We start from the raw sequence: 45,823 nt of genomic DNA, 5'->3' as shown, positions 1-45,823 counted from the left end.
GATTGGTGTGTCATCTCCCGGGAATTCGTATTCGTCTAACAGTTCACGAACTTCCATTTCAACCAGTTCTAATAATTCTTCATCATCTACCATGTCGGCTTTGTTTAAGAAGACGATGATGTATGGTACGCCTACCTGACGGCTTAACAGGATGTGTTCACGGGTCTGCGGCATTGGGCCGTCGGCTGCGGATACAACTAAGATCGCGCCGTCCATCTGGGCTGCGCCGGTGATCATGTTTTTAACGTAGTCGGCATGGCCCGGGCAGTCGACGTGTGCGTAGTGGCGGGCGTCGGTTTCATATTCAACGTGGGCGGTTGAGATGGTGATGCCACGTTCTCTTTCTTCTGGTGCTTTATCGATGTTGTCGAAAGCTACAGCTTCACCGGTTCCGAAGCGTTTGTTTAATACGGTGGTGATTGCAGCGGTTAATGTTGTTTTACCGTGGTCAACATGACCGATGGTACCAATGTTAACATGTGGTTTGGATCTTTCAAATTTTTCCTTAGCCATTTTATTTCTCCTATTATTATTTTAAATATTTAATGGGGTCTGCCGTAACGATCCGGCAGACCGTTAGTTTTTATAAGGTTCACAGATGTTTCGTTATCGGGCGCATTCGCCTAGCGGCTCATAGAACTGCGTCCTGCCGGTTTTCTTCAAAAACCGGACCCAGCTTTATTTAGTGCGTCCTTCGATAATTTTTTCTGAAACGCTCTTTGGTACGGGTTCGTAGTGTGAGAACTGCATGGTGTAAACGCCGCGGCCCTGGGTTTTACTTCTCAGGGATGTTGCATAGCCGAACATTTCTGCCAGCGGCACCATACCATTGATAACCTGAGCACCGTTGCGGGCTTCCATACCTTCTACACGGCCACGTCTGGAGTTAATGTCCCCCATGACATCGCCCATATATTCTTCCGGAATAACAACTTCCAGCTTGAACATTGGTTCCATGATAACCGGATCCGCTTTACGCATACCATTTTTGAAAGCCATAGAACCAGCAACCTTGAAGGCCATTTCGGAGGAGTCAACTTCATGGTAAGAACCGTCATAGACAGTTACTTTAAAGTCGATAACCGGGTAGCCGGCTAAGACACCATTCTGCATTGCTTCCTGGATACCCTGGTCGATTGGTCCGATGTATTCTTTCGGAATCGAACCACCAACGGTTTTATTTTCAAAAATATAACCTTCGCCTGGTTCCAGCGGTTCCAGTGTGATAAGACAGTGACCATACTGACCACGACCACCGGACTGACGAGCGAATTTGCCTTCTGCGTCGACGGTTTTGGTGATCTTTTCTCTGTAAGCTACCTGAGGCTGTCCGATGTTGGCTTCTACCTTGAATTCACGCAGCATACGGTCGATGATGATATCCAGGTGAAGCTCACCCATACCAGAGATAATGGTCTGGCCGGTTTCTTCATCGGTATGTGTACGGAAGGTCGGGTCTTCTTCTGCCAGTTTCTGGAGCGCAACACTCATTTTTTCCTGGCCGGCTTTTGTCTTAGGCTCGATGGCAACATCGATAACCGGTTCAGGGAATACCATGGATTCCAGAATGATCGGGTGATCCGGATCAGACAGGGTGTCCCCGGTAGTGGTATCTTTCAGACCAACGGCAGCTACGATATCACCGGTATAAACCTTGGAGATTTCTTCACGGTGGTTCGCATGCATCTGCAGGATACGGCCAAAACGTTCTCTCTTACCTTTTGTGGTATTACGAACATAGGAGCCTGCTTCTGCAGTACCAGAGTAAACACGCATAAATGCCAGCTTACCAACGTATGGGTCTGTCATAATCTTGAAAGCTAAAGCGGAGAATGGTTCCTCGTCGCTTGGTTTTCTTTCGTCTTCTTCGTCCGTTTCCGGATTTGTACCCTTGATAGCAGGTACGTCAAGCGGTGACGGCATATAGTCAACAACAGCATCCAGCATCATCTGAACGCCCTTGTTTTTATAGGAAGATCCGCAGGTTACTGCGATCAATTCTACGTTACAGGTTCCCTTACGGATGGCTGCCTTGATTTCCTCGACGGTGATTTCTTCACCTTCCAGGTATTTTTCCATCAGGTTTTCATCTACTTCAGAAAGGGCCTCAAGCATCTTATCGCGGTAGCTTTCAGCTTCTTCTTTCATATCGTCAGGAATATCGGTGATTTCAATTTCTTCACCTAAATCATCCTTGTAGATTTCAGCCTTCATGGTAAGCAGGTCAATGATACCAATAAAATCACTTTCCTTACCGATTGGCAGCTGGATACATACTGGGTTTGCGCCCAGACGGTCACGGATCATATCTACCGCATGGTAGAAGTCCGCACCGGTGATGTCCATTTTATTAATGTAAGCCATTCTCGGTACATGGTACTGGTCAGCCTGACGCCAGACGGTTTCGGACTGAGGTTCAACACCGCCCTTGGCACAGAATACCGCTACAGAACCGTCAAGAACTCTTAAAGAACGTTCTACTTCAACGGTAAAGTCAACGTGGCCAGGAGTATCGATAATGTTGATACGGTTGCCTTTCCAATGACAAGTTGTAGCAGCAGAGGTAATGGTGATACCTCTTTCCTGTTCCTGTTCCATCCAGTCCATCTGCGCGCCACCATCATGGGTTTCGCCGATTTTATGGATTTTACCAGAATAATAAAGGATTCTTTCAGTAGTAGTGGTTTTTCCTGCGTCAATATGCGCCATAATACCGATATTTCTTGTGTTCTCTAAACTATATTCTCTTGGCACAGATTTTTCCTCGCAATTTTAATTTGAATACTAAACAGTAAACATATCGCATAAAATCCAATAAGGATTTTATGCTACCAACGATAATGTGCAAAAGCTTTGTTGGCTTCTGCCATAGCGTGCGTATCTTCTTTTTTCTTAACGGCTGCACCACTGTTGTTCAGAGCATCCATGATTTCACCGGCTAAGCGGTCCTTCATGGTTTTTTCAGAACGTTTGCGTGCGTAAGTAACTAACCATCTTAAAGCCAGAGCCTGTTTACGGTCTGCACGAATTTCGATTGGAACCTGATAAGTGGCACCACCGACTCTTCTTGCTTTTACTTCTAACACAGGTGTGATGTTTGCTAATGCTTCTTCGAATGCTTCTAAGGCATCCTTACCGGTTTTTTCATTTACCTTTGAGAATGCGTCATATACGATTCTCTGGGCAACGCCTTTTTTTCCGTCTAACATAACGTTGTTTACCAATTTGGTAACAACAACGCTACCATAAATCGGATCAGGCAATACTTCTCTTTTTGGAACTGGTCCTTTTCTAGGCACTTTGCTTCCCTCCTTAACAATTGATGTTCATCGGTACTCGACATCCAAAGTCGTTGTGCTTATACATACAATCTAGATCTATTATCAGATTTGCAGTACGATGCACTACTCTTACTTCTTAGGCTTTTTAGCCCCGTATTTGGATCGAGCTTGTTTACGATTTTCTACGCCAGCGGTATCTAATGCACCACGGATGATCTTGTAACGAACCCCTGGTAAGTCCTTAACACGGCCGCCTTTTACCAGAACAATACTATGTTCCTGTAAGTTATGGCCGATACCTGGGATATAAGCAGTTACTTCCATACCGTTTACCAGTTTAACTCTGGCAATTTTTCTCAGAGCCGAGTTTGGTTTCTTTGGTGTAGATGTTCTAACTGCAGTACAAACACCTCTTTTTTGGGGGTTTGCTTTCAGTGCCGGAGTCTTTGTTTTGATTTCCGCACTTTTTCTTCCTTGTTTAACAAGCTGATTAATGGTAGGCATTCAGTCCTGCACCTCCTTCTTAAAATTTTATATCAAAAATCCAAATGAAAACAGCCTTTCTGTTAAATCATTCGAAATTTCAACCAAATGCAAGCGTCAAATAAGCGCCCATCAGGCGCCTGCGCTTTAATACTATTTCAGCAGTGCGATCACTGCCGCTCCCCGTTCAATGCCGCTGTCCTGACCGAGCGCGATCTTGCTTTCATAGGGCTCAATGGGAACAGATGCTTCCTGACACGCGGTGACAATTTTTTCCTTAATAGAATCTTCGGTATCTTCAGCTAAAACAACCACGGTTGCTTTTCCTTCTTTCACAGCTTTCAGAGTCTGCTTTGTCCCGATGACCTTTGGGGTCTCACCAAAACTTTCCAATTTATACCTCCAGCAGTTTATAAGACTTTGCTAAACATACCTTTCTAATATACACTCTTTTTGCCAGCTTGTCAAGCGGTAATTAAAACTTCCTTTATCTTGAAAGAAAACCCCGCCAAATAGCGGGGTTTGTGGGTTTTAGTCGTCAAGATCTCCGATAATCATATCGCTGGCTTCACTGCTGCTGTTGTCTAAGAAATCCATGTCGAACATATCAAAGGCCTTGGCCAGTTCATCGTCCTTTTCAAGGTTTTCGCGTTCTTCCTGAACAGCTTTGGCTAAGATGTTATCATCATCCATGACAATATCCATGTCATCGGAAAGCTCCTTCACATTGGTGATATCGTCTTTGATCATATCATCGATCAGTTCTTCTTCCTCATCATCCTCATCCTCGCGGTCATAGTCGAGCTCGACACGGCTGTAAGCCTTAACGCCGGTTCCGGCAGGTACCAGCTGACCGATGATGACATTTTCCTTGAGACCGATGAGCGGGTCGACCTTGCCCTTGATGGCAGCGTCGGTGAGCACTCGGGTGGTTTCCTGGAAAGAAGCAGCTGACAGGAAGGAATCCGTTGCCAGAGATGCCTTGGTGATCCCAAGGAGCTCTCTGCTGGCCTGTGCCGGTTCCAGCCCCATATCCAGAGCTTCGTTGTTCTTTTCTTCCATTTCAAAAATATCGGTTAAGGCCCCGGTGATCAGGTCGGTGTCCCCGGCATTTTCAATCTTAACCTTACGCAGCATCTGTCGGATGATCAGCTCGATATGCTTATCGCTGATGTGTACCCCCTGCAGACGGTATACCTTCTGCACTTCGGAAAGCAGATACTGCTGTACAGCGTCGATGCCCTTGATGCGCAGGATATCGTTCGGGTTGATGGAACCTTCAGTGATTTCCTGGCCGGCTTCGATTTTATCGCCGGTATGTACCTTTAAGCGTGAGCCGTAAGGAATCAGGTAAATTCTGGATTCACCGTCTGGTGCGGTGACAACCGCTTCGGTTTTCTTGCCTTCCAGAATTTCAACACGGCCGGCTATTTCTGAAATAATAGCCTGCCCCTTTGGCTTACGGGCTTCAAAAAGCTCTTCGACACGGGGGAGACCCTGGGTAATGTCGTCCGCGGATGCAACCCCGCCGGTATGGAAGGTACGCATGGTTAACTGGGTACCCGGTTCACCGATGGACTGGGCGGCAATGATACCGACCGCTTCACCGATTTCGACAGGTTTCCAGCTGGTCATATCGACACCGTAGCATTTTTTACAGACACCGTATTTGGAATTACAGTTGAATACGGCGCGGATAACAACTTTTTCAACACCGGCTTCCTGAATGGCTTCTGCCTGGTCGCTGGTGATGACTTCGTCCTTATGGGCCATAATTTCGCCGGTTTCAGGATGCACAACATCCTCGAAGGCGTAGCGGCCTTCAATACGTTCGGCCAGATCTTCAATGACCTCACCGTGTTCATTGATGGCTGTTACCTCATAACCGCGGGTGGTTCCGCAGTCTTCCTCACGGACGATAACGTCCTGGCTGACGTCGACAAGACGACGGGTCAGGTAACCGGAGTCCGCTGTTCTCAGAGCCGTATCGGCAAGACCTTTACGGGCACCATGGGTGGAGGAGAAGAACTCGAGTACGTTCAGACCTTCACGGAAGTTTGAGCGGATCGGCAGCTCGATGACTCGGCCGGTCGGGTTGGTCATAAGACCACGCATACCCGCCAACTGACGAATCTGGTTCTTGGAACCACGGGCACCGGAATCGGCCATCATGTTGATTGGGTTCAGTCGGTCCAGATGGCTTAACAGCGCGTCGGTTACTTCATCGGTAGCGTTGTTCCAGATATCGACAACGTTCTGGTAACGTTCCTCTTCTGAAATGAGACCACGGCGGAACAGCTTGAGGTTCTTAGCGATCTTTTCATCGGCACGGGCAAGGATTTCTTCCTTGTTCCCCGGTACCTGCATGTCGGCAACACCAACGGTGATGGCGGCCTGGGTGGAGTATTTATAGCCCAGACGTTTGATTTCGTCAAGGGTTTCGGAAGTGATGGTTGGGCCGTGGGCCTTGAAGCAGCGGTCAACAATTTTGGTCAATACTTTTTTGTCAACCTGCATATCCACTTCCAGTTTAAAGTGATCGTCAATGGTTTCACGTTTCACAAAGCCCATGTCCTGCGGCAGGATCTGGTTGAAGATGAAACGGCCAACGGTGCTTTCCACCAGCCTTGTGTAGGTTTCACCGCCTATTTCTTTGGTGGTGCGGACCTTAACCTTGGCGTGAAGCTCAACATCGTGGTTAAAATATGCCATTTCCAGCTCGTTCATATCACAGAAAATCGAACCGGTTCCTTTGGCGTCTTCTTTGTAAAGCGTCATATAGTAGGAGCCGAGGATCATATCCTGTGAAGGAACGACAACTGGTGTACCATCCTGAGGTTTCAGGATGTTGTTGCAGGCCATCATTAAGAAGCGGGCTTCTGCCTGAGCCTCTACAGACAGCGGAACGTGGACGGCCATCTGGTCACCGTCAAAGTCGGCATTGTACGCCGTACAGGCCAGCGGGTGAAGCTTGATGGCACGGCCTTCGACCAGGATGGGCTCAAAGGCCTGAATCCCCAGTCGATGGAGTGTAGGTGCACGGTTCAAGAGCACCGGATGTTCGTGAATGACATCTTCTAAAACGTCCCAGATAATCGGATCGAGTTTTTCGACCATCTTCTTGGCGCTCTTGATATTCTGAGACAGTTGTCTCGCGACCAGCTCGCGCATAACGAAGGGCTTGAACAGCTCGATGGCCATTTCCTTCGGCAGACCGCACTGGTACATTTTAAGCTCAGGACCGACAACGATAACGGAACGGCCGGAGTAATCGACACGTTTACCGAGAAGGTTCTGACGGAAACGCCCCTGTTTCCCCTTGAGCATATCACTCAGAGATTTAAACGGACGGTTTCCAGGGCCGGTGACCGCACGGCCGCGTCGGCCATTGTCAATCAAGGCATCAACCGCTTCCTGAAGCATACGCTTTTCATTCTGGACAATGATGTCCGGCGCATCCAACTCCAGCAGCTTGATCAGACGGTTGTTACGGTTGATCACACGGCGGTACAGGTCGTTCAGGTCAGAGGTCGCAAAACGGCCCCCGTCCAGTTGTACCATCGGGCGCAGTTCCGGCGGAATAACCGGAATGGCTTCCATAATCATCCATTCTGGTTTATTGTGAGAATTTCTGAAAGCCTCGATGGCTTCCAGACGTCTGGCCACACGGATCTTCTTCTGACCGGAGCTGTCTTTGAGCTCTTCCTTAAGCACAGCGGCTTCCTGATCCAGGTCCACCATCTTCAGGAGCTCCTGGATAGCTTCCGCACCGATGCCGGCAGTAAAATCTTTGCCATAGTTGGCTCTTGCTTCCTTATATTCGGTTTCGGACAGCACCTGCTTGTACTGAAGCGGGGTTTCGCCTGGGTCCGTTACCACATAAGAGGCAAAATAAATGATTTTTTCAAGATTGCGGGGTGACATTTCAAGGATCAGGCCCATACGGCTCGGAATCCCTTTGAAATACCAGATATGTGATACGGGTGAGGCAAGCTCGATGTGCCCCATCCGTTCTCTTCTTACTTTTGCTTTTGTTACTTCAACACCACAGTTTTCACAGACGATGCCCTTATGGCGAATACGCTTGTATTTACCACAGTTACACTCCCAGTCTTTGGTTGGTCCGAAGATTTTTTCACAGAAAAGACCTTCTTTTTCCGGTTTCAGGGTTCTGTAATTAATGGTTTCGGGTTTTTTAACCTCACCCCGAGACCACTCTCTGATTTTTTCAGGTGATGCTAATCCAATTTGCAACGACTTAAAGGTAAATTCTTCATTTAACAATTGGTTTTGCTCCCTTCGTATATAAATGGATAATAAAACTTGTCAATTTTCAATTCAACACAACGACACAGCCGTTACATTAATGAATCCGGATTGTCGATATCTTCGGCGTCGACGATGGAGATCATATCCGCTCCCGCGTAATCATCCTCGGTCGCAATGTTCGCATCGGGTTCACCGCCGATTTCGTTGGCCAGCTCTTCGACTGGATCGTCTGCAAAGTCACCGTCCAGAATTTCGACGACTTCGTCGTCATTGAGGATCTGCACATCCAGGGCCAGACTCTGGAATTCCTTCATGAGTACCTTGAAAGATTCTGGGATACCTGGTTTCGGAATGTTTTCACCCTTGACAATGGCTTCGTAAGCGGCAACACGGCCGACGACGTCATCGGATTTAATGGTCAGGATTTCCTGGAGTGTATGGGCCGCGCCGTAGGCTTCAAGGGCCCAAACTTCCATTTCCCCGAAACGCTGTCCACCGAACTGGGCTTTACCACCCAGCGGCTGCTGGGTAACTAAGGAGTAAGGTCCGGTTGAACGGGCGTGCATTTTATCATCAACAAGATGATGGAGTTTTAAGTAGTACATATAACCAACGGTTACCGGATTATCGAAGGGTTCGCCGGTGCGGCCGTCGTACAGCTTAATCTTACCATCGCTCGGCAGATCCGCCTTTTCCAGAAGCTCTTCAATGTCTTCTTCATTGGCCGGGTCAAATACCGGTGTGGCGATATGCCAGCCAAGGGCCTTCACTGCCATCCCCAGATGAACTTCCAGTACCTGTCCGATGTTCATACGGGAAGGTACGCCAAGTGGGTTCAGCACGATATCAAGCGGAGTACCGTCCGGCAGGAACGGCATGTCTTCCTGAGGTAGAACGCGGGAGACAACCCCTTTGTTCCCATGGCGGCCGGCCATTTTATCCCCAACAGAGATCTTACGCTTGGTCGCAATGTAAACACGCACCATGGTGTTGACGCCTGGTTTTAAGTCCTCGTCCTTATTGGCTCTTGAGAATACCTTCACGTCAACGACAATGCCAGCTTCACCGTGGGGCACCTTCAATGAGGTATCACGGATTTCACGGGCCTTTTCACCAAAGATGGCGCGCAGCAGTTTTTCTTCTGCGGAAAGGTCCGTTTCACCCTTTGGTGTGACCTTGCCGACTAAAATATCTTCGGATTTTACCTCGGCGCCCACAAAGACAATCCCGCGTTCGTCAAGGTTTCGCAGAGCGTCTTCCCCAACGTTGGGAATATCACGGGTGATTTCCTCTGGTCCGAGCTTGGTTTCACGGGCTTCACATTCAAACTCTTCAATATGGATGGATGTGTATTTGTCCGTTTTCAGCATATTTTCATTGATGAGAACAGCATCCTCGTAATTGTAGCCTTCCCAAGTCATGAACCCGATCAGAGCGTTACGGCCAAGGGCCAGCTCGCCCATTTCAGTGGAAGGACCATCGGCGATGATTTCGCCGGCTTTTACACGCTGTCCCTGGACAACCAGCGGCTTCTGATTCACACAGGTTCCCTGGTTGGAGCGTTTGAATTTCAATAATTTATGCTTTTCAAGGCTGCCGTCGCTGTCTCTGCGGATTCTTATATGATCAGCATCCACAAACTCAACGGTTCCGGCTTCCCCCGCGATGGCGCAGACACCAGAGTCCTTAGCGGCCTTGTGCTCCATCCCTGTCCCGACAACCGGCGCCTTTGGAATAAGCAGTGGCACAGCCTGACGCTGCATGTTGGCGCCCATGAGGGCACGGTTGGCATCATCATTTTCAAGGAAAGGAATAAGGGCAGTCGCCACAGATACAACCTGCTTCGGCGAGATATCCATAAAATCGACGCGGTCTGGCGCAACGGTGACAAAGTCACGGCTGGAGCCGGCACGACCGGTGATTTGTTCATTGACAAAACGGTTATTTTCATCCAGCGGCTCATTGGCTTGGGCAATGGCGTACTGGCCTTCTTCATCGGCTGAGAGATAGTGGATCTCGTCAGTTACCACCCCGTCGATGACCTTGCGGTAGGGGGATTCGATAAAGCCATATTCATTGACACGCGCGAAGGTCGCCAGCGAACCGATCAGGCCGATGTTCGGGCCTTCAGGCGTTTCGATCGGACACATACGGCCATAGTGGCTGTGGTGAACGTCACGGACTTCGAAGCCGGCGCGCTCACGGGAGAGACCGCCAGGTCCAAGGGCGGACAGACGGCGCTTATGTGTCAGCTCAGACAGCGGGTTATTCTGGTCCATAAACTGTGACAGCTGGGAGCTCCCGAAGAATTCCTTCAGCGCTGCGTTTACCGGACGGGTATTGATTAACCCCTGCGGCGTCAGGATCTCATCATCCTGAACAGACATTCTTTCACGGACAACTCTTTCCATACGGGAAAGGCCGATACGGAACTGATTCTGCAGCAGCTCGCCAACAGAACGGAGGCGGCGGTTGCCAAGGTGGTCAATATCGTCGGTATTCCCGATGCCGTAGTCGATGCCGATAAAATAAGAAACCGTCGCGAAGAGGTCGGACTGAAGAATGTGCTTTGGCACCAAACGTTCCATGTGGTTCTTAATTTCATCATGTTTTTCTTCATCAGTCATTTCGTCATTATCAAGGATCTGCATGAGCGCTTCGCGGCAAACCAGTTCCTTAATTTCCAGATCGCTGATATCAAAGGGGATATCCTGGGTATGAATATCAACGAAGCCATTACCGATGACGCGGACGATTTTTTCTTCACCCTGATGCAGGACCTTGACATTGACCACATTGATTCCGGCATTCTGGATCTGCCATGCAACGTCCTTTTTAAAGATCTGGCCTTCCTCTGCCAGGACTTCACCGGTTTCAGGATCAATGACATCCTCGGCGGCGACCTGTCCGGTAATACGGGTAGCCAGAGATAATTTCTTATTGTATTTATAGCGGCCGACGCGGGCTAAATCATAGCGGCGGTCGTCAAAGAACATGGAGTTCAGCAGTGACTGGGCGCTTTCCACTGTCGGCGGCTCGCCCGGACGCAGTCTCTTGTAAATTTCCAGAAGACCGTCACGTTCGTCCTTCATGCCTGCGGTTTCATCTTTCTTGATGGTTTCCAGCAGACGGTAGTCATCCCCGAACACCTCGAGGATTTCCTCGTTGCTGCCCAGACCAAAGGCGCGCAGCAGCGCTGTAATCGGAAGCTTACGGGTACGGTCAATCTTGACGTACATGATATCGTTGGAATCGGATTCGTATTCCAGCCAGGCCCCGCGGTTCGGGATAACCTGTGCAGAATAGAGCTTTTTACCAAGCTTATCACGGGTCAGGGTGTAGTAAGCACCCGGAGAACGTACCAGCTGGCTGACGATAACACGTTCCGCTCCGTTGACGATAAAAGTCCCGGTATCGGTCATTTTGTGCAGGTCGGCCATATAGACCTTCTGTTCTTTTACTTCATTCTTTTCTTTATTGATTAAACGGACACGCACCTTTAAAGGCACATAGTAAGTCTGATCCCGTTCCTTACATTCCTCAATGCTGTATTTCGGTTCTCCCTCAATGGCGTAGTCCACGAACTGCAGCACCAGATTACCAGTGTAATCTGTAATTTCGTGGATGTCGTCAAACACTTCCTGGAGGCCCTTTTCAATAAACCATTTGTAGGAATCGAGCTGTACTTCTAATAAGTTCGGCATCTCAAGGACTTCTTTAATCTTTGAGAAGCTCTGTCTGGTTCTTAATCCGTATTGTACAGGATGCACCATAACCATCCATTATCACCCCTTGCAAATTATTTCGGCATTTTCAAAATACACTTTTTACGCATATGCTCTTTTCTTTGTCGCAAAATTGTGGTACTATTTATAGAGTGGTAATCCTCCCCAATTTCGGGAATTGTCGCGAAAAAATAAAAATGGACCAAGACGAATTTCAAACCTTTGATCAGCCTGAAAAAGCGCAGCCTGCTTAAGAATTCAATTCATCAAGCATTTGGTTTGCCTTTGATCAGCAAACCCGCGCCCCATCCATAAGTCTATTTTAATTTTGTTCCTATTTATTGACTTCTGTCGGTCACATAAATAGCACAATTTTATCTTCTAATGCAATTTAATATCTTATCATAATAAATTTTAGCCGTCAAGGCTTTTTTTATTGGATTTGTAAGTCTGAAATTTCCTTAAGCAACCCGTTTAAAGAAAACGCTGCCGCAGCCTTTCCCATAGCGATCTTAAATTTAACACAAATTTAACATTCACCCATTGACGCAGTGCCGCAAAAACTGCTATAATGCACTAACAGTTGAAAAGGGAGTAGTTTAAGACGCGCCGTCAACACCACGGTTTTTAACCTGGCGGTGTGCGCCTATCTTTTTTGGTAACGAGACTTTTCGACAGCCTGGCAAAAGGGCTGCCGGAAGTCTTTTTTTGGTGCTTCCGGTGTACACAATCTTAACAAAGGAGTATCGATAATGTCAGAAACCTTTTTTAACCGTTCTGCGCAGGAAACACTGGACGAGCTGCACACCTCGCCCTCGGGCCTCAGCACTGCCGAGGCTGAAAGCCGGACCAAAACCTTTGGCCCCAACAAGCTTTCAGAGGGCAGGAAAAAAAGCGTCGCTGTGGTTTTTCTGGAGCAGTTCAAAGATCTGCTGGTGGTTATCCTCACCATTGCCGCCATTATTTCCCTGCTTTCGGGCGAAAGCGAAAGCACCATTGTTATTTTTGCTGTTTTACTTTTAAACGCCGTACTCGGCACCGTTCAGTATGTCAAAGCTGAAAAATCCCTTGAGAGTCTGAAGGCCATGTCCTCGCCCGTTGCCCGGGTGATCCGCGACGGCGCGCGCCTTGAGATCCCCTCCCAGGAGGTGGTCCCCGGTGATATTCTGCTGCTGGAGGCCGGCGACCTGGTGGTTGCCGACGGACGTATCCTGGAAAATTTTTCACTCAAGGTCAATGAAAGCTCACTGACTGGTGAATCCGAAAGTGTTGACAAAACCGCCGATGCCATTCCGTCTGAAAAGGTAGCCCTCGGCGACCAGATCAACATGGTTTTCTCCGGTTCACTTGTAACCTATGGACGGGCAACCGTTGTTGTCACCTCCACGGGCATGGGCACAGAGCTCGGCAAAATCGCTTCTCTCATGAACCAGACACAGCAGCGGAAAACGCCGCTTCAGACCAGTCTTGATAATTTCAGCAAAAAACTGGCTGTCATTATTCTGGCCGTCTGTGTGGTGGTTTTCATGCTCTCCGTTTTCCGCAGCCACATGCCGGTACTGGATTCCCTGATGTTCGCGGTTGCCCTGGCTGTAGCCGCCATTCCTGAGGCGCTCAGCTCCATCGTGACCATCGTTCTGGCCATGGGAACACAAAAAATGGCCAGACAGAACGCGGTTATCAAAGACCTCAAGGCCGTCGAAAGCCTCGGCGCTGTCTCGGTCATCTGCTCAGATAAGACTGGAACACTGACCCAGAACCGCATGTGCCCCCAGAAAATCTATGCTGATGGCAGGCTCACCTCCTGTGAGGACTACGACCTCACCAACGACGCGCAGCGCCTGCTGTTAAAAATCGCTCTGCTGGCAAGCGACGCCACCACAGATGAAAACGCGGGCACCTCCATTGGAGACCCCACCGAGGTGGCTCTGGTACAGATTGGGGATTCCTTCGGCATTGAGGAATCTACCTACCGCAGCCAGCACCCCCGCCTGCGTGAGCTGCCCTTTGACTCTGACCGCAAGCTCATGAGCACCCTCCACGAGCTCGAAAAGGTACCGACCCTGCTGACAAAGGGCGCGCTGGATGTCATGCTCGAGCGCTCCAACTGGATTTACACCACCGATGGTATCCTGCCAATGACTGATGAAAAGCGCAGCGAGATCATCAACACCAACCGCTCCCTGTCCGAGGAAGGGCTCCGCGTTCTGGCCTTCGCTTACCGTGAACTGCCCGGGGTGCGGGATCTGTCCATAGAGGATGAAAATGATTTTGTGTTCGTCGGTTTGATCTCCATGATCGACCCGCCGCGTCCAGAATCTGTCCAGGCTGTGGCTGACGCCAAACGGGGCGGTATCCGCACTGTCATGATCACCGGGGACCACAAGATCACCGCAACCGCCATCGCAAGACAGGTCGGTATCTTCGAGGACGGTGACATTGCTGTGGAAGGCGTTGAGCTCGATGCCATGACCGATGCCGAGCTGGACGAAAAGCTTCCCCGCATTTCTGTCTATGCCCGTGTCTCACCCGAGCATAAAATCCGCATCGTCGACGCCTGGCAGCGCCAGGGACGGATTGTCTCCATGACCGGTGATGGCGTCAACGATGCTCCAGCCCTCAAAAAAGCCGACATTGGCGTGGCGATGGGCATTACCGGCACCGAGGTCAGCAAGGACGCAGCATCCATGATCCTGACTGACGATAACTTTGCCACCATCGTCAAGGCTGTTATCAACGGGCGTAATATCTATGCCAATATTAAAAATGCCATTCAGTTTTTGCTCTCAGGCAACACTGCGGGTATCCTCTGTGTGCTATACGCCTCACTGATGGCTCTTCCTGTCCCTTTTGCCCCGGTGCATCTGCTGTTCATAAACCTGCTGACTGACAGCCTGCCCGCCATCGCCATTGGCATGGAGCCCTCACGCCGCGGACTTTTGAACCAGCCGCCCCGCAATCCTAAGGAACCGATTTTAAACGGCAGCCTGCTCAAGCGCATTGTCTCTCAGGGCCTGCTGATCGCTGTTGCCACTATGGCAGCCTTTTACCTTGGACATCAGACCGGCAGCGCCATGCTGGCCAGCACCATGGCCTTTGCAACCCTGACCCTGGCCCGTCTTTTCCACGGTTTTAACTGCCGTGGTGATGAGTCCATTTTCCGGCTGAAGTTCGGAACCAACAAATATTCACTCATGGCCTTCTTTGGCGGCGTCCTGCTTCTCGCAGCGGTGCTTTTTATACCAGGCCTTAATACCCTGTTCCTTGTAGCGCCGCTCTCCATGACTCAGATCGGCCAGATCATCCTGCTGGCATTCCTGCCTACCCTGATCATTCAGATTGTTAAAGTGATTACTGACCGGCAGCACGGCAGTGTCGTGACTGGCAAAGCCACGCTTTCGGACGATTAAGCATTTAAAAATCCCGGTTTTTAAAAGAAAACCGGGATTTTTTGCTACATCAGCAAAAACATTGCAAAGCTGAAGATCATCTCTTCATTTCCCTGAAATGCCTCAATGGCATATGGAATTGCTTCCTTGGGAATCTCATATTTTTCAATGTTCGCTTCATAATCATTATAATATTCGGAATTAATATTCATTATTTTCTCCTTAATAGACGCCGTATTCTTTAACAAAATTCAATAATTCTTTATACAGATTTATATCCGCGTCATTTGCCCGAAGCAGTGATTTGTCTAAGCTGAAAATATAATTTCCGCCTGGAGCCAGCACATCAATTATTTCCTTGGCCTTATCTTTCACCTGCTGCAATGTACCTGCCTTAAGCAGCGACAGAGGATAAAAACCCGTGAGGACAAATTTTGAACCGAGTTTTTCCTTGAAAACCTTGGGATCACCAAACTCTGCCATCAACTGGCATCCCTCCGGAAGCTCCTGCATATAGTCCAGGTAGCGCGTAAAATCATTTTCCATAAAAATTGAGACTGCCGTATTGGTTTTAACCAGCTCCTCAACCAGCTTTTTAAAGGTTGGCCAGTAGAAGCGCTCAAAATCCTTCTTTTTAATATAGGTTGCCATATGGAGCGGGATCATACAGGCGCCGCGCACTTCAGGCGTTCCCTTGGCCCCTGCCTTGATCATCAATGGGAGGACCGCTTCACAGGCCGCTTCAACTTTTTCCGGATTCCTTCGAATATCCATGGACATGCCCGTAAAGGACCGGAGCAGGTCTGCGATAAAATCCATGGGCGCATCTGTTTGTGCAAAAGCGCCGCCCAGATTTGATTTACCATATTTCAGACAGATTTCATTTTTAGCTGCACCGATTTTCCCCATTGTTACATAAAAGCTTGAAAAACCTTTTGCCAGAGACATAGAGGATTCCGGCCACGGCTTATCGAGCTCTTTATACAGTCTTGGGATAATCTCATCCCATAGGAATTTGTAGGGCGCTTCGATCAATGCGTCATATTCCCCAGGCTCCATCACAGAAATTTCCGGATGCTGTAAAAAGCCATCGCTCCCCATCTGAAAATGCCTTGCGCCCAGAAGCTTATAAAAATGCGGGAACCGTACTGTTGTGACACCAAGATTATCGCTTTCAAAATCCTCCGCGACACGTTCTATAGCCTTTATCAGATAATTAATATCAAACTGGTGAATATTCAGATTGTAGCCTGCATACTCCAGAGCAGCGGCTGCGTCCATATTCAGATTAATGGGCACACGCTTGGGAATTTTTCCTGAACGCACATCGGTATAAAGCTGATTTCTTTCAACTGTGTTTTTGTTTATTTCCATACTAATCTTTTTCTCCTTCGCCTTCTGTTTTTAGTGTCTTGTATTTTGATTTAAAAAATAAATATAAACCTGTTCCTAAAATATAAAGCAGTATTACGATATTTACCGTTGCCGGATTCCCGGCAAACAGAGCATACACCTGGGTGGACATAATGAGGTATGTAATGACCACCATTACCCTGAGACGCCATTTGGGATAACGTTTCGAATAAACGCTTTGCTTCCATTCTTCTGGATATTTCTCCGGTAATTTCAAAATTCCCGCCATCGGGATCAATATTGACAAAATGGTCATACCAACCGCAATTTTAGAAACCACTGTTAAATCCATCCCTAAAAGCGCTGGGACGAGCCCCAGAATATAGAAAATGGTCGTCAGAATATAGGGAACCTCGTATTTATTTGTTTTTCCCCAGGCCTTTGGCAGCCAGCCATCCTTGCAGGCCTGAATTAAAGAGCTCGAATACCACACAAAGCTTGAATTTAAAGTGGTGATTAACGCTCCCAGCGCTCCACCAACGATGAAAATGCTGAAAAGCAAATTACTGGGATATACGATACGGGCCGTGACAACCAGGGATTGATATGCTGCTTCAGCCTGCGGAATCACACCGCTTGCCACAATACCAATGAACATATACAATATCGTCACACCAATGGTAACGATATAGATAACCTTCATCATCACCTTTTCAGGATTTCTGATCTTCGGTGCAAAATCCGTGATGATATATGCACCCCCAACAGCGAAGAATAAAAGTGAAACTGCAGAGTAAAACCCACCGAATCCATTTACAAAGAATGCTCTTTGTTCAAAAAAGTTAGATTCCACCTTTCCAATGCCAAAAATAACAAAGGAAAGCAGACTGAATACCAAAATGACAAAGAGAACATTCTGCACAATCGCTGCATTTTTTATGCCGAAAAGATTGATGATATAAAACAACGTTAAGACACCTGCCGCCACCACCTTCATTCCTACCGGATTGTTAAGCGCTGGGATCAGGCTTGCCAGATACTGCGCAATGGATATGCCAAAAATCGCAATCGTGATCCGTCCAAAGAAGTAAATATATACATATAAGCCGCCTGCCTCTTTTGTAATCAGCTCTTTAGAGTAGCTGTACGCAGCGCTCATTCTGGGAAGAACGCTGCTCATAATAAAGAGAGGCCGAAAAGAGATCAGAAACAGGACAGCACACACTGCAAATGCTACAAAAACGCTCCTGCCGGTCATTCCAATGCCGATACCTGTCAGCGTAATAATTCCTGATCCTATTGTAAAACCGGTTGCCATCGTAAGTGTTTCGAAAAAAGAAAGCCTGTTGTCTTTTTTCATCTGGTAACCTCCCGGCAGATAAGTCTGTTGACTCGCTGCCTCAATCTTTAATTGTCAGCTACCTTTCTTTCCGCGATTTCAGCGCGCAATTCTGGTAATTTTCTTTCATTGACGTTATAAAACAGCATCGCAATCACAGCGACAAGGCTGACGCCTGCCGGGAAAAACATTGCCAGTGATTTTATACCTTCTATTACTTCCGGTGTTGGCTCAACCCCGCTTTGAAGTCCGATGAGCCCAAGACCAAAGGCTGCTACGCTCGTTGAAAATACCGCCGCAATTTTTATGGAAAGCTGGTAAACACTGAATATAACTGCTCTGGCATTATAGCCTGTTTTCCATTCGCTGTAATCAGTGATATCTGCATACATGGCTGTATTGACAACATTCGGGAATGCGACCCCCACGTAACCAATACAGGCAATAACCAAAACAAGCGTCGCATTGCTGGCATTAAAAAACATGAGCACCAACGCTGCACAAATCCAGACCATTCCTAAAATATAGGTTTGTTTTTTAGTCAGCTTTTTGGTAATAAATGGTACAAGCGTTGACCCAATAAGCATGAGAATACTGGTCAAGCCGAAAAATGTTGGAATGATATCCGGATTTTTGACAACATAGATATAAAAATAAGGGAACATTGCAACAATCAGCAAGGTCGTTAATACTCTGCACACATCTGCGACTAAAATCGCCAAAAGCGGACGGTTTGTTACCACCTGTTTAAACATCTGTGCAACTGTAACTTTTTCGGCCTTACCACCCTTGACAGTAACGCCTGAATCCTTGTAGTCTTTTGTGGCTGCAAAAAGGTTTCCATATCCTAAAACTGTCAGAAGCCCTAATAGCAAAGCCGTGATAAAAAATCCCTGTACCGTCATTTCCTGAGCGCCAGCAACCAGATAGATTAAAGGCAGTAAACACCAGCCAGCCAGAATTTTGCCAATAGAGTTTCCCTGTCCACGGAAGGTGGAGAGTTGCACACGCTCCGCCGCATCAACAGTCAGCGTCGAATTTAAGGATGTGTAGCCAATGTATGAAACATTCGTGGCAATACAGAATGCCGCATAGAAAATTGTATAGAGCACAATGTAGGCGCCCTCTGGGAGTCCTGTCAGGTTTGCGCACATAATTGTGTTGAAAAGAAGTATAAAGAACGAACCAATGAGTATCCATGAACGGTAGCGTCCCCATTTAAAATTGCTTTTCTCAATGATCGGTCCGAGTATCGGAACACTGATCGTGTCCAAAATACGGCCAAAGGTCATAATAACCCCCGCCTGAACTGGAGAGATTTTCAATACCTCTGTAAAAAAAACCAGATAATATGTATTTGAAAATGTAACCATAAAAATAAAACATAAATCTGCAAAGCCATATGAAAATTTTATGTAATTACTTAATTTTTTCATCTCGATCTCCTTATTTTGCCTATCATAGCGTATAAAATCCGTTTGTTCATATTAACAGTTTGATGACAAATCCAAACAGCTTCTCCTGGGCTACCTGCCAGTAAGGTTCAAGATAGCTGTTTTCCTCATAATCAATTTCATTTTGTTCACAGTATTCTTTCCATGTTGCCAGATATTTTGTATTTTCTTCCATTGCCTTCCCTCCTAATATTTCCCGTAGGATTCTACAAATTCATACAGCGCCCTTACATTTTCCGGCGTTCCGTCGTTTGGATAGGTAATCCCTTTGGCAACAGTAAATATATAGCCTCCGCCCGGCGCCAGAACATCCATCAATTTTTTTGCCTCATCAATAACTTTTTCTTTTGTGCCATACTGAAGCAATGACACATCATAACCAGCAGTAATACACATGGTCTTACCCAGCTTGTCTTTAGCCAGCTGCGGATCCATATATTCAAAGGCGCCTAGAATGTGTCCCTTTGGAAGATCCTGAAGATAGTCATAATAGCGTGTCCAGTCACCTTCAAAATAAATGCGCATATACTGCCCTCTCGCCGCCATACGCTCTACCATTTCTTTAAAAGTCGGCCACCAAAGTTTTGCAAAATCTTTTTCACGCATAAAAACAGGCATATGAAGTGGAATGCTGATGAGTTTCCCCTTTACCGCAGGCAGCTGGGCTGCTAATCGGTCCATCAGTGGTAATACAGCTTCTGCTGCTGCCGCAACTTTTTCCGGACATCTCCGAATATCCATTGTAATTTCTGAAAATCCGCGAATCATATCCGAAATATAGTCCATCGGCGCTTCAACCAGTCCTGCACCTGTCAGAGGCAGACCATATTTCTTACTGACACGTCCTGCCTCCATTAAAATCGGGGTGGTCATATCAGTCTGTATATTCATCGCCCGGACAAGCGACATCCCATAACCAGCTCCCTCCGAATCCAAAGCTTTGTAGACTCTCGGCAAAACCTTGTCCACAATAAACCCAAATGGGTTTTTAATAAAAGCATCATACTCTGAACGATCCATACAGCTGACTTCCGGATGCTGCATTATCCCAGTTTTACTTTCAGTAAAATTAATTGATTTTAATGATTTGTAAAACAAAGGATTTCTTGAAAACAAAGATGGGCATGTATCTGTCGCAAAATCCTGAGCAATTTTCTCCATTGCCTCTCCCATTATCTTTGGATCTACCGCGCTCCCCTTGATAGGATAGCCCGCGTAATTAATGGCCCAGTACTCACCAAACCTTGTTTCATGAGGAACCCTGTCCGGCTGCTCCAAATCAACAGCCTGAATATACCTCTTTTCCCTTTCTTCATACAACTGATCCACGTTTTTATTCATCATGTCCCCTCCTGACTGAATTTTAAACTGAATATTCAATTCTATATTCAGTATGATACAATGAACTCGTTTTCTTGTCAATGTTTTTTTGTTTAATTTATTTTTTTACTATTTTAAATATTGATTAATGCCAAATTTCACGTGTACTTTTGAAAATAATATAGTATAATGAATAACCACAAAGCATTTTAGAGGATGGTCAATGGATACATACAAAAATACAGATGAGGGACAAAGAGAAAATATTTTATATACGGCAAAGGCACTTTTCCTGGAACTAGGCTACCGTAAAACAACCATTGCGTTAATCGCTGAAAAAGCTGGCGTTTCAGTTGGCCTGGTGAATTATTATTTTAAAAAAGAAGAAATTGTCGGTCAGATATTTCACGATTTCATTCTTTATATCCGTCGTTTTTTAAACAAAAAGCTTGGCTTTATGATTGAGAACCAGTTTCAAATGCACATATTATTCAATCGTATTTTTTTCATTAAAATTTTTGAGGCCCCCGCGGCCTCAGAACTGTACAGTCTTCTCCGTGAAAAAGAGCTTTATCTTGATGCTACGCATGATTATATTCGCAGCTCCATGTCTGCCATTATTCTGGAGTTTGATCTCGACATACAGCCAAAAATGTTCAGAAAACTGACCATTGCTGAATACGGCGCCCGAAAAGCCCTTTATCAGGATATCTACAATTCCCCCAACAAAGAAATTTCCATAGAATTTACCGACTTTTTATCAACTATTTCTGTCCGGTTGGCTGGTGTTACTCCTGAGATTGTTGATGAAAATATAAAGCACTGTAATAAGCTTATGCGCTATATCGATCTTGACAACATTCATTTTGAAGATGACTTTCATTCTCTCGATGAAGTGCCATAACCTTTTTCAAAAAATACAAAAGCCCCATTCTCTACAAGAATGGGGCTTTTAAATTATTATTTTTCCTGATCAGCGTTACACCATCAGCTCACAAATAGATCTCGCAAACTCTACCGGATCCTCAATGGTCATGCCCTCAATAAGCATAGCCTGGTCATAAAGCAGGTTGGCGTATTTTTTCAGCTTATCGTTGTTTTTGTCCTCATAAGCTTTTTTCAAGGCATCAAACACCGGATGGCTTCCATTAATTTCGAGAACCTTGTCGGCTTTGACGTCACCGCCCATGGGCTGTGCGTTTAAGACCTTTTCCATTTCTAATGATATTCCCTCTGTCGAGAAGCATACCGGATGACTTTTCAGTCTCGTGGACAGTTTAACAGCATTTACCTTACCGTCCAGGGCATCCTTGATGGCGGTCATTAAATCTTTATTTTCTTCATTTTTGGCTTCGGATTCTTTTTTAGCCTCTTCGGACTGTTCGATACCCAGATCATCGTCGGAAGCGGAACGGAATTCTTTTTCATCATATTTCATGAGGCTCTTAAGCGCAAATTCGTCCACGTCATCAGTACAGTAGAGCACTTCATAGCCCTGGTCTAAGAGCATCTCGATCTGCGGCATTTTTCCAATCTTTTCAATGGAATCACCGCAGGCATAGTAGATATATTTCTGGTCTTCCTTCATTCTGCCCACGTACTCGGCAAAGGTGACTGCTTTCTTTTCGCTGGAGCTGTAGAACATAACCAGATCTTTAAGCTTATCGGCGTTCATGCCGTAATTTTCGTACATACCAAATTTGAGTGGCAGGCCGAAGTTTTTATAGAATTCATCATATTTTTCACGATCTTTTTTCTGCATGTCCATAAGCTCAGAGGTGATTTTCTTTTCAATACGCTGAGCAATGGCCATGACCTGACGATCCTGTTGAAGCATTTCTCTGGAAATGTTCAGGGACAGATCCTGTGAATCGACCAAACCTCTGACAAAACCAAAATAGTCTGGCAGCAGATCCTCACATTTGTCCATAATCAGCACGCCGCTGGAGTACAGCTGCAGGCCTTTTTTAAATTCCTTTGAAAAATAATTATACGGAACATTCGATGGGATGAACAGCAGCGCATCATAGGTACACACCCCTTCTACATGGGTTGCGATAACCTTGGCAGGATCGGTATAGTCATAGTATTTTTCCTTGTAGAAATTATTATAGTCCTCATCAGTGACTTCACTTTTATTCTTTTTCCACAGCGGCACCATGCTGTTGAGGGTTTCTTCTTCCAGGTAGGTATCATACTGTGGTTCGTAATCTTCTTTGGCTTTCTCTTCCTCTGAGGCTTCTACCAGGGTACTCTTTTCCACTTCCATTTTAATAGGGTAGCGGATATAGTCGGAATAGCGCTTGATCAGTTCTCTGAGACGGTATTCTTCCAGGTACTGGCTGTATTTTTCATCCTCTGTATCGTCCATAAGTGTCAGGATGATTTCAGTCCCGACCTCATCTTTATCACATGTTTCAATGGTGTAGCCTTCCGCGCCTTCGGATTCCCATTCATAAGCCACATCGCTGCCGTCTGCCTTTGTCCGGACCTTGATGTCCTTGCTGACCATAAAGGCAGAATAGAATCCGACACCAAACTGGCCGATGATATCAATATCTTCCTGAGCTTCATGTTCAGACTTAAATTCCAGAGAGCCGCTGTTGGCGATAATACCAAGGTTTTCTTCCAGCTCTTCCTGGGTCATCCCGATACCATTATCGGTGATGGTCAGCGTTCTTGCTTCCTTATCCGGAATAATGTGAATCGCGTAGTCTTCCCTTGAAAGGCCGCTGCCACCCTCCGACATATTTTTAAAGTAACGCTTGTCAATCGCGTCGCTTGCGTTTGAGACGATCTCTCTTAAAAAAATCTCTTTGTTTGTATAAATCGAATGAATCATTAAATCCAGCAGGCGTTTGGATTCTGCCTGGAATTGCTTTTTAGCCATAATCTCCACTCACTTTCGTTTCGTTATTGTTAGCACTCGTTATCTTAGAGTGCTAACAATACTATAGATCATTCTGATAAAAAAATCAAGATCTTTTGAAGAAAAATTTAAATAATCTTAATGACAATTTTAGTTCTCAGGATTTTCTCCCGTTTTTGGGCAGTCTCTGTTACTGCCGGTACCTTTATAAAAACTTAACAGGGATTTCCTTCCCTTTCCGAAGCATCGGATTGAAAGGCTGCCGGCACCTCTTCTGACGCCCCTGCTTTTTGTTATATCTATTTTTTACCGTATCCTTTTATGCACCACATATACCCTATGCCTCCAGCCAACAAGATGAACAGCACTGTAAAAATGGCTGCGGCGTTATGGCTTCCAGCCATCCCGGTTTTCACACTGCCGCCCCCATCTCTGTTTAAGGTACCGGCACCAGCCTCAGTGACCGCTGCCAGATTCTCCATCTCTACAGTTACTTCATATATCTGACTTGTTAAATCCTCTGCGATAACTGTGTAGTCCACCGGTTCGGTAAAATCATTGACGGTATGGCCGCTTATCTGAAGGGCTTCACCGACTCGGACCTCTGCGCCTTCACTGGCCTCAAACACAGCAGTCTGCCGGCTCAGGTCCGTATTCCATGGAACCTTTACAGTAATCTTATACACATCCTTATCAATTGTTCCTGCGTTTTCGCCAAGCTTAAACCCTGTGATCGCCTTTTCCGCTGAAAGATCTGGCGCTGGGTCATCAGAGGTGTAGGTTTTCTGGATAACAGGAGTATAAAGGTCTGTGATTAACTGGTGTCCTTCCAGATTTGGGTGGGGATCAAAGTTCAGGCACAGTTTTCCGTCAATATTTTTTATTTCAACATTGGTCAGGTCAGGATGGTTAAATTCCTCATAGATGTCAACAGAATGGTAGCCCTCTGTATTTTGAAGAAAAGCCTGATTCATTTTTTCAATATAGTAAGCGCCATCGGCGCTCAGGTCAATGGCTTCAAACTGCTTAAAGATCATGGGAAGCTGCTTCGCAAGCTCTGGAAAAAGCTGGCTCAGATCAACTTTTTCTCCATAAAAAGGATTATACAATGTGTTCCAGTAAATTTCAGCCTCTGGAGCCTGCTCATGCAGCGTGTTCAAAATCGCCGGCTGAGTCTTTTCTCTAAAATTCTCACAGCCTGCCAACAGCTCAGGGTTATCCTTTAATGTTTCATTGAGCTGGCTGAGGGTATTGGCAATCTCAGTGACCAGACTATTCTGCCTTTCCCTTAACCACGCGTCACTGCTCCGGCCTTCCGCCGCCTCGGCAGACAGGAACTCCAGCTCGCTGACCTTTTTACTGAAATTATCGTCAATGGCTTCCTTTACAATTTTAATGAAAGGGCCCAAAAGATCGTTTGACCCAATGGTTACGGTTACCACATCGGCGTCCTTCAGCAGTCCAGCATACTCTCCGCTTTGCAGAGCCTTCAGCAGCTGTTCACTGGTCCAGCCGGATACAGCCTGATTGGAGGTAAGAGCCAGCCCCTCCTGGGCGTTCAGCATTTCCCCCAGATTCCTGACAAAGGCTCCCTCTGGCGTTGGAAAACGGTCATCATTCGGCGTACCGTGTTTGTACCCCGGCAGTGCGTACCCTGCGGCAATGCTGTCGCCAAAGGCCACATAATTTGTCCGCACTCCGGTGTAGTGTATGCGGCTGGGTTCTATTCCATAACGCAGCAGCGCCTTCTTAGTCTCCCTGCTGCTGGTTTCAAAGACTGTCGTCTCAGGCAGGCCGTCAAAAGCATGGGATGAAAGCGCAACCTCGCCCTCAATCTGTACTTTTTCAAGACTACCGCACCCGCTAAAGGCATAATCGCCAATGGCTTTCACCGCGTAAACCCTGACCTCCTCAAAATCGCCATAATCCGTCACTGACTTTGGTACAAAAACAGTCCCGGTAATTTCCTCATCAACCGCTGGCGATATGCCGTCTCCAAGCTGCGCTTCATTTTCATCCAACACTAAAAAGGCTACAGGGTAAGCTTCTGGCGTCCCGCATTTATAGCTCTCGATAAGACCGCCAGCTTCTGCTGTTTCTGCAAAGACGCGCCCGATTCCAGTACCTCCCATGGAGCCTGTCATCAAAAGCGTCATGGCCATTAATCCGGCTAAAATTTTCTTAATCTTCATTTCCCTCTCCTGTAAATGTTTTTTCCATTATAGCACAGGAGAGAACACCAAAGTCTTGCACCGCTTAAATAACATGTTTGGCCGCCTGAATGACAAAAAAACAGCACCTCTACGGTGCTGCAGCATTGATTTAGTATTTTTCCTTCAGCATCTCGCCATGCCTGTTAAAAGTTTCGATGGCCGAAACTGCCAGCTCTTTGTTCATCATCTTTTCAAAGATATTATAAGGGATGGTGACTGAATGGGCGCCGGAGGCCAGGGTCTGTATAACCTGATTGGTATTCTTAAAGCTTGCGCCGAGAATCTCACAGTTCAGCTGGCGCTCATCAATAAAATCGCGGATGATGGAAACGGCTTTGTAAGGGTCCAGGTCATTGTTGGACATGCGGTTAATATAAGGCGCAATACTGTTACAGCCTGCCAGCGCAGCAAATATCCCCTGATCCGCAGAGTAAACGGCTGTTCCCAGAATCTTACAGTCTGGATATTTTTCGCGTATCTGCTTTACCACCTCCAGTCCTGCGATGTCCATTGGTATTTTAAGGCCGGTTCGCCCCTCGCCGTCGAGAGCCAGAATGGTCTCACAGTCCTCCAGACGCTCCTCTACTGTTTCGCCGATGGTCTGCACATAGATAAAAGGCACTCCTTCCTCCAGAATTTCGCGCACCTTTTCCGCTCTGGGGGTCCGCTCGTTAAGAAGAATTGTCGGATTGGTGGTAACCCCTTTAAAAACACCGGTTTTCATAGCCTTTCTGATTTCCTCAATATTAGCTGTATCTAAAAACATTTTTTATTCCTCCCTTTATTTTGTCCAACGATTATAACAAAACTGTCTTAAAATTTTTCAAAAAAAGCTCCGGAGTCAGTTTTTCTGATCTCCGGAGCCTTTTTCGTCCCAAATGATTTTTTAATAAGCTTCCACAAACAATTCAAAGTATTCTCTGCCGTGCTTGCAGGCCGGGCATACCTTTGGTGCTTCCTTGCCTTCACTGATATAGCCGCAGTTGCCGCATTTCCATTTAACGGATTCTGAGCGTTTGAATACACGTTCCTTTTCAATGTTTTCAGCTAATTTTAAATAGCGGGCTTCGTGGGCCTTTTCAACCTCTACAATATATTTGAAGGTAGCCGCAATGTCTTTAAAGCCTTCTTCTTCAGCGGTTTTTCCAAAGTTATTGTACAGGTCGCTCCATTCTTCACGTTCGCCGGCTGCGGCGTTGATCAGGTTGGTGCGGGTGTCGTCGCTCAGGCTGACAGGATATTCCGCAGTAAAACCAACCATCATGGCTTCGCCGTCCAGACCTTCATTTTCCACGATGTATTTGTAGAACATTTCTGCATGTTCTTTTTCATTGGCTGCTGTTTCCAGGAAAATGTTCTGGATCTGAATATAGCCTTCCTTTTTAGCTTTTGACGCAAAAAAAGTATAGCGGTTGCGTGCCTGGCTTTCACCTGCAAATGCCTTCATCAGATTTTCCAGTGTTTTCGTTCCTTTTAATTTACCCATTTTGTTTATTCCTCCTTGAAACAAGACGTTCTGTTAGTATTTATACACTTATTCCAGAGGAATAAACAGGTTCTTTAAATCTTTTTAACGCTCATAGGTCCGTATGAGGTTCTCGGCAACCTGCCGGGGCGATATCCGCATGTCCATGGCCTGCTTCTGGATATAACGATGAGCCTGTTCCTCGGTCATGTCCAGGTAGCCCATCAGGCACAGCTTAGCCCGGTAAATGATCTTAATATCATCCATTTTTTTCTGCAGTTTTTCGTTCTGTTCCTTAAGGCGCTGCATTTTTGCCTTTGAGTTCAGTACAAACTTGATGTTCTGGGTCAAAAGCTGGCGGTTGATGGGCTTAGACACCACGAAAGCCGTTGTGTCCATCAGCTTGGCCTCCACCTGGTCTGCCAGCTCATTTTTCACGATAAGCACAACGCCGATCAGATACTTTTCGATGGTATCAAGGGCCAGCTCTATGCCAAATTCATCGCCCAGGGGGGTATTGATAATGACCATATCATACTCAATTTCCTGAAGGCGCCTTCGGCCTTCACTGCCGGAGGGAACTGCGTCGACCATGCTAAACTCCATGCCCCGCATGATCTCTGTCAGTGCTTTTGTTATCTCATTCTGCCTGCATACCAACAACACATTACTCATTATTTCATCCCCCCTTCCTTCAGATTTTTGTTTTTCCTAAATCAGAAGGTTGAAAAATAACGGTCGATTTCCCACTCGTGGACCATTCCGATGTATTGTCTCCATTCCCAGCTTTTGAGCTGAATATATTTCTGTGCTGTTTTCTCGCCGAGAACTTCTGCTACCAAGGTGTCCTTTTCCATTTCTCCCAGCGCCTCCCTTAATGTCATGGGCAGCTTTTGAAGCTTTGCGGGTGCTTCCCCCAGCGGGTTCATCAGAGGCAGTTTCTTTTCAATGCCCTCAAGGCCGGCAGCCAGAATCAGCGCAAAGGTAAGATAGGGATTGCAGGCAGGGTCCGGGCTTCTGAGCTCCATACGGCAGTAATCGCCCACAGCGGCCGGAATACGGATAAGCGGCGAACGGGAGCCATAGCCCCAGCTGACAGTCTGAGGCGCCTCATAGCCATCCATCAGGCGCTTGTAGGAATTGACCAGCGGATTGGATACAGCGCTGATTCCACGGATATGTGCGAGCACACCGGCGGCAAACCATCTGGCTTCATCGGTCAGCCCGCCGAAATCACTGGTAAAGACATTTTCGTTTTCTTTCATAAGAGACATATTAATGTGCATGCCGCTGCCTGGCTGCCCGTTAAGGGGCTTTGGCATAAAGGTAGCATGCAGGCCGTTGCGCTGGGCAATGGTTTTGACCACTGTTTTAAAGGTCATAATATTGTCTGCCGACTCCAGGGCGCCGCTGTATTTAAAGTCGATCTCGTGCTGTCCCCGGGCCGATTCATGATGGGAGCTTTCGATTTCAAAGCCCATTTCCTCCAGTGTCAGGATAATCTCCCGCCGTGTATTTTCGCCCCGGTCAAAGGGGGCCAGGTCAAAATAGCCGGCGCTGTCAACCGGCTCTCTGGTCGGCTCTCCGTTTTCACCCAGGCGGAACAGAAAAAATTCGCATTCTGCGCCCACGTTAAAGCGATAGCCCAGCTTCTCGGCTTTTTTCATCTGCTCCTTCAATATATAACGGCTGTCGCCCTCAAAATTCGTACCGTCCGGATATTTCACATCACAGAGAATTCTGGCGACCTTTCCCTGCTGCGGCCGCCAGGGCAGAATTTGAAGCGTAGACAGGTCCGGATGCAGGATCAGGTCAGAATGATCCGCGTCCAGATAGCCCGCCACAGAATTGGCGTCAAAGGGCACGCCATAGAGGATGGCACGCTCGATCTGCTCGTTGGATATGGCAATATTTTTGCTCTGTCCATAAATATCACAGAACTGCATCCGGATAAATTTAATATCATTTTCCTCGATATAGCTGACCGCATCGAGTGTTTTTTTGCCAAGATTCATTTTCTCTCTCCTTAATACGCTGTATATAAATCATTATAAGGATTGTTGGCACCTGGTGTCAATTTATAAAAGGGTTTTGCTAAAATCTCCTTAATACCAGCGTCAAAATAATGACAGTAGTTTTCAATACAGGCCATGGCTGGCTCCAGCATTGCAGGCGTACACAGCTCTGCCACTACCTGCGGTGCCAGCTCTGTCGGCGGCACATCACTGCGGATATACATTGCTCCGCCGTGCATACCCGTGCCGCAGTAGCCGCCTGCCGGAAAAGCGCCGTCCACGCCCAGCCCCAGAACCACAATGGTTCCGCCGGCCTGATACTCGCCCAAAAAAGAGCCAACCTTACCGCCGATCACCACCACAGGCTGGTGCTCCATATAGGCTTTCATATGAATGCCTACGCGGTAGCCCCCGTTATCGCGGATGTAGATGCTGCCGCCGCGCATTCCATAGCCCAGGGTATCGCCACCGTTTCCGTAGACCACGATATCGCCGTTATCCATGGTGTCTCCCACTGCATCCTGCACGTTGCCGTAAACGGTGATATTCGTGCCGCTAAGATATGCGCCCATGGCGTTTCCCGGTGTGCCGTAAACTGTAATGTCCTTATTCTTAACGCCGGTACCGATATAGCGCTGGCCCAGAACCCCCTTGATGGTAATCTCACGATCTTCTGCTGCCTTTATCTCACGGTTCAGCTCTGTATAATATTTTTTTCCTGCTTCAATGATCATCCTTGTTCCTCCTAATGCTCTGCGCTGAGCTTCGCATAACGTTCTCCTGGGCTAAAAGCCATCAGGCCCGGCTCTTTTATCAGCATTTCCATATCCACTGTCTCCAGCGGAGTCTGTTCGCGGATCATATCGGTATAAATACCGCCGCGATCACAGTTGCCAATGATGATATAGCCCTTTAAAACGCCGTCCTTTGTATAAAACTTTTTATAGCTTTCATCGGTTTTGACGGTGATGGATTCACCGATGCGGCTGCCTGCGGTCAGCATATACAGGCCCAGAAGCCCCATAGAATTTACCGGAAAGGCCTTTTCGTACACCGCGCTGCCACCAGCCATATTTTGTCCTGCCACCTCACCCTGCAGATAAGCGTTTGGAAGAATCGCCATATTTTTAGCCGTCTGTGAGGTAATATCATAGCTCTGTGTGCAGTCTCCAGCCGCGTAAATATCCTTCAGGCTGGTCTGCTGGTGATCATCGGTCACAATCCCGCGTTCCACCTTTCCGCCCGCCTGCTCAACCAGTGACATCTCCGGTCTTGTTCCCACCGCCAGAATGAGAATGTCATAAGGGAGAAGCTCGCCGTCACTCAGAGTGACCTCCATATCGCCGATTTCAGTAATACTGGTTTCCAGCTTTAAAACCATTCCCTGGCTGGTCAAATGCGCCTCGATAATCTCAGCGCTTTCTGTATCCAGAACACTGGGCAGCACCCGGTCTGCCAGATCTACTACCGTCACACCCGCACACTGTCCCACAACTGCTTCAGCTGCCTTCAGGCCAATGAGCCCTGCGCCTAAAATGACAACTTTAGAATTTTTATCCAGAATCTCACCCACGCCAGCCGCGTCATCCATGGTTGTAAAGGTAAAGGTATTTTTAGCTGTTTCCCTGCCCTTGATCGGCGGCACAAAGGGAACAGAGCCCGTTGCGACTAAGAGCTTTTCATAGGTAACAGACCCGCCGCCTGCCAGGTATACCTGCTTCTTTTGAACATCAATACGCTCTGCCTTTGTGCCAAGTATTACCTCACACGCGTTTTTTTCATAAAAATCCTCATCCCGGTAAATCATTTTCTCCTGAGAAACCTTACCCTCCAGCCAGTAGGAGATCAATGGTCTTGAATAGGTGTGGTGTTTTTCCGCGCTGATAATCGTAATGCTGCCGTCCGTGTCTTCTCTGCGGATACCCGTGACACCACCGATGGCTCCGGCGGAATTTCCAATGATCAAATATTTTGTCTTATTCATTGACAGCACCTCTTTCTTCAAAAACAATGGCACGGTTCGGACAGTTTTTAACACAGGCCGGCTCACCGCCATTTTCCGTGCACAGTTCACATTTCAGCATGGTTTTCGTGTGACCGACCACCAGACACCCGTATGGGCACATGGCAATACAGGTACGGCAGCCCACACAGCGTGTATCGTCGATTTTGATCACGCCATCTTCCCCGATCGATAAAGCGCCGGTTATGCAGCCCTTGACGCAGTAGGGTGTCTTGCAGTGGCGGCAGGAAACCGCAAAATGGATTTCCTCTCCGTTTTCCACACCATCCTCCACACGGATGCGCGGCAATGGTTTTTCTTTTTTATTAAAGGCCTTGAACATATCCTCCTCACCGGAGTTTGCAAAAGCGCACTGATATTCGCAAAGGTGACAGCCCAGGCACCATTCTTCATTTACATATACTCGTTTCATTTTACTCCCCTGCATGTTTAATACCTAATATTTCCAATTCCTTATCGGAAAGGCCGATGCCGCGCAGCATCAGACGGTTTCCTTTCAGGGACTCAATGGAGTTGATACCCATGCCGCCCATCATTTCCTGAATTTCATGATTCCAGGCGCGCATGAGGTTTGTGAGACGTTCTGCGCCAATTTCCGGGTTCAGCCGTTTTACAAGATCCTCGCGCTGAGTGGCGATTCCCCAGTTGCAGCGGCCGCTCTGGCAGTGGCGGCATAAATGACAGCCGAGCGCCAGAAGGGCGGCTGTGCCAATATAGCAGGCGTCTGCGCCAAGGGCAATGGCCTTGACCACGTCGGCGGAGCTGCGGATGCTGCCGCCGACAACAATGGAGATATCATTGCGGATCTGCTCATCCCGGAGGCGCTGGTCCACAGCTGCCAGCGCAAGCTCGATGGGAATTCCGACATTGTCACGGATACGGGTCGGCGCTGCGCCGGTACCGCCTCTAAAGCCATCAATGGCAATAATGTCCGCGCCAGAGCGCGCGATCCCCGAGGCAATGGCCGCCACATTGTGGACCGCGGCGATTTTGACAATCACCGGCTTGGTATAGCCAGTGGCTTCTTTTAAGGAAAAAATCAACTGCCGCAGGTCCTCAATGGAATAAATATCATGATGCGGCGCCGGCGAAATCGCATCGGCCCCTTCTGGAATCATGCGTGTTTTTGACACCTTTTCCCCAATTTTCTTACCCGGCAGATGACCGCCGATCCCGGGCTTTGCCCCTTGTCCCATTTTAATTTCAATGGCCGCGCCGGCCATCAGGTAATCCTCATGCACGCCAAAGCGGCCTGAAGCTACCTGAACAATGGTATTGCGGCCGTACGGATACAGGCCCCTGTTCAAGCCGCCCTCACCAGTATTGTAACAGGTTCCAAGCTCCGCTGCCGCGCGGGCAAGGGATTTATGGGCATTTTCACTGATAGAGCCATAGGACATGGCCGAAAACATGATGGGCAGCTCCAGCTCAATCTGTGGCGGAATCTCAGAAATAATATTTCCCTTTTTATCCATCTCCAGATGACCCGGCTTTTTACCCAGGAATACTTTGGTTTCCATGGGTTCACGCAGCGGGTCGATGGATGGATTGGTTACCTGGCTGGCATTGATGAGCATTTTATCCCAGTATACCGGATATTCGTTTGGGTTTCCCATGGAGGACAGCAGAACGCCGCCGCTGTCAGCCTGACGATAAACCTCCTCGATGGTACTCTGTTTCCAGTTGTAATTTTCTTTGAACTGGTTGTCGGTTTTGACAATTTTAAGGGCGCGTGTCAGGCACATACTCACACAGCGCTGGCAGTCCACACAGCCGGTTTCGTCTGCCTTCATGACATCCAGCTCCGCGTCGTAGCTGTGCACATCGTTGGAGCACTGCCTTTCACAGACACGGCATTTGATGCAGCGGTTTGGATTTCTGACAATTTCATATTGCGGATAAATATAATTGATTCCCATTGTTTATTCTCCTTCACGATTCACTCGGACAATGATGGGTTCACCGCCCTTTGGCGCCCAGATATTACCTACATCCGGACATACTGCGCGGATCGCGCTCTCCTCACTGGCGATATAAACCACATCGTCCTTTTCTCCTGCCACCATCGAACGCAGCTTCAGCCGGTCGTTCAAAGCCATTAATCCATCGGTAAAGCCACACATGATTGAAAATGGGCCGGTGATCAGCAAACTGGCAAAGGCGTTGCGCAGCGTTTTAAAGCGTCTGGCCCTTTCTGGCTGCATCTTTTCGATTTCTTCCCAGAAAGGCGCGGCAATAATGCTGGCGATGTCCTCAAAATCAAAGCCCTGCTTTCGGTTCAGAAAATCAATAATATAGGTGATAACCTCGGTATCGGTCAAGAGGGTGCATTTATAATCGAACATCTCAATAAAACGCCGGTTTGCATCGTAGGAGGAAATTTCCCCGTTATGGACAATGGAGTAATCCAGAAGGGCAAAGGGATGAGCGCCTCCCCACCAGCCCGGCGTATTGGTCGGGTAGCGCCCGTGCGCGGTCCAGCAGTAGCCGTCATATTCCTCAAGCTTGTAAAAATCACCGACATCCTCAGGAAACCCAACCGCTTTAAAAACGCCCATGTTCTTTCCGCTTGAAAAGATATAGGCGCCGTCGATGTAAGTATTGATATAGAATACCGTATCAACAATGAATTTTTCTTCATCAATTTCTCCCTTCTCCTCCTGTATTTTGGTGAAGATCGGATCGACAAAGTAACGCCATATCAGAGGCTCGTCTTTGATATTTTTATTTTTACGCACGGGTATCCGGCTCAGATTGACCACGTCAAAGTATTTATCCAGATAGCGCTCCGTTTCCTGTCTGGCCTTAAAGTCGTCATAAAAGACATGAAAGGCATAAGAGTCTGCGTATTCCGGGTAAATCCCATATCCTGCAAAGCCGCCGCCCAGACCGTTGGAGCGATCATGCATCACCGCAATGGAATCCACAATCTGGCTGCCGTTAATCACAGGCTTTCCCTTTTTATGTATGATTCCCGAGATCGCACAACCGCTTGGGATTCTGATCTGTCCTTCTTTTTTTAACATAGCTCTCTCCTTCTTTTACATAAATTGAATACCGCATTGTCTCTGAATTAAAACAATAAAAAAAGAACATGACGAACCAACCCCTGACCAAAACTTCAAAAAATTTTATTTTGAACTCACATATGTTAGTTTGGATAACGCCAGTGTTGTCCATCTTTACATACGCAGTCTGTTTTGATCCTGTACGGTTCGAACGCCATTGTTCTTAATCGAGTACTTATTTATTTTTATTATTTATACCATAGATTGTATACAAGTTCAATCAAAAAAGAATTGATAAGGATTGCAAAATGTATACAATATGCTTTTGTAAAATTATTGTAATCCTGATAACCGTTTCAGTGTATTTTTCTTTAAAAACCCCTTTACAAGCCCCTGAAATTAGTCTATAATGACATCACAACTTGAAAGAAACGCGGAAACAACATTCCGCAATTGAAGATAGCAATGGTGCTGTTGAGAGTGTTTTCGCACTTTTAATAGCGCCTTTTTTTATTATCTTCACTGCTTGAGTTCAAAAGTTAATGACGGTATCTTTCTTCCACAGGCAGTTGCATCTATTTTACCGACGATAAATGCTTCCTTAAAACGAACTGTTTATAAGTTCCTCAGGATACCTTAATTAATCGGCGGAGAAACACCTCAATTTCTCCGCTTCCCTCATGGAACGATGACCGCAGCAGAGGAATCTCCCTTTCCTCTGTCCGGTTAATCTTTCCCTTTACATTATAATCGACCCCATGTATCATTATCATACGCAGGAAAAATAAAATCATATTATCTATATTTAGGAGGCTGTTATGTCTGAAGAGTTAGAAGTAAAAGATTGTAAGAATGACGTTATTGATCTTTTCGGTTCAAAAGTGTTTAATATTACGGTAATGCGTAAGCGCCTGCCAAAGCACATTTACAAATCCATGATGAGTACCATCAAGGAAGACACGCCGCTGGATGAAAATGTGGCTGAGGTGGTGGCAAACGCCATGAAGGACTGGGCTTTAGAGCAGGGCGCCACCCACTTTACACACTGGTTCCAGCCCATGACCGGCATCACTGCTGAAAAGCACGACGCCTTCATCAGCCCGACCGAGGAAGGCAAGGTCATCATGGAATTCTCCGGCAAGGAGCTGATCAAGGGTGAACCGGACGCCTCCTCCTTCCCTTCAGGCGGCCTCCGCGCAACCTTTGAAGCAAGAGGCTACACGGCATGGGACCCGACCTCCTTTGCTTTTGTGAAAGGGACCACCTTATATATCCCCACCACCTTTATCTCCTACTCCGGTGAAATTCTGGATAAGAAAACGCCGCTTTTAAGATCCATGAAGGTCATCAGTGACGAAGCCATCCGTATTCTCAGGCTCTTTGGCAAAACGGATGTTAAAAAGGTTACAACCACGGTCGGCGCTGAGCAGGAATATTTCCTGATTGAAAGAGATATGTACAAGAAACGCAAGGACTTGATCCTCACCGGCAGAACCCTGTTCGGCTCAAAAGCCCCTAAGGGCCAGGAGAAGGAAGACCACTACTTTGGCCGTATCCGCGGACGTGTCTGCCACTTCATGCGTGATGTTGACCGTGAATTATGGGAGCTTGGCATTCCTTCAAAAACCCGCCACAACGAGGTTGCCCCTGCGCAGCATGAGCTGGCACCTGTTTTCTCAACCTCCAACCTGGCTACTGACAACAACCAGCTGATCATGGAAACTCTGCAGAGGGTCGCTTTCAGGCACGACCTGCAATGCCTGCTTCATGAAAAGCCCTTTGCCGGCGTCAATGGCTCCGGTAAACACAATAACTGGGCTTTAAGCACAGACACTGGTGAAAACCTGCTGAATCCTGGTAAAACACCTTCCGAAAATTTACAGTTTTTAACCTTCCTGGTCGCTGTTATCGAAGCGGTTGACCGCTATCCTGAGTTACTGCGCTGTACGGTTGCCAGTGCCGGCAACGACCACCGTCTCGGCGCAAACGAAGCGCCGCCGGCCATTGTGTCCATCTTCCTTGGCGATCAGCTGACACCGGCCCTCAAATCGCTCGAAACCGGCAAGCCAGTCGAAGAAGCAAAGGATCTGGTTATGGACCTGGGCGTTGACGCAGTTCCGAACTTCATTGTCGACGCAACCGACCGTAACCGTACTTCACCTTTTGCCTTTACCGGCAATAAGTTTGAATTCAGAATGCTCGGCTCAAACCAGTCGATCGCTGGTCCGAACATTGCGCTCAATACCATGGTTGCCGAGGTGCTTGGCGAATTTGCCGATAAGCTGGAAGCCGCCGATGATTTCAAAACCGCATTGATCGACCTGTTAAGAGAATCTCTTAAAGAACATAAGCGGGTTGTCTTCAACGGTAATAACTATTCTGAAGAGTGGGTTGAAGAGGCAGAACGCCGAGGCTTACCAAACCTGAAGGCCACACCGGACGCTTTCGCAACTTACTGTGAACCCAAAAACGTTGAGCTGTTTGACAAGCACGGCATTTACACCCACGGTGAGCTGGACGCCCGTCAGGAAATTCATTTTGAGGATTACAGCAAAACCCTTAATATTGAAGCCTTAACCATGCTGACCATGGCAAAACGTGAAATTCTTCCAGCTGTTCTGGACTACACCAAGGATCTGGCAGATATTTTAACCCAGAAAAAAGCCCTCGGTGATTTCATCGACGCAACTGCCGAAGAAACAGTCCTTCAAAACGTATCTAAATTATCCGGCTCTCTGGTTAAAAAAGTCGAAATTCTCGATAAGACTGTCATTGAAGCTCAGGGCATCGAAGATGTACAGGAACAGGCTCGTTTCTATCAAAACAAGGTCATTGAAGCCATGGAAAGCCTGCGTGCAACCGCAGACGAACTGGAAACCATGGTCGGTGAAAAATACTGGCCATTCCCCATCTATGAAGATCTGCTCTTTTATGTATAAAACACCTTTTAATCTATAATCCCTTCTCAATCGGCTCAAAGAGGAGCCCGTGATTCTGGAAAACGATCCAGAAACGGGCTCCTCTTTTTTTATTATAAAATTTACAAGGAGGTTCTTATGAAAAAATTAGAAATTGTCGTCAAGCCCGACATGCTGGAGGATTTGAAAGACCTTTTAAATACCTGCGATGTCCAAGGCATGATGATTACCAACATCATGGGCTATGGTAACCAAAAAGGCTTTAAAAAATCCTACCGGGGTACATCCTACACGGTAAACTTTTTGCCAAAAATCAAGGTCGAAACCATCACAGACGATGAGACTGCCGGCATCATCATCAAGCTGGTAACCGACCGCCTTACCACCGATGGCATCGGCGGCGGTAAAATTTTTGTTTACGACGTTGCCGATGTTATCCGCATCCGAACCGGAGAAACCGGTTCAGATGCCCTTTAACAACAATTCTACACCCAAACCCTTTCCTGATTTACAAAACCAATGAATACTATTCAAAACGCACTGATAACACTTTAATACTTAAACCATTATTTATCAACGGGGATAGATTTTGATTTTTACGCATCCTGTAAAAATCGAAACCAATCCCTTATTTTTTATTCAGAAAGAGGTCTTATTATGGAAATGCAACAATTAGCAGATATTGTATGGGTTTTTCTTGCGGCATGTCTTGTTATGTTCATGCAGCCTGGCTTTGCCATGGTGGAAACTGGCTTTACCCGGGCCAAAAACGCTGGTAATATTATCATGAAAAATTTCGTCGACTTTATGGTCGGCTCTGTCTTGTTCCTGTGTGTGGGCTTTGCCGTTATGTTTGGCGGCGACGGCGCTTTTATCGGCACCTCCGGTTTTTTTAACTCCACTTCTTTATCTCTGGAACAGTTTGACGCGGTTACCCCTGAGCTGTTCATTTTCTTCCAGACAGTTTTCTGTGCAACCGCAGCCACTATCGTATCCGGCGCTGTTGCCGGCAGAACAAAGTTTACGGCCTATTGTATCTGTTCTGCCTTTGTCAGCTTAATCATCTACCCGGTTTCGGGCCACTGGATCTGGGGCGGCGGGTGGCTTTCGCAGATGGGCTTTATCGACTTTGCCGGCTCCACCGCTGTCCACTCTGTCGGCGGCTGGGTTGCCCTGATGGGCGCTGTTATGGTCGGGCCGCGTATCGGTAAATACAATAAAGATGGCTCGGCCAATGCCATCCCCGGCCACTCGTTGACACTGGGGGCGCTGGGTGTGTTTATTCTGTGGTTCGCCTGGTTTGGCTTTAACTGTGGCTCTACCCTGGCCGTCAACGGCGACATCGGGCATATTGCCATGACCACGAATCTTGCTGCCTGTGCCGGCGGCTTAACCGTCATGTTCTTTACCTGGCTGCGCTATGGTAAGCCTGACGTCTCTATGACACTCAACGGTGTGCTGGCCGGACTGGTCGGCATCACTGCCGGCTGCCAGGTCATCACCCTGTGGGGCGCACTTCTCGTGGGTCTGATCTGTGGTATCACAGTCTCACTTCTGGTGCCTTTTATCGATGCCAGGCTCAAGATTGATGATCCCGTTGGCGCTATCAGCGTCCACGGCGGCTGCGGCGTCATGGGGACGCTGCTGGTCGGGCTTTTAGCCAACTACGCGCCAGGCACCGAGGATGCTGTCACCGGCCTGCTCTACGGCGGCGGCTCCTCCCTGCTGGGCGTGCAGCTCCTGGGCATCATCGCCGTAGCCGCCTGGGCCCTGGTGACCTCTGGAGTGATGTTCTTCATCATCAAGAAGTTCCACGGCCTCCGCGTCCCGCGCGTGGTTGAAATTGAAGGACTTGATGTTCATGAGCATGGCTGCGAAGCCTACGCAGACTTTGTAAGCAGAATCCAGTAAAACATCAAACCGTCAGAACACCACTATAAAACTCGCTCTCCTTCAGCAAGTCTCTCCATCTTCGGATGGGAGGCTTGTTTTTTTAGATTTCCGGGCATATAATAAGGCTAACCAACACGCAATAAAAAGGAGTTTTTATGAAAATCATTCTCGCCTCTGCGTCACCACGGCGCAGAGAACTCATGACACTAGCCGGTATTCCCTTTGAAGCCCGCCCGGTGGACGCTGACGAAACCATTATCTGCTGCACCCCACCCGAGGGGGCGGTCATGATGCTTGCCACCAGAAAAGCCCAGCTGGCTGCCGAACAATTTCCGGATGATCTCATCATCGGCGCAGACACAGTCGTTGCTGCCGGCAAACATATTTACGGCAAGCCTGCTACCAAGGAAGAGGCCTTTGAGACGCTGTCGGCGCTCTCCGGAAAAACGCATCAGGTCTTTACTGGTGTCTGTATTTACACCAAATCCGGTGAACGAAATGCCTTCTGCACGCGCACAGACGTTAGCTTCTTTCCTCTGTCTGAGGACGAAATACGGGCATATATTGCCACCGGAGAGCCTATGGACAAGGCCGGCGCTTACGGTATTCAGGGAAAAGGCGCTCTGCTTGTGGAAAAGATCAATGGTGATTACTACAATGTGGTCGGCCTGCCCATCAGCCAACTTGTACGTGAGCTTAAAAGCTTTAAAGCGCAGATCAGCCTGTCCAAAGAATAAAGCGCCCTACTCTCCGTTAAAGAGTGAGGCCAGCACAATACTTGCCATAATCAAAGCAGCACCAAAAATACCACTAAGCGTAAGGCGCTCCCCCAGTAAAAAAAATGAAAAGATGGCTGTAAAAATCGGCTCTGAGCATAGGGGCAGCGATACAAAAACAGCCGACAAATGCTTAAGCGCAACATTTTGAAGCAGATAGGCTATGACTGTACAGCCAAGGGCCAGATACACCACAGCGAACCATCCCGTAATACCAACCTGGCTGAGCACCTGACCATCTTCCAAAAAAAACGCAAAGACGAAGCAGATAACTGCCGCCACACCAGACTGAATGGTTGACAGTACTTCCGGCCCGATATTGGTTACATGCTTTGAACTGTAGGTAATGGTCGCTGCATAGGAAATCGAGCTGAGCAGGGCCAGCAGCTCACCGATTCCAAAGCGGAAGCCTCCCTGGCTTCCGCATAAAAAATAAAGGCCCAGCACTACCAGACCGACAAAGATAAGTGTCCGTTTTTTTAATTTCCTGCCCAGGACAATATAGGCCATAAACGGGGTGAAAATAACCGCCAGAGCCATCAAAAAACCCGCTATGGTCGCACTGCTGTAGATGAGCGCCAGCGTTGAAAAAATAAAGGCCGCAGCATTAAAAATACTGATGACCACTGCGTCTTTAAAATTATTTTTATTAACCTGTGTCTTAATTTTTTTGCGGAACAAACCATAGCAGATAATAAAGGCGACCAAAAAACGCAGGGCAAGACAATAAAAGGGACTGATGGTTTCCATTCCTATTTTAGCAACAGGATTCCCCAGTCCCCAGAACATGCACTGCAAAATGATAAAGCTTCCGTATATCATACTCTTTGAGTTTCTCATCATACACCATTTCCCGGACAGTCGTTTTTGTTTTGGGTGAGTACTATTCAGTCTAAGCTTTTCAGAACCATTCGTCAAGCAAATCTTCAAAATAAAAACCAGTTCGGATCTGCGTGATCCAAACTGGTCTGTTTTAATAAAGAGAATTAACGAACTGTAGCGTCATTTGTTTCTACAACCACTGCAGTAGGCTGCGGAGCTGCTTCTGATTCATCATTACCGGGCGTCTGGTCTGGAGTTGGAGCAGGCTCGGGTGTCGGCTCAGGTTCTGGTGCCGGTTCAGGCTCCGGTTCGGGTGTTGGCTCCGGAGTCGGTGCGGGGGCTGGTGCCGGCTCAGGCGTTGGCGTCGCTGCCGGTGTTTCCGGCGCTGACGGCGTTACAATTTGTTCAGGCGCAGCGTTGACTTCCTGTCTTGGCGCTGCGTTTTCCGTGCTCTGAAAAGCTGAAGACGGTTCTGTTTTGCGGTTTTCAGGCTGCTCCAGAGACTGTGTGATCATTGGCAGCGGAGGCTGTGACATCTGGAACGGGCTGGCATTAGGATCCATATTGATGGCGTTGCCTTCTGCTTTGCGTTCAATGGGATGGCCCAGCACATTGATTTTACCGGTTGTCACACCACCTGTAATGTTGGCAGGTGAATTGACATACATGGTATTAATGCTGCCGTCTCCTCCAAGGGTCATCTGTGCCTCAGAGGCAAAATTATCAATTACAGCGCCGTTCGCCAGGGTAACGCTGCTTCCCTTCGCGCTGTCAGTCAGCAGCATGGTCTGGATATTTGTTCCCACAACAGCATCCACTCTCGCGTTGATATCAAGGGTTTCTACCGGAGCATTAACATTCAGACGGCAGCCTGCAGCACTCGAACTGACCACTACCTTTTTCATACTGCTGTTAATGGTAACCTCTGTTTGCTGTCCATCAATGACCATCTGGTCAACCCCGGCATCAGGTGTAATGGTGAGATTACTGCCGCCGGCCACCTGAGAAATTTTAATCTCGGGGATTTTTCCTCCGATTTCGGCTGCTGCCGGACTGCTGACATAAAAGCTGTTGCCATGAGAAGCTTTATCGAGCCTTACGATCGTTCCGCTTTTATTGACGATAAGGTCCTGAAAACTGGTATTTTCCAGATGGACGGTTTTGCTGTCCGCATCGGGAATAACGAAAATGTCTCCATCCACCTGGGTATTGCGGACATAAATATCACCTTCCGCACTTCCCTCCCTAATGGTCATATCGCCCTGAATCCTTTCATTACTGGTCAGGGTCACAGACCCGTCGGCAGCGGTGACCGGTTCATTGGTATCATTGGCGCTAACATACTGCACGCAGCCAAAGACAAATAAAGCAATGACAGACATGACAGCAACCGTAGTTGCCATGGATTTTTTCTTCAAAATCGCATTCCCCCTTTTATAGAATTCAATTAACTTTATTGTACCCCAAAACGAGTGAAAGTCACAGTCTATTTCAGTAATAACAGAACGCTTTTGGTAAAATTAAGAAACCCGGCAGCCAATACCGGCTGCCGGGTAAAAAATCTCTTATAGTCCCCGAAAGAGATCCCGTTCAATGCTTATTTTTTAATTTCTTTAAAGGCCTCTGTCTGAGCGGTAATACCTTTTTCCGCTGCGAAACGTTCGATGCTGGAAGCGCCGAAGAAACCGTCAATGCCATCGATACGGTCAATAACATATTTTGCGTCTTCTGGCTCTGCAATCGGACCACCGTGACAGATAACCATGATGTCCGGATTAACTTCGCGTCCGGCTTCCATAATGTCACGTACTTTTACAACACAGTCATCCAGGGTTAAAGCGGTTTTCGCGCCAATGGTTCCTTTAGTGGTGAGACCCATGTGTGCGACTAAAATATCTGCGCCGGCTTCTGCCATTTTACGCGCCTGATCCGGATCAAAAACATAAGGCGTGGTTAAAAGATCAAGCTCATGCGCTTTACGGATCATTTCAACTTCCAGGTCATAACCCATGTCTGTTTCTTCCAGATTCTGTCTGAAAACACCATCGATCAGACCGACGGTCGGGAAATTCTGAACGCCGCTGAAGCCCATGTCCTTTAATTCTTTTAAGAAAACATCCATAACGCGGAAAGGATCTGTACCGCAGACACCAGCAAGTACTGGGGTATCCTTAACAACCGGCAGTACCTCGGATGCCATTTCAACAACAATCTGGTTAGCGTCACCATAGGACAGTAAGCCTGCCAGAGAGCCGCGTCCGGCCATTCTGTAACGGCCAGAGTTGTAGATGATCAGCATGTCTGCGCCGCCGCGTTCGCTGCTTTTGGCTGTGATCCCGGTACCTGCGCCGACACCAACTAAAATATCGCCTTTAGCTCTCTGTTCCTTGTACATTTTAACAATTTCCGCTCTTGTCTGTTGATTCATTATCGTTCTCCTTTAAATATTTTATTTATTTGGCAGCCTGCATTAAGTCAATTAATTTCTGAGCTGCCGCTTCTGCAAATTCCTTATCGTTGACGTGCAGGTCAAATTCTTCCAGATCTACCACATCGCGGTTAACTTCACTGCGGATGGTATCAAAGAGCATTTTATCCTCTTCTGGACCATAAAAAGGTTCGCCCTCAGCGTCAATTCCAGATACGCCCTTAAGCGGCAACATGATGGTTGCCGGTCCTTTTGCTGCGCTCAGCTTTTCAGCGATGACATGCCCGATTTCTTTATTTTCTTCAATGGTTGTCCGCATAAGGGTAATCATTGGATTGTGTTTGTACAGATTGCGCTCCTTAAACTTTTCAGGAACAGAATCCATTGGGCCAAAGTTAACCATATCCACTGCACCAACTGAGACAACCTGTGGAATGCCCATTTTACCGGCGGCTTCCAGACGGTGCGGGCCTGCCGCCAAAATACCGCCGACCAGCTCATCGGCCCATTCTGTTGTCGTAATATCCAGAACACCCTCGATAAAACCGCCTTCTACCAAGGCCTCCATAGACTGTCCGCCCGTACCGGTTGCGTGGAAAATGAGCACCTCATAGCCCCTGGCTTCCAGATATTCCTGCGCTGCTGTGAGGCAGGGTGTGGTAACGCCGAACATTGTGGCTGCTACCAGTGGCTTTTTCTCGATCACATGAGTATCTTCAAATTTTACCATACCGGCTATGGCAAAGGCCGCATTGGCAAAGATTTTAGTGGATATGGAGTTTAATCCAGCTACATCCACAACAGACGGCATCATGACAATATCGCTGGTGCCGACATAGTTTGATACGTCGCCGGAGGCCATGGTGGATACCATTACCTTGGGAACGCCAATGGGCAGTTTACGCATCCCCGGTGTTACCAGAGAGGTTCCGCCGCTTCCGCCAAAGGAAATGATTCCGTCAAACTTACCTTCCTGGTAGAGCTTTGGAACAAGAATTTCCATTCCCTTTGATAAAATTTCTGTCGCATAAGCACGGTCACCCTTAGCTGCGATTTCCTTTATGTCTGCTCCTGCCGCTTTTGCGACTTCCTCGTTGGAAACATCTGCTTCAAATACCGGCTCAAAAACCCCGGTGTTAATGGTCAGCGTATTCAGTCCAAGGCTTTCGATCAGATCCTTGACATACGCATACTCATGACCTTTAGAATCAAATGTTCCTGCAATTGCGATTGTCTTCAAATGCATTTACCCCCTGTAAAAGATTCCAGATGATTTTCAGACAGCCGTTGTCTCCCAATAACGGGCATCTGTATTATCCGGTGTACTTATATGATACTGCCAATCCTTTACAAAGTACATGTGCTTATGTCTTTCCGATTTGTGTTTATGTCTTATGTTTAACCGTTTTCGGTGAAACACCCATATATTTCTTGAATATTTTACTGAAATGGGCCACATCCTGATAACCTACCAGCTCCGCCACTTCAGAAACCCTTAAGTTTTCTTCTTTCAACAGCTTGGCTGCCTTATGAATCCTGAAATTAACCAGATACTCCGGAAAGCTACAGCCCACCTCTTTTTTAAACTGGGCGCTCAGGTGACTTCTTGACACATGGCAGACCTTTGCGAGATCCAGAAAAGATATCTCATTCATGTAGTTTTCCTTTACATATTCCTTTATAAACCCCGTATAATCGTAATACTTGGTAATGCCGTTAAGCATTTTGGACATCAGATCACTCTCATCAATATCATCGGTTGTCTTAAAAGCCTTGGTAATGTTCATGAGCGATTTCTCTGTGGGAATCCGGTCAAAGGCTGATCCGCCGATATAGCCATGTGCGCTGGTATTCTGGTACATGTACTGCACATCCACCGGCGTCTTTACCGGGCCGCCATACAGCATTTTAATAACTTCAGGACGCTGTCGGTCACAAAGTGCATAAATCGCCTCAATACGGTCCTTGCTGGCTACCAGAGACAGCGCCTTTGCCGCTCCCAGCATCCCGCCCTGAGTAAGACCGAGATGTACACAGAGTATGTCTGTCCCAGCGTCCAGCATTGCCCCTGCCTGATTTTCATCAAACACAAAAGCCACCGTCACCATTCCCCGCTCATGAGCCATGCGAAAAACCTCTACCTCATGCTCAAAAGCACTGCCATTTTCCTCCAGCGCCTCTCTGAATTTACCATCAATGAGGCCGATAGTCGGGTAATTATTGATGCCGATAAAACCACTCTGTCTGATTTCATCGAGATAAGCAGCCATATCCCTTGTGGGATCTGTGGCGTTCAGGCCAAATACCACTGGAAAATCACCCACCAGCGGAATAAGCTCCCGCACACCAAACTCATAAACCATATCATTACTGTTGGCATAGGGCAAAAGCCCGCCAAGAGAACCGCGTCCCATCCCGCGGAAAATGCCTGAGTTCAGCGCCAGAAGAAAATCAGCGCCGCCCTGAATCGCGTATTTTGCCGTCAGCCCCGTTCCAGATGCGACTGCGATCAAATGATTCTCTGCATCAATTTCTCTTCTCAATTTCTCCAGAAAAGCTTCCCTCGAAAGCATGCACTTCCCTCCTCACCTTTTTATCCATTATCTGATAATATGCTTAAAACCAGCCCAAGCTGCACCTCTGCTTTGTAAACTTTCCATAGAACAGTGATAATACAACAACTGGTAAAACTATGCTGAATATTCACAAAGTCTAATCTGAAAAGCTTAGTAAAATATTGTTCAATAAAGAAGACATCTCATGTTAAACTTCAACAAAGC

General features: G+C 47.4%; 35 protein-coding genes. 6 read left to right on the top strand and 29 right to left on the bottom strand.

Going from position 1 to position 45,823, the window contains the following annotated elements; translation table 11 throughout:
• The 7 genes from BUC22_RS20570 to rpoB all read right to left on the bottom strand — a co-directional run.
• Positions 1–513, bottom strand: a 513-nt coding sequence (locus BUC22_RS20570; protein ID WP_143163956.1) for a GTP-binding protein, incomplete at its 3' end; no start/stop codon positions are given.
• 165 nt (positions 514–678) lie between these two features.
• Complete coding sequence (gene fusA / locus BUC22_RS20565) at positions 679–2,754, bottom strand: elongation factor G (protein WP_013382421.1); 2,076 nt, start codon at positions 2,752–2,754, stop codon at positions 679–681.
• A gap of 74 nt (positions 2,755–2,828) precedes the next feature.
• Positions 2,829–3,299, bottom strand: coding sequence for a 30S ribosomal protein S7 (gene rpsG, locus BUC22_RS20560; RefSeq protein ID WP_013382422.1), 471 nt, complete (start codon positions 3,297–3,299; stop codon positions 2,829–2,831).
• Positions 3,300–3,410: 111 nt separating this feature from the next.
• Complete coding sequence (gene rpsL / locus BUC22_RS20555) at positions 3,411–3,785, bottom strand: 30S ribosomal protein S12 (RefSeq protein ID WP_013382423.1); 375 nt, start codon at positions 3,783–3,785, stop codon at positions 3,411–3,413.
• Between the two features lie 132 nt (positions 3,786–3,917).
• Positions 3,918–4,157, bottom strand: a complete 240-nt coding sequence (locus BUC22_RS20550; RefSeq protein ID WP_013382425.1) for a ribosomal L7Ae/L30e/S12e/Gadd45 family protein — start codon at positions 4,155–4,157, stop codon at positions 3,918–3,920.
• Positions 4,158–4,295: 138 nt separating this feature from the next.
• Positions 4,296–8,048 (bottom strand): DNA-directed RNA polymerase subunit beta', encoded by a 3,753-nt coding sequence (rpoC, locus tag BUC22_RS20545; protein WP_013382426.1) that lies wholly within the window; start codon positions 8,046–8,048, stop codon positions 4,296–4,298.
• A 74-nt stretch (positions 8,049–8,122) separates the two neighbouring features.
• Entirely contained in the window at positions 8,123–11,806 is a 3,684-nt protein-coding gene (rpoB, locus tag BUC22_RS20540) for a DNA-directed RNA polymerase subunit beta (RefSeq protein WP_050814121.1), read from the bottom strand.
• A gap of 704 nt (positions 11,807–12,510) precedes the next feature.
• Here rpoB and BUC22_RS20535 point away from each other — a divergent pair.
• On the top strand, positions 12,511–15,168 hold the full coding sequence (locus tag BUC22_RS20535; protein WP_013382429.1) for a cation-translocating P-type ATPase: 2,658 nt from the start codon (positions 12,511–12,513) through the stop codon (positions 15,166–15,168).
• Positions 15,169–15,212: 44 nt separating this feature from the next.
• Here BUC22_RS20535 and BUC22_RS22185 read toward each other — a convergent pair whose 3' ends face one another.
• From BUC22_RS22185 to BUC22_RS20515, 6 genes are read right to left on the bottom strand one after another with little or no spacing between them, the layout of a single operon-like run.
• Positions 15,213–15,359, bottom strand: a complete 147-nt coding sequence (locus tag BUC22_RS22185) for a hypothetical protein (RefSeq protein WP_013382430.1) — start codon at positions 15,357–15,359, stop codon at positions 15,213–15,215.
• 10 nt (positions 15,360–15,369) lie between these two features.
• Positions 15,370–16,521 (bottom strand): uroporphyrinogen decarboxylase family protein, encoded by a 1,152-nt coding sequence (locus BUC22_RS20530; RefSeq protein ID WP_013382431.1) that lies wholly within the window; start codon positions 16,519–16,521, stop codon positions 15,370–15,372.
• 1 nt (position 16,522) lies between these two features.
• A complete protein-coding gene (locus BUC22_RS20525) occupies positions 16,523–17,860 on the bottom strand; it encodes an APC family permease (protein ID WP_013382432.1) in 1,338 nt (445 codons plus the stop codon).
• 47 nt (positions 17,861–17,907) lie between these two features.
• Positions 17,908–19,275 (bottom strand): MFS transporter, encoded by a 1,368-nt coding sequence (locus BUC22_RS20520; RefSeq protein WP_013382433.1) that lies wholly within the window; start codon positions 19,273–19,275, stop codon positions 17,908–17,910.
• 46 nt (positions 19,276–19,321) lie between these two features.
• A complete protein-coding gene (locus BUC22_RS22180) occupies positions 19,322–19,468 on the bottom strand; it encodes a hypothetical protein (RefSeq protein WP_013382434.1) in 147 nt (48 codons plus the stop codon).
• An 11-nt stretch (positions 19,469–19,479) separates the two neighbouring features.
• Complete coding sequence (locus BUC22_RS20515) at positions 19,480–20,637, bottom strand: uroporphyrinogen decarboxylase family protein (RefSeq protein ID WP_013382435.1); 1,158 nt, start codon at positions 20,635–20,637, stop codon at positions 19,480–19,482.
• Positions 20,638–20,836: 199 nt separating this feature from the next.
• On the opposite strand from BUC22_RS20515, the gene BUC22_RS20510 reads away from it, so the two are divergent.
• Positions 20,837–21,517 (top strand): TetR/AcrR family transcriptional regulator, encoded by a 681-nt coding sequence (locus BUC22_RS20510; protein WP_013382436.1) that lies wholly within the window; start codon positions 20,837–20,839, stop codon positions 21,515–21,517.
• 75 nt (positions 21,518–21,592) lie between these two features.
• On the opposite strand, the gene htpG is transcribed toward BUC22_RS20510, so the two are convergent.
• The 11 genes from htpG to BUC22_RS20455 form a co-directional block, all read right to left on the bottom strand.
• Positions 21,593–23,503 carry a molecular chaperone HtpG gene (gene htpG / locus BUC22_RS20505; protein WP_013382437.1) on the bottom strand — a complete coding sequence of 637 codons (1,911 nt, stop codon included), beginning with the start codon at positions 23,501–23,503 and terminating at the stop codon, positions 21,593–21,595.
• A 278-nt stretch (positions 23,504–23,781) separates the two neighbouring features.
• A complete protein-coding gene (locus BUC22_RS20500; protein WP_013382439.1) occupies positions 23,782–25,674 on the bottom strand; it encodes a GDSL-type esterase/lipase family protein in 1,893 nt (630 codons plus the stop codon).
• 130 nt (positions 25,675–25,804) lie between these two features.
• On the bottom strand, positions 25,805–26,461 hold the full coding sequence (locus BUC22_RS20495; protein ID WP_013382440.1) for a transaldolase family protein: 657 nt from the start codon (positions 26,459–26,461) through the stop codon (positions 25,805–25,807).
• A 120-nt stretch (positions 26,462–26,581) separates the two neighbouring features.
• Positions 26,582–27,181, bottom strand: coding sequence for a rubrerythrin (rbr, locus tag BUC22_RS20490; protein WP_013382441.1), 600 nt, complete (start codon positions 27,179–27,181; stop codon positions 26,582–26,584).
• 84 nt (positions 27,182–27,265) lie between these two features.
• A complete protein-coding gene (locus BUC22_RS20485; RefSeq protein WP_013382442.1) occupies positions 27,266–27,835 on the bottom strand; it encodes an ANTAR domain-containing response regulator in 570 nt (189 codons plus the stop codon).
• A 41-nt stretch (positions 27,836–27,876) separates the two neighbouring features.
• Positions 27,877–29,175, bottom strand: coding sequence for a type I glutamate--ammonia ligase (glnA, locus tag BUC22_RS20480; protein ID WP_013382443.1), 1,299 nt, complete (start codon positions 29,173–29,175; stop codon positions 27,877–27,879).
• Positions 29,176–29,186: 11 nt separating this feature from the next.
• Positions 29,187–29,909, bottom strand: coding sequence for a GltB/FmdC/FwdC-like GXGXG domain-containing protein (locus BUC22_RS20475; protein ID WP_013382444.1), 723 nt, complete (start codon positions 29,907–29,909; stop codon positions 29,187–29,189).
• A gap of 11 nt (positions 29,910–29,920) precedes the next feature.
• Positions 29,921–31,159 (bottom strand): NAD(P)/FAD-dependent oxidoreductase, encoded by a 1,239-nt coding sequence (locus BUC22_RS20470; RefSeq protein ID WP_013382445.1) that lies wholly within the window; start codon positions 31,157–31,159, stop codon positions 29,921–29,923.
• Positions 31,152–31,610 carry a 4Fe-4S dicluster domain-containing protein gene (locus tag BUC22_RS20465; RefSeq protein ID WP_013382446.1) on the bottom strand — a complete coding sequence of 153 codons (459 nt, stop codon included), beginning with the start codon at positions 31,608–31,610 and terminating at the stop codon, positions 31,152–31,154. Before BUC22_RS20465 ends, BUC22_RS20470 begins: the two co-directional genes overlap by 8 nt.
• A 1-nt stretch (position 31,611) precedes the next feature.
• Complete coding sequence (locus tag BUC22_RS20460; RefSeq protein ID WP_013382447.1) at positions 31,612–33,117, bottom strand: glutamate synthase-related protein; 1,506 nt, start codon at positions 33,115–33,117, stop codon at positions 31,612–31,614.
• A gap of 3 nt (positions 33,118–33,120) precedes the next feature.
• Positions 33,121–34,224, bottom strand: coding sequence for a class II glutamine amidotransferase (locus BUC22_RS20455; protein WP_013382448.1), 1,104 nt, complete (start codon positions 34,222–34,224; stop codon positions 33,121–33,123).
• Between the two features lie 800 nt (positions 34,225–35,024).
• Here BUC22_RS20455 and BUC22_RS20450 point away from each other — a divergent pair.
• The 4 genes from BUC22_RS20450 to BUC22_RS20435 all read left to right on the top strand — a co-directional run bounded on the left by BUC22_RS20450 (position 35,025) and on the right by BUC22_RS20435 (position 39,754).
• On the top strand, positions 35,025–37,145 hold the full coding sequence (locus BUC22_RS20450; RefSeq protein ID WP_013382450.1) for a glutamine synthetase III family protein: 2,121 nt from the start codon (positions 35,025–35,027) through the stop codon (positions 37,143–37,145).
• 117 nt (positions 37,146–37,262) lie between these two features.
• Positions 37,263–37,601, top strand: a complete 339-nt coding sequence (locus BUC22_RS20445; protein ID WP_013382451.1) for a P-II family nitrogen regulator — start codon at positions 37,263–37,265, stop codon at positions 37,599–37,601.
• A 180-nt stretch (positions 37,602–37,781) separates the two neighbouring features.
• Positions 37,782–39,035, top strand: coding sequence for an ammonium transporter (locus BUC22_RS20440; protein WP_013382452.1), 1,254 nt, complete (start codon positions 37,782–37,784; stop codon positions 39,033–39,035).
• Positions 39,036–39,172: 137 nt separating this feature from the next.
• Positions 39,173–39,754 carry a Maf family protein gene (locus BUC22_RS20435; RefSeq protein WP_013382453.1) on the top strand — a complete coding sequence of 194 codons (582 nt, stop codon included), beginning with the start codon at positions 39,173–39,175 and terminating at the stop codon, positions 39,752–39,754.
• Positions 39,755–39,760: 6 nt separating this feature from the next.
• Here BUC22_RS20435 and BUC22_RS20430 read toward each other — a convergent pair whose 3' ends face one another.
• The 5 genes from BUC22_RS20430 to BUC22_RS20410 form a co-directional block, all read right to left on the bottom strand.
• On the bottom strand, positions 39,761–40,636 hold the full coding sequence (locus BUC22_RS20430; protein WP_013382454.1) for a DMT family transporter: 876 nt from the start codon (positions 40,634–40,636) through the stop codon (positions 39,761–39,763).
• Between the two features lie 143 nt (positions 40,637–40,779).
• Positions 40,780–42,033 (bottom strand): hypothetical protein, encoded by a 1,254-nt coding sequence (locus BUC22_RS22175; RefSeq protein ID WP_013382455.1) that lies wholly within the window; start codon positions 42,031–42,033, stop codon positions 40,780–40,782.
• Between the two features lie 179 nt (positions 42,034–42,212).
• Positions 42,213–43,043 (bottom strand): phosphoenolpyruvate hydrolase family protein, encoded by an 831-nt coding sequence (locus BUC22_RS20420; protein WP_013382456.1) that lies wholly within the window; start codon positions 43,041–43,043, stop codon positions 42,213–42,215.
• 25 nt (positions 43,044–43,068) lie between these two features.
• Entirely contained in the window at positions 43,069–44,283 is a 1,215-nt protein-coding gene (locus tag BUC22_RS20415) for a Tm-1-like ATP-binding domain-containing protein (protein ID WP_041690475.1), read from the bottom strand.
• Positions 44,284–44,428: 145 nt separating this feature from the next.
• Positions 44,429–45,616 carry a phosphoenolpyruvate hydrolase family protein gene (locus BUC22_RS20410; protein ID WP_013382458.1) on the bottom strand — a complete coding sequence of 396 codons (1,188 nt, stop codon included), beginning with the start codon at positions 45,614–45,616 and terminating at the stop codon, positions 44,429–44,431.
• Positions 45,617–45,823 lie beyond the last annotated feature (207 nt).

It is taken from the genome of Eubacterium callanderi (assembly GCF_900142645.1).
GTDB classification, from domain to species: Bacteria; Bacillota; Clostridia; order Eubacteriales; family Eubacteriaceae; genus Eubacterium; species Eubacterium callanderi.
This window is presented reverse-complemented; position numbering and strand designations above follow the sequence as displayed.

Excerpts from the sequence above, each read along its gene's own strand:
- BUC22_RS20475 (WP_013382444.1), bottom strand. The coding sequence starts at position 29,909 with ATGATCATTGAAGCAGGAAAAAAATATTATACAGAGCTGAACCGTGAG.
- BUC22_RS20445 (WP_013382451.1), top strand. The coding sequence starts at position 37,263 with ATGAAAAAATTAGAAATTGTCGTCAAGCCCGACATGCTGGAGGATTTG.
- BUC22_RS20435 (WP_013382453.1), top strand. The coding sequence starts at position 39,173 with ATGAAAATCATTCTCGCCTCTGCGTCACCACGGCGCAGAGAACTCATG.
- BUC22_RS20410 (WP_013382458.1), bottom strand. The coding sequence starts at position 45,616 with ATGCTTTCGAGGGAAGCTTTTCTGGAGAAATTGAGAAGAGAAATTGAT.
- BUC22_RS20520 (WP_013382433.1), bottom strand. The coding sequence starts at position 19,275 with ATGAAAAAATTAAGTAATTACATAAAATTTTCATATGGCTTTGCAGAT.
- BUC22_RS20510 (WP_013382436.1), top strand. The coding sequence starts at position 20,837 with ATGGATACATACAAAAATACAGATGAGGGACAAAGAGAAAATATTTTA.
- glnA (WP_013382443.1), bottom strand. The coding sequence starts at position 29,175 with ATGAATCTTGGCAAAAAAACACTCGATGCGGTCAGCTATATCGAGGAA.
- BUC22_RS22180 (WP_013382434.1), bottom strand. The coding sequence starts at position 19,468 with ATGGAAGAAAATACAAAATATCTGGCAACATGGAAAGAATACTGTGAA.
- BUC22_RS20515 (WP_013382435.1), bottom strand. The coding sequence starts at position 20,637 with ATGATGAATAAAAACGTGGATCAGTTGTATGAAGAAAGGGAAAAGAGG.
- rpoB (WP_050814121.1), bottom strand. The coding sequence starts at position 11,806 with ATGGTGCATCCTGTACAATACGGATTAAGAACCAGACAGAGCTTCTCA.
- BUC22_RS20470 (WP_013382445.1), bottom strand. The coding sequence starts at position 31,159 with ATGAATAAGACAAAATATTTGATCATTGGAAATTCCGCCGGAGCCATC.
- BUC22_RS20450 (WP_013382450.1), top strand. The coding sequence starts at position 35,025 with ATGTCTGAAGAGTTAGAAGTAAAAGATTGTAAGAATGACGTTATTGAT.
- BUC22_RS22185 (WP_013382430.1), bottom strand. The coding sequence starts at position 15,359 with ATGAATATTAATTCCGAATATTATAATGATTATGAAGCGAACATTGAA.
- BUC22_RS20485 (WP_013382442.1), bottom strand. The coding sequence starts at position 27,835 with ATGAGTAATGTGTTGTTGGTATGCAGGCAGAATGAGATAACAAAAGCA.
- BUC22_RS20430 (WP_013382454.1), bottom strand. The coding sequence starts at position 40,636 with ATGATGAGAAACTCAAAGAGTATGATATACGGAAGCTTTATCATTTTG.
- BUC22_RS20440 (WP_013382452.1), top strand. The coding sequence starts at position 37,782 with ATGGAAATGCAACAATTAGCAGATATTGTATGGGTTTTTCTTGCGGCA.
- rpsL (WP_013382423.1), bottom strand. The coding sequence starts at position 3,785 with ATGCCTACCATTAATCAGCTTGTTAAACAAGGAAGAAAAAGTGCGGAA.
- BUC22_RS20465 (WP_013382446.1), bottom strand. The coding sequence starts at position 31,610 with ATGAAACGAGTATATGTAAATGAAGAATGGTGCCTGGGCTGTCACCTT.
- BUC22_RS20495 (WP_013382440.1), bottom strand. The coding sequence starts at position 26,461 with ATGTTTTTAGATACAGCTAATATTGAGGAAATCAGAAAGGCTATGAAA.
- BUC22_RS20460 (WP_013382447.1), bottom strand. The coding sequence starts at position 33,117 with ATGGGAATCAATTATATTTATCCGCAATATGAAATTGTCAGAAATCCA.
- htpG (WP_013382437.1), bottom strand. The coding sequence starts at position 23,503 with ATGGCTAAAAAGCAATTCCAGGCAGAATCCAAACGCCTGCTGGATTTA.
- BUC22_RS20455 (WP_013382448.1), bottom strand. The coding sequence starts at position 34,224 with ATGTTAAAAAAAGAAGGACAGATCAGAATCCCAAGCGGTTGTGCGATC.
- BUC22_RS20500 (WP_013382439.1), bottom strand. The coding sequence starts at position 25,674 with ATGAAGATTAAGAAAATTTTAGCCGGATTAATGGCCATGACGCTTTTG.
- BUC22_RS20420 (WP_013382456.1), bottom strand. The coding sequence starts at position 43,043 with ATGAATCAACAGACAAGAGCGGAAATTGTTAAAATGTACAAGGAACAG.
- BUC22_RS20525 (WP_013382432.1), bottom strand. The coding sequence starts at position 17,860 with ATGAAAAAAGACAACAGGCTTTCTTTTTTCGAAACACTTACGATGGCA.
- BUC22_RS20535 (WP_013382429.1), top strand. The coding sequence starts at position 12,511 with ATGTCAGAAACCTTTTTTAACCGTTCTGCGCAGGAAACACTGGACGAG.
- BUC22_RS20530 (WP_013382431.1), bottom strand. The coding sequence starts at position 16,521 with ATGGAAATAAACAAAAACACAGTTGAAAGAAATCAGCTTTATACCGAT.
- rbr (WP_013382441.1), bottom strand. The coding sequence starts at position 27,181 with ATGGGTAAATTAAAAGGAACGAAAACACTGGAAAATCTGATGAAGGCA.